This is a genomic window from Kitasatospora sp. NPDC088779, from assembly GCF_040685395.1.
Lineage (GTDB): Bacteria > Actinomycetota > Actinomycetes > Streptomycetales > Streptomycetaceae > Kitasatospora.
Genome location: NZ_JBFBHW010000012.1, coordinates 168837 through 225017 on the forward strand (window position 1 = coordinate 168837; position 56181 = coordinate 225017).

At 72.1% G+C, this 56181-nt stretch carries 48 protein-coding genes, 2 tRNA genes and 3 pseudogenes (1 of these 53 cut by a window edge); 16 read left to right on the plus strand and 37 right to left on the minus strand.

Annotated features, from left to right (window positions below; genetic code table 11):
- From AB0P03_RS14285 to AB0P03_RS14310, 6 genes are all read right to left on the minus strand, one after another.
- Positions 1 to 243, minus strand: the start of a protein-coding gene (locus tag AB0P03_RS14285) for a phage portal protein (protein WP_363629096.1). It extends 1812 nt beyond the left edge of the window; 243 of the gene's 2055 nt are visible here — the first part of the coding sequence; its start codon is at positions 241 to 243; the stop codon falls past the left edge of the window.
- Positions 244 to 252: 9 nt separating this feature from the next.
- The gene (locus tag AB0P03_RS14290) at positions 253 to 471 is read right to left on the minus strand and encodes a hypothetical protein (protein WP_363629097.1); all 219 of its coding nucleotides are present in this window, start codon (positions 469 to 471) and stop codon (positions 253 to 255) included.
- Positions 472 to 512: 41 nt separating this feature from the next.
- Positions 513 to 866: a hypothetical protein gene (locus AB0P03_RS14295; RefSeq protein ID WP_363629099.1), complete on the minus strand. Its 354-nt coding sequence runs from the start codon at positions 864 to 866 to the stop codon at positions 513 to 515.
- Positions 867 to 1041: 175 nt separating this feature from the next.
- On the minus strand, positions 1042 to 1647 hold the full coding sequence (locus tag AB0P03_RS14300; RefSeq protein WP_363629100.1) for an NAD(P)-binding domain-containing protein: 606 nt from the start codon (positions 1645 to 1647) through the stop codon (positions 1042 to 1044).
- 192 nt (positions 1648 to 1839) lie between these two features.
- A complete protein-coding gene (locus tag AB0P03_RS14305) occupies positions 1840 to 3543 on the minus strand; it encodes a helix-turn-helix domain-containing protein (protein WP_363629102.1) in 1704 nt (567 codons plus the stop codon).
- 356 nt (positions 3544 to 3899) lie between these two features.
- Positions 3900 to 5609, minus strand: coding sequence for a DEAD/DEAH box helicase family protein (locus AB0P03_RS14310; protein ID WP_363629104.1), 1710 nt, complete (start codon positions 5607 to 5609; stop codon positions 3900 to 3902).
- Between the two features lie 458 nt (positions 5610 to 6067).
- Between AB0P03_RS14310 and AB0P03_RS14315 the strand changes: the two genes are divergently transcribed.
- The gene (locus tag AB0P03_RS14315; protein ID WP_363629105.1) at positions 6068 to 6286 is read left to right on the plus strand and encodes a hypothetical protein; all 219 of its coding nucleotides are present in this window, start codon (positions 6068 to 6070) and stop codon (positions 6284 to 6286) included.
- Here the strand turns inward: AB0P03_RS14315 and AB0P03_RS14320 are convergent.
- The 4 genes from AB0P03_RS14320 to AB0P03_RS14335 form a co-directional block, all read right to left on the minus strand.
- Positions 6280 to 7476: a hypothetical protein gene (locus AB0P03_RS14320; protein ID WP_363629106.1), complete on the minus strand. Its 1197-nt coding sequence runs from the start codon at positions 7474 to 7476 to the stop codon at positions 6280 to 6282. The genes AB0P03_RS14315 and AB0P03_RS14320 overlap by 7 nt on opposite strands.
- A 67-nt stretch (positions 7477 to 7543) precedes the next feature.
- On the minus strand, positions 7544 to 7822 hold the full coding sequence (locus tag AB0P03_RS14325; RefSeq protein ID WP_363629108.1) for a hypothetical protein: 279 nt from the start codon (positions 7820 to 7822) through the stop codon (positions 7544 to 7546).
- Positions 7819 to 8964 carry a hypothetical protein gene (locus AB0P03_RS14330; protein WP_363629110.1) on the minus strand — a complete coding sequence of 382 codons (1146 nt, stop codon included), beginning with the start codon at positions 8962 to 8964 and terminating at the stop codon, positions 7819 to 7821. The genes AB0P03_RS14325 and AB0P03_RS14330 overlap by 4 nt, the downstream gene beginning before the upstream one ends.
- 73 nt (positions 8965 to 9037) lie before the next feature.
- Positions 9038 to 9259, minus strand: a complete 222-nt coding sequence (locus tag AB0P03_RS14335) for a helix-turn-helix domain-containing protein (RefSeq protein ID WP_363629111.1) — start codon at positions 9257 to 9259, stop codon at positions 9038 to 9040.
- A gap of 452 nt (positions 9260 to 9711) precedes the next feature.
- Here AB0P03_RS14335 and AB0P03_RS14340 point away from each other — a divergent pair, with 452 nt between their 5' ends.
- Complete coding sequence (locus AB0P03_RS14340; protein ID WP_363629113.1) at positions 9712 to 11325, plus strand: tyrosine-type recombinase/integrase; 1614 nt, start codon at positions 9712 to 9714, stop codon at positions 11323 to 11325.
- Here the strand turns inward: AB0P03_RS14340 and AB0P03_RS14345 are convergent.
- Positions 11303 to 12513, minus strand: a protein-coding gene (locus tag AB0P03_RS14345; RefSeq protein WP_363629115.1) for an IS3 family transposase whose coding sequence is annotated in 2 segments (ribosomal slippage) — positions 11303 to 12267 and positions 12267 to 12513 — 1212 coding nt in all. Because the reading frame shifts where the segments join, the coding sequence is not laid out codon by codon here. The genes AB0P03_RS14340 and AB0P03_RS14345 overlap by 23 nt on opposite strands.
- A gap of 39 nt (positions 12514 to 12552) precedes the next feature.
- Here AB0P03_RS14345 and AB0P03_RS14350 point away from each other — a divergent pair.
- Positions 12553 to 13035, plus strand: a complete 483-nt coding sequence (locus AB0P03_RS14350) for a hypothetical protein (RefSeq protein WP_363629116.1) — start codon at positions 12553 to 12555, stop codon at positions 13033 to 13035.
- A 322-nt stretch (positions 13036 to 13357) separates the two neighbouring features.
- Positions 13358 to 14614 carry a NucA/NucB deoxyribonuclease domain-containing protein gene (locus tag AB0P03_RS14355; protein ID WP_363629118.1) on the plus strand — a complete coding sequence of 419 codons (1257 nt, stop codon included), beginning with the start codon at positions 13358 to 13360 and terminating at the stop codon, positions 14612 to 14614.
- A gap of 5 nt (positions 14615 to 14619) precedes the next feature.
- On the opposite strand, the gene AB0P03_RS14360 is transcribed toward AB0P03_RS14355, so the two are convergent.
- Complete coding sequence (locus tag AB0P03_RS14360; protein WP_363629120.1) at positions 14620 to 15099, minus strand: hypothetical protein; 480 nt, start codon at positions 15097 to 15099, stop codon at positions 14620 to 14622.
- A 68-nt stretch (positions 15100 to 15167) separates the two neighbouring features.
- Positions 15168 to 15761, minus strand: a complete 594-nt coding sequence (locus AB0P03_RS14365; RefSeq protein ID WP_363629122.1) for a hypothetical protein — start codon at positions 15759 to 15761, stop codon at positions 15168 to 15170.
- 150 nt (positions 15762 to 15911) lie between these two features.
- Here AB0P03_RS14365 and AB0P03_RS14370 point away from each other — a divergent pair, with 150 nt between their 5' ends.
- Entirely contained in the window at positions 15912 to 16511 is a 600-nt protein-coding gene (locus AB0P03_RS14370) for a hypothetical protein (protein WP_363629123.1), read from the plus strand.
- 266 nt (positions 16512 to 16777) lie between these two features.
- On the opposite strand, the gene AB0P03_RS14375 is transcribed toward AB0P03_RS14370, so the two are convergent.
- A tRNA-Lys gene (locus AB0P03_RS14375) sits at positions 16778 to 16868 on the minus strand.
- 399 nt (positions 16869 to 17267) lie between these two features.
- Between AB0P03_RS14375 and AB0P03_RS14380 the strand changes: the two genes are divergently transcribed.
- The 4 genes from AB0P03_RS14380 (at position 17268) to AB0P03_RS14395 (ending at position 20784) form a co-directional block, all read left to right on the plus strand.
- The gene (locus AB0P03_RS14380) at positions 17268 to 17576 is read left to right on the plus strand and encodes a helix-turn-helix domain-containing protein (RefSeq protein WP_363629125.1); all 309 of its coding nucleotides are present in this window, start codon (positions 17268 to 17270) and stop codon (positions 17574 to 17576) included.
- Positions 17577 to 18824: a site-specific integrase gene (locus AB0P03_RS14385; RefSeq protein WP_363629127.1), complete on the plus strand. Its 1248-nt coding sequence runs from the start codon at positions 17577 to 17579 to the stop codon at positions 18822 to 18824.
- Between the two features lie 94 nt (positions 18825 to 18918).
- The gene (locus AB0P03_RS14390; RefSeq protein ID WP_363629129.1) at positions 18919 to 19104 is read left to right on the plus strand and encodes a hypothetical protein; all 186 of its coding nucleotides are present in this window, start codon (positions 18919 to 18921) and stop codon (positions 19102 to 19104) included.
- A 177-nt stretch (positions 19105 to 19281) separates the two neighbouring features.
- Positions 19282 to 20784, plus strand: a complete 1503-nt coding sequence (locus AB0P03_RS14395; RefSeq protein WP_363629131.1) for a restriction endonuclease — start codon at positions 19282 to 19284, stop codon at positions 20782 to 20784.
- Between the two features lie 101 nt (positions 20785 to 20885).
- Here the strand turns inward: AB0P03_RS14395 and AB0P03_RS14400 are convergent, their stop codons facing one another.
- The 8 genes from AB0P03_RS14400 to AB0P03_RS14435 form a co-directional block, all read right to left on the minus strand.
- Entirely contained in the window at positions 20886 to 22805 is a 1920-nt protein-coding gene (locus AB0P03_RS14400) for a hypothetical protein (RefSeq protein WP_363629133.1), read from the minus strand.
- A 224-nt stretch (positions 22806 to 23029) separates the two neighbouring features.
- Positions 23030 to 23103 (minus strand) — tRNA-Pro (locus AB0P03_RS14405).
- A 156-nt stretch (positions 23104 to 23259) separates the two neighbouring features.
- The gene (locus AB0P03_RS14410) at positions 23260 to 24456 is read right to left on the minus strand and encodes an MFS transporter (protein WP_363587033.1); all 1197 of its coding nucleotides are present in this window, start codon (positions 24454 to 24456) and stop codon (positions 23260 to 23262) included.
- Positions 24457 to 24731: 275 nt separating this feature from the next.
- Positions 24732 to 25523, minus strand: coding sequence for a DUF1684 domain-containing protein (locus AB0P03_RS14415; protein WP_363629134.1), 792 nt, complete (start codon positions 25521 to 25523; stop codon positions 24732 to 24734).
- 261 nt (positions 25524 to 25784) lie between these two features.
- Positions 25785 to 26651 carry an acyl-CoA thioesterase II gene (locus AB0P03_RS14420; RefSeq protein WP_363587009.1) on the minus strand — a complete coding sequence of 289 codons (867 nt, stop codon included), beginning with the start codon at positions 26649 to 26651 and terminating at the stop codon, positions 25785 to 25787.
- A gap of 235 nt (positions 26652 to 26886) precedes the next feature.
- Entirely contained in the window at positions 26887 to 27585 is a 699-nt protein-coding gene (locus AB0P03_RS14425) for an alpha-ketoglutarate-dependent dioxygenase AlkB (protein WP_363629158.1), read from the minus strand.
- Positions 27586 to 27691: 106 nt separating this feature from the next.
- Entirely contained in the window at positions 27692 to 28132 is a 441-nt protein-coding gene (locus tag AB0P03_RS14430) for a transglycosylase family protein (protein WP_363629135.1), read from the minus strand.
- Positions 28133 to 28456: 324 nt separating this feature from the next.
- Positions 28457 to 29266, minus strand: a complete 810-nt coding sequence (locus AB0P03_RS14435; protein ID WP_363629136.1) for a transglycosylase family protein — start codon at positions 29264 to 29266, stop codon at positions 28457 to 28459.
- A gap of 605 nt (positions 29267 to 29871) precedes the next feature.
- Between AB0P03_RS14435 and AB0P03_RS14440 the strand changes: the two genes are divergently transcribed.
- Positions 29872 to 30705, plus strand: a complete 834-nt coding sequence (locus tag AB0P03_RS14440; RefSeq protein WP_363587031.1) for a hypothetical protein — start codon at positions 29872 to 29874, stop codon at positions 30703 to 30705.
- Positions 30706 to 30928: 223 nt separating this feature from the next.
- Positions 30929 to 31684: a hypothetical protein gene (locus AB0P03_RS14445; RefSeq protein WP_363629137.1), complete on the plus strand. Its 756-nt coding sequence runs from the start codon at positions 30929 to 30931 to the stop codon at positions 31682 to 31684.
- A gap of 149 nt (positions 31685 to 31833) precedes the next feature.
- On the opposite strand, the gene der is transcribed toward AB0P03_RS14445, so the two are convergent.
- The 5 genes and pseudogenes from der to AB0P03_RS14470 all read right to left on the minus strand — a co-directional run bounded on the left by der (position 31834) and on the right by AB0P03_RS14470 (position 36701).
- Entirely contained in the window at positions 31834 to 33288 is a 1455-nt protein-coding gene (der, locus tag AB0P03_RS14450) for a ribosome biogenesis GTPase Der (protein WP_363587005.1), read from the minus strand.
- Positions 33289 to 33537: 249 nt separating this feature from the next.
- Positions 33538 to 34251: a (d)CMP kinase gene (gene cmk, locus AB0P03_RS14455; RefSeq protein ID WP_363629139.1), complete on the minus strand. Its 714-nt coding sequence runs from the start codon at positions 34249 to 34251 to the stop codon at positions 33538 to 33540.
- Positions 34252 to 34440: 189 nt separating this feature from the next.
- Entirely contained in the window at positions 34441 to 34614 is a 174-nt protein-coding gene (locus AB0P03_RS14460; RefSeq protein WP_363629140.1) for a hypothetical protein, read from the minus strand.
- 142 nt (positions 34615 to 34756) lie between these two features.
- Positions 34757 to 35536, minus strand: a pseudogene (locus tag AB0P03_RS14465) (DUF4419 domain-containing protein); the annotation flags it as partial.
- Positions 35537 to 35615: 79 nt separating this feature from the next.
- Positions 35616 to 36701, minus strand: coding sequence for a prephenate dehydrogenase (locus AB0P03_RS14470; RefSeq protein WP_363629142.1), 1086 nt, complete (start codon positions 36699 to 36701; stop codon positions 35616 to 35618).
- A 389-nt stretch (positions 36702 to 37090) separates the two neighbouring features.
- Here AB0P03_RS14470 and AB0P03_RS14475 point away from each other — a divergent pair, with 389 nt between their 5' ends.
- The 3 genes from AB0P03_RS14475 to AB0P03_RS14485 all read left to right on the plus strand — a co-directional run bounded on the left by AB0P03_RS14475 (position 37091) and on the right by AB0P03_RS14485 (position 41486).
- A complete protein-coding gene (locus tag AB0P03_RS14475) occupies positions 37091 to 39493 on the plus strand; it encodes a DUF4139 domain-containing protein (RefSeq protein WP_363629143.1) in 2403 nt (800 codons plus the stop codon).
- 3 nt (positions 39494 to 39496) lie between these two features.
- Complete coding sequence (locus tag AB0P03_RS14480; protein ID WP_363629144.1) at positions 39497 to 41044, plus strand: mucoidy inhibitor MuiA family protein; 1548 nt, start codon at positions 39497 to 39499, stop codon at positions 41042 to 41044.
- Positions 41045 to 41123: 79 nt separating this feature from the next.
- The gene (locus AB0P03_RS14485; protein ID WP_350883713.1) at positions 41124 to 41486 is read left to right on the plus strand and encodes a DUF952 domain-containing protein; all 363 of its coding nucleotides are present in this window, start codon (positions 41124 to 41126) and stop codon (positions 41484 to 41486) included.
- A 47-nt stretch (positions 41487 to 41533) separates the two neighbouring features.
- Here AB0P03_RS14485 and AB0P03_RS14490 read toward each other — a convergent pair whose 3' ends face one another.
- The 10 genes from AB0P03_RS14490 to AB0P03_RS14535 all read right to left on the minus strand — a co-directional run bounded on the left by AB0P03_RS14490 (position 41534) and on the right by AB0P03_RS14535 (position 54598).
- A complete protein-coding gene (locus tag AB0P03_RS14490; protein WP_159398525.1) occupies positions 41534 to 42517 on the minus strand; it encodes a helix-turn-helix domain-containing protein in 984 nt (327 codons plus the stop codon).
- A gap of 294 nt (positions 42518 to 42811) precedes the next feature.
- Positions 42812 to 44170: a pseudouridine synthase gene (locus AB0P03_RS14495; protein ID WP_363629145.1), complete on the minus strand. Its 1359-nt coding sequence runs from the start codon at positions 44168 to 44170 to the stop codon at positions 42812 to 42814.
- A gap of 63 nt (positions 44171 to 44233) precedes the next feature.
- Positions 44234 to 44854, minus strand: coding sequence for an SMC-Scp complex subunit ScpB (gene scpB, locus AB0P03_RS14500; RefSeq protein WP_363587030.1), 621 nt, complete (start codon positions 44852 to 44854; stop codon positions 44234 to 44236).
- A gap of 323 nt (positions 44855 to 45177) precedes the next feature.
- Positions 45178 to 46044, minus strand: coding sequence for a segregation/condensation protein A (locus AB0P03_RS14505; protein ID WP_363629147.1), 867 nt, complete (start codon positions 46042 to 46044; stop codon positions 45178 to 45180).
- 233 nt (positions 46045 to 46277) lie between these two features.
- Entirely contained in the window at positions 46278 to 46865 is a 588-nt protein-coding gene (locus AB0P03_RS14510; RefSeq protein WP_363586997.1) for a hypothetical protein, read from the minus strand.
- The gene (locus AB0P03_RS14515; RefSeq protein ID WP_350883705.1) at positions 46862 to 48028 is read right to left on the minus strand and encodes a ParA family protein; all 1167 of its coding nucleotides are present in this window, start codon (positions 48026 to 48028) and stop codon (positions 46862 to 46864) included. Before AB0P03_RS14515 ends, AB0P03_RS14510 begins: the two co-directional genes overlap by 4 nt.
- Before the next feature lie 398 nt (positions 48029 to 48426).
- Positions 48427 to 49542, minus strand: a complete 1116-nt coding sequence (gene ald / locus AB0P03_RS14520; protein ID WP_363629149.1) for an alanine dehydrogenase — start codon at positions 49540 to 49542, stop codon at positions 48427 to 48429.
- A 261-nt stretch (positions 49543 to 49803) separates the two neighbouring features.
- Positions 49804 to 52002, minus strand: coding sequence for an AAA family ATPase (locus AB0P03_RS14525; protein WP_363629150.1), 2199 nt, complete (start codon positions 52000 to 52002; stop codon positions 49804 to 49806).
- 175 nt (positions 52003 to 52177) lie between these two features.
- The gene (locus AB0P03_RS14530) at positions 52178 to 52825 is read right to left on the minus strand and encodes an NUDIX hydrolase (RefSeq protein WP_363586994.1); all 648 of its coding nucleotides are present in this window, start codon (positions 52823 to 52825) and stop codon (positions 52178 to 52180) included.
- Between the two features lie 93 nt (positions 52826 to 52918).
- Positions 52919 to 54598: a CTP synthase gene (locus AB0P03_RS14535; RefSeq protein ID WP_079135937.1), complete on the minus strand. Its 1680-nt coding sequence runs from the start codon at positions 54596 to 54598 to the stop codon at positions 52919 to 52921.
- A 759-nt stretch (positions 54599 to 55357) separates the two neighbouring features.
- Here AB0P03_RS14535 and AB0P03_RS14540 point away from each other — a divergent pair.
- Positions 55358 to 55435 (plus strand): annotated as a pseudogene (locus AB0P03_RS14540) (hypothetical protein); the annotation flags it as partial.
- Between the two features lie 186 nt (positions 55436 to 55621).
- Positions 55622 to 56181: pseudogene (locus AB0P03_RS14545) on the plus strand (glycoside hydrolase family 15 protein); the annotation flags it as partial.

Below are 56181 nucleotides of genomic sequence, written 5' to 3' on the forward strand. Positions count from 1 at the left end.
GGGCTCGTCGGAGGTGCCGCTGCGCGGGCGGACCCGCAGTGGCCGGTCGGCGGCGTGGTTGGAGATCGTGTCGACCGCCTTGTAGATCCACACCGCGCGTTCCATGCCGTCGCGCACCGCTCGTTCGACGGACCATGGCCGGGCCCGGTGAACGCCGGCGGGTGCCCAGTTGAGGGCGTACTCCGGTGCGGACTTGGTGGCCGGCGCCGGGCGGCGCAGGCTGGGGAACCAGCGGCGGGACATGGACCTCTCCTACTGCTCGTCGTGGTGGCCGAGGACGGCGGCGGCCGCGAACGCGGAAAGGCTGGTGCAGGCGAGGCCGAAGCGCGGGTCGGTGGCGTAGGCGGCCGCGTTGAGGCCGATGGTTCCGAGTACGAGCAGGATGACGGCGACGACGTCACGCACCCGGCGCGCAGTCAGGTGCGCGACGTCGTCCGTCAGATGGGGCTGGTGCCTGCTTGGTATGGTCACGGCAGGCAGGCTAGGCACTTCGTCGCCTAGCGTCCCGGCGGCTACTCCCGCATCCGGGTACCCGCGTCTCCGGGGTCCGGCTTGCGGAAGTTTTCCGCTGCGGCAACCTGGTGGCGGTGCTCGGGCGCGGGACGGCGCTTGCGGGTGCCGATGGGTCCGCCGTGGAGCATCGGGTCGGACGCCGCGCAGGGCTCTTCGCAGACCTCGTCGTAGGGCCGGCGGCAGCGGGTGCAGATCACGTCGGCGCTTTGGATCTTCGTTGTGGCCGGGACGCGGTAGATGCCGCGCCGGCGCGCGTAGGCGGCGCCTTGCGTGTCCACGGGGACGTACGCGGCGATCACCCACTCGTGGATGTCGGGGTTGGCGTCGTCGGTCGTCGTGCTGTCGGTGGTCAAGGCTGCACTCCCCTCGCCAGCGGACGCCCTGTGGGTGGGGGCCCGGTGGCAGCAGCGGTTGTTCGTCGTCCTGTTCTGCACGGGCCCGTGGTGCTGGTGGTCCCGTCTCGTTCGTCAGGCGCGGCGCGGTGGCCGCGCGTGTGGCCTTCGGGCGATGCCCGAAGGGGCGCTGTGGTCAGTGCTGGTAGGCGGATCTGGCGTCTTCCAGCATGGAGGCCTCGATGTCCCAGCCCTGCATGCCGAGGACGGCGAGTGCCGGCTCGGCGTTCGCGACTCGCGGCAGCGCGGTGACGGCGAGGTGGGCGGCCTCGGTGCCGGTGTGGATCACCGCTCCGATGGCTCCCAGGATGGCGTCGCAGGCGGCGCGGGCGCAGCGGTCGCCGGCTGCGGGGCCGATGACGACCAGGTGTCCGTCCGCGCCGAGGAGCGGGGTGTGCTGGTAGGCCACGGCGTGCCTGCGGGCAAGGTCGCCAAGTTCACGGCTGGCGCTGGGCGGTGCTGGCGCGAGGTTGAGCCACCAGGCTCCGGGCTCCAGGGCGTCGAGTGCACCGGCCGCCGGGTGGGCGAGTACCTCGCGAAGTTCGTCGATGTCCTCGATCAGGGTGAGGAGCGCTTGGGCTCCGGTAGCGGCTTCTCGGGGCGTCGGGTGGGTGGTGGGTCGGCGGCAGGCGGTGTCGGTGTCTGTGGTGCCCCAGGCGCGGACCGAGTAGTTCGCGGCGACAAGCCTGTCGGCGGTCTGATTTGCGCGGGAGTTCGACCCCAGCACGGCAAGAGTTCGCAAGTGTCCCCTCCATTTTGCGAGTTGCAGATTGGGGATTCCCCCCTTGATCGACCATAGATGGTGTGCGCTCTGTTGGGAATCTGCTCAATGCACAAGCCAGGTATCACCGTTGCACATCGGGCACAGTGAGCACTGGCACGATGGCTGTCCGTGTCGGGCGGACACGCCCTGCGGCACGAGCATCCCTCGGGCCTAACGGACGGGTAGCGGCAGCCGGATGCCGAACTGCACAGCGATCGCCAGGACGACGTCGTGTGCGTCGGCGGACTGGGCGAGGAGGTCCCGCTGGAGCAGACTCGTGGCCGTGCGCAGGCGCTTGCGGACAGTCTGCGCGTGGACGCCGAGAGCTTGGGCCGCGCCAGCGGTGTCGCCGTTGGAGAGCACCCACTCCCTGAGGGTGCGTCGCAGTTCTTCCGACAGCGGGTACAGGAACTCCCGCACCCAGACCCCGACCTCTGGGCTGGCCAGGTAGGTCTGGAGGTCGGCGGGTCCGGCGTGCGACGCTTCACCGCAGCTCTCGTCCATGAGCACGGCCTCCAGCGCGAGCGCGGTCACAGCGCGGTCGCGGATGCTGTCGAGATCGACACCGAGAATGCCGGCCGCGGAGCGCACCCTGTTCGTGATGGTGTTGCGGTGGGCTCCGGTGAGTTCGGCTGCCGCCCGCACGGAGGACTGCAGGGTGAGGGTGAGAGCCTGGATGAGCACATCCCTGTCCGCCGTCGCGCGCTGCCCAAGGAGAGGGTGCAGTACGACGGTGGCCCAGCCCGGGTAGAGCTGGTTGAGCAGTTCCGGCAGGTGCGCCTGCTCGGTGTAGAGCGCCGTCCTGTCGCCGAGCCGGGCGTTGGCGAGCGCCCGCAGGGCGTGCCGGTAAGACTGGGCGGTCTCGGCGATATGACGGACCGGGCTGCCCCCGAGGTAGCACTGGGGGTGGCGGGCGACCAGGGCGCGCAGCCTTTCGCCTACGTCGTCCCAGGTATCGCCGCCGGTGCTGGGCTGTGGGACGACGAGGATCAGGTGCGAGTCGTAGACCGGGCACCTGACGACGAGCGCGGCACCGTTGGCGTCTCGCCAGCACTCCTCGCGAAGGTGGTCACGTTCCTGCGGGCGGCTCTCCAGAAGGTAGACGCGCGCATGGTCCTGGTCGAGGAGGCCGGGGTAGAGGCTGGCGGCGGTGCGCCGGGCTTTGAAGACCTCGCCGGTCATCAGGAGCTGGAGGACGGCGACGTGCAGCGCGGACGCGGTGACCTCCTGGCCGTGGATGGCCGACTCGGCATCGGCCACGCTGAGGTGGAGCGCGAGCAGGTCGGCGGCGCGGCTAATCACCTGGGTGAGAGTGCGGTCGAAGGGCGATTCCCGGGCGACGGCGAGGACGGCTCGCGGCTTGGTGGTGCCGACGGCGACGAGGCGGATCTCGTCGCCGCCGTTCTCGAGCACGGCCGACTCAAGAGCGCCGGCCGCGACCTCCTCGATCTTGTCGGCGACGGTGGTGAGCTTGTGGGCGGAGCGCTGCGGCGCGGTGGCGACCAGTGCTCCGTCAGAGCCGACGAGTGCGACGCGGGCTGCGTGCTCGGTGGCGAGCCAGCGCACGATCCTGGCCAGGTGAAGGGCGTCCGGGGAGGGCCGGAGGTGTCCGAGCAGCTGGTCGCGCCAGGTGATCGCCCGGCGCAGGTCGTGCAGCCGCTCGCGCGTCACAGCCTCGGCGATGTCGGTCCAGGATGTGCGGCTGGGCAGGGTGAGGAGCGGGACGCGCAGGCGCTCCATGGAGTGCGCCAGCTCGGGTGGGATGTAGCCGGTGGCGGAGACGACGGCGAGGGCCGCGATGCCGGCGCGGGCTGCGCGGGTGGCGAGCTGTTCGAAGGGCAGGTCGCTGTCAGCCCAGTCGTCTAGGTTCGCCACGGCGAGGGTTTCGGTCAGGCTGCCAGGCCGGACGCGGTCGCCGGGATGGAGGGGCGAGACGGATTTGATCACGCGGGCCAGGGCGCCCGGGGCCGTACCTGGGAATTCCCTGAGTCCGAATTCACGCATCCCGGTGAGATGCTCCAGCGCTGGCATTCGTCCCCCTCAGCATGGCGACACGGATCGCGCTCATGCCAAGGAATCAGGACCCCCCTGCTTGGCATGGCTGATTCGCCCCGGTGGATACGCCATCCAAACCCTCGCCCATCTCCCCTGTCAACATGAATACTTGAGATATGCATTGCAGGCATATTGCCTTGCACATTCACGCAAGCAAGGGATTATCTGACCTTCCATCAGACGATCATGCGGACGCGGCGGCGGCCGGTCTGCGGCTCGTAGGGGGCGAGGAGGACGGCCTCGGCTCGGTCCGGCGAGCGGACCCCGCGCCGCTGCATCGAGCGCTTGGATTCGATGACGGTGTGTCCGCTGGAGTCGGTCGACATCTTGGGCGCGGACAGCTGGGCCTGGGCGCGGCGGTCGATGCGCAGCCGTATCGATCCCTGGCCGTGGGGAGACAGCAGCGCCCTCATCGCCAGCCACATCTCGTCCCGTTTGCTGGAGGGGCGCAGCGTCGCGGCCTCGTCTTCGCGGCCGGTGCCTTCGCTGGCGATCACTGTGACGATCTCCCCGCGGTGGAGGCCTTCGCGCCGCCAGGCCTCCAGCAGGCCGGCGACGCCCCAGCCGATGCCGACGCCGTCGATCTTGACGCGCACCGGCGTGGTGCTGCCGATTGCGTCGGCGAGCCGTTGGGCGGCTTCGATCTCGCGCAGGACGACCCCGGCGACGACCACCGGGTCGGCGTTGTCCTGGCCGGCGGCGGCGTGGCGCAGCTCTATGAGGTCGCCGACGGATCGGGCGATCGCGAACTCGTCGCCGCCGCCCGCCGCCACGTCCACTCCGAGTCGCACCCACGCGCCGTGCTTGACCCGGTGGCGGCTGGTCTCGCCGTCGAGGCCGAGGGCGTTGAGGGGCGTGAAGTCCGGGCCGTCCCGTTCCGGGGCGTCGCTGGCGCGCTCTACCCAGGAGGAGGGGATGGCTCGGGCCTGGCCGCCCCGGGGGAAGCGGGCGTGGACCTTCGCCGCGACGAACGGCGCGTCCTCACCGTGGTCGCGGATGGTGTCCTCGACCCACTGCGGGTCCACGAGGTGGGAGGCGAGCAGGTGGGCGGGGGTCTGGGGCGGGCAGGCGCGGCAGCGCCGGGTCCGCTCGCCGGACAGCAGCGGGGTGTCGTAGACGCTGATGGGCAGGACGTGCACCCCAGGGTCGGCGCAGGTCTGCTCGAACCACGAGCCCTCGTCGTCGCTGGGCGGGTTGCCGATCAGCAGCGCGCGGGTGTGTTCGCCGGTGAGGGCACCGCGCATGGCGGCGCCGATGACCCGGCCGATGCCGCCGGCCTCGTCCACGATGAACATCAGGCGGGGTGCGTGGATGCCCTGGACGGCGGACTCGTCGTGGTCGGGGGCGCTGAAGCCATAGGCGACCACCACGTCGGTGCCGTGGTGGTCGGGCATCTTCCACTGAGTGACGCCGACCTCGCCGGGCAGTCCCGCGCGGGCGACGATCTGACGAATGTGGGGCCACATCTGCCGCTGGACCTGGCGGGCCCGGGTGGCGGTGGTGACGGTCAGGGCGGTGCCCGGGGGGTGGACGACTGAGGACCAGACGGCCGCCCGGGCGGCGATGTGGGTCTTGCCGGATCCGAAGCAACTGGGGACGGCGACGCGGCGGTGGTTGACCAAGGCGTCGAGGATGTCGCGCTGGCGGGTCCACTGGGACTCGCCGAGGACGTCCTCGACGAAAGCCACGGGGTCGTCGGCCCACAAGGCGTAGGGGGTGCCAGCCTCCGCGCTGGCCGCTGCGAGGACCTGCGCCCAGTCGGCGGCGTCGAGGGTGGCGTAGAAGCGTCGGCGGATGGCGGGGGCCGAGGCAGACAGGTCGGCATAGAGGCGGCGCCCCAGCCTGCCGGGGCGGCGCGCGGGCACCGCAAGCAGTGGCTTGGTCACGCTACCCCCTTGGGCGGGCTGCCGGTCGGCGGCAACGGTGCCTGAACAGCGGCGGGGTGTCGCGCCGAGAAAACCCGCCATAACTTACCTGCATCTTCTTTATAGACTTAGGTCAACTTTCCTGCGAGGCTGGTACCGCCAGCCGGGGACCGCGAGCCCCCGGCCCCGACCTCAAGGAGACCCACCATGGCCCTGACCACCCGAGTCACCGCCCGGCACGCAGCAGTCGCCTTCGCCATCACCACAGCCTTCACCACCGGCATGGCCATCAGCACCCAACCGACCTCGGCCCCTGCCAACCCGGCGACCGTGATGCTCAGCCCCGCCCCTGCGCAGCCCCTGACTGCTCCCGTCCTGACCGTCCCTACTGCCCCGACCGCCCCGGACACCCGCTTCTCCCCGGCGGCCACGTGCCCCGCCCCGCCCCTACCGAGGCTCCGAGCCCGGCGGCCGTCACCTTGCCCGAGGTACCCGGCACGGCCACCGTCACCGCCCCGGCCGTCACGGTCACGGCCACGGAGCCCGCCCCGACCGTCACCGTGACCGTCACCACCACCCAGGTCGTGACCGCCCCGACCGTCACGGCCCCGACACCGTCCCCGACCGCCACCCTGCTCCCGACGCTGGCCCCTTCCCCGACCCCGACCGTTCCCCGCAGCCCCCAGCCGACTCACTGACCTGACCCCGGGGCTCCTCGGCCAGAGGAGCCCCGGCCCGGCAGGGACAGCACCCAGCCCCGGCTCGTCTTCGTCGCCACCACCCCGAGCTGTCGGCGGGCACGCTGCACCGTCCGAGGAGCGAGCCCGACGGCGGCCGCCGCAGCCAGCACCTCCCGAGCCGACGCCGGGCCGCCCGCCAACATGCTGCTCAAGAAGGCGTAGGCGCTGGTGCTCGCCGGCCGCCGACGCCGCAGATCCGCGCCAGCCATCGCCTCGTTGCGCCCGCGCGCGAAGCGGCTGCTCCACACCACCGGCCGCGTGCGGCCCGCCTGGTGGAACTGCAAGCCGCCCATCACCGTCCACGCTCCGGTGGACACCGGCACCAGGGCCATCGCCCCGTCCGCACCGTGAACAGCCATGTGCACCGCGGCCGTGAACGAGGACCGCGACGCCTCCTGCGCCCGGCGCGAAGACGACCAACCCGCGCGCTTAGATGCGTCCCGCACCGCCAGGACCGCCGTGCCGACGCGCTGCGCGAGTTCCGCGAGCACCTGCAACGCCCTCTCGACGGGTACCCGGTACGGGCAGATCGTCATGAGGTCCAGTACCACCAGTTCGGGGCGACGCTCGCGTAGGAACCGCTCCACCTGGTCGGCGTCGCCGGGCAGGCGCAGCCCTTGCTGCCCACCGCGCCCGCCCAAGATGGCAGCCACCTCGACCCGCTCGCTGCCCGGTCCGCAGGCCTCCAGCAGTTCCGCCGCCTGCCCGACCGTCTGCGGTGATGCGAGCACCAGCACGGTGCGCGCCGCCTGGGGCTGCTGCCCGTCCGGCAGGACCGCCGCCGTCGCCGCCCGCACCGCGACGTCCAAGGCCACCGCCATGGTGCTCACGCCGTCCTCCCCGTCGATCAGGCTCACGCCCGCCGACGGCACGTACCCGGGCCAGATCCAACCCGGGCCGTCCTCGAACGCCGGCGGCGCGGCCACCACGTACTCCGGGCCCAGCCGCAGCGCCGCCGAGATGTCCTGCGTCTCGCATCCGTCGGCCAGGCAGTCCAGTTCCACACGGCCGTCCCCGGCGGCGAGCACCAGCAGGGAGCCCTGCCGGTCGTCGTGAGCCGGGCACCGCGCCAGCCAGCCGCCCTCGGTCGGCCGGACGTTCCCCCATCGGCGCAGCGCTGCCAGCACCGTTTCGTACTCCTGCGCCACGCGCCCGTTCCTCCATCGCTCTGATCTCAACTTGGCTGCCGCTATTGGCTGGTTCAGCCCCCCACCCTCAAGACTCGCGAGGAAGCGAAGAGTTGTACTCCGAATTCCGCGCGATGCACGTGGCCGCGTGCGGAAGGTGCAGCCGCTCGTACGACAGCAGCGGCAGCTCTGCGGTAGGCCGGCGCGAGCGGATGGTGCCGGTGCCGTCCCGGTAGACCGCGGTGTTGCCGAGCGTGCAGGGGTTCACGTCCACGGCCAGCCGCGCGCCAGCGACAGTGATGGTCCAGTGCACCGCCGTACCGCACCAGCGGCACCGGGCGAGACCTCGCTGCGGCAGCACGCTCATGCTTCTCCGGCGTGCGGGTCGGAGCCGACGAGCAGTGCCGCCACCTGCCGCCAGCCGAACAGGGCGACGGCGTGGGCCTGGCCGTGGTCGGCGATCGCCTCCAGCACCTCCAGCGGGTCGGGGGCGGCCGCGCGGCCTCCGGGAAGCGCGGCCATCAGCGGCCGCTGTCCCGGCATCGGTGCCGCGCCTGCGGGCCGGCCCCCGCCACCCGGCGGTTCGGGGAGCAGCGTCAACGACCTGTCAGTGGGCCCGGATTCCTGGTCGCGGGCGATCTCGTTCTCAATCGAGGCCAGCCGGTCCGCCACGCTCACCTGCGCCGCGTAGGCCGCTCCTCGGCGTGCCGCAGCACGGCGGCCGCGCCCGGCAAGACGGCCGGACGCCGCTAGTCCAGGCTGCTGCCGCTGCTCGCGCACCCATTTGCGCCACATGGCCTGCCAGTCGGCGCCGAGGGTGGCGCGGCCCCGGTGCCAGTCCGTGAACGCCGCCGTCACGGCCGACAGTCCGGCCGGGCCGCCAAGGCGGTCCAGGTGACCGTCGCCCGCCGCCCACGCCAGCGCCGCAGCGTCCGGCCAGAAGCCGTCGGGCAGGGGGTGCCGGCGCGCCGCCGGCCCCCACCCACCTGCACCTTCCCCACCCACACCAGCCCCCTCCCTACGGGAGGGGCGGGGAGGGGCCGGGCGCGCACGAGGACGCGGGACGTCCCCCCGGGATGCGGGCGGCTGGCCTGCACAGTCCTCGTCAGATGGGGCACAGTTTGGTCCCGGACCGTCGTCGGAATCGTCGCCGTTCGGCGGCGGGTTGCGCTGCTGGCGCTTCTTCTCGGCCGCGCGCCGGCGCCTCTCCTGGACCTGGCGGCGGCTCGGGTTGGCGTCCAGGTAGCCATGCATCACGTAGTCGCCGCGCCGCGGTTGCGGGCAGCGCGAGCATGCGTGTCCGGCCTCGTGCCACAGCCCGGAGGCGAGCAGCTTGGCGATCTGCGTGGCGGTGCCGCTCCTCGCCGCGACCGCAGCGGGGATCACCCCGTCGGTCAGGTGTGCGCTCGCGTAGGCGCCGCAGCGCACCCACAGTCCGACGGCCGCGTTGCCCGCGGCGAGGATCTTGGGGTGGTCGTCCGTACTGTCGCCGACGGCGAACCAGGGCATGCCGGTGATCTCCTACCAGAGTGAGGTGCCGGGTCCGCAAGCCGGCACGGCGGTTGAGGGGCGACGGCAGCGCTCAGGCAGCGGTGTCGGCGGTGTGGTCGAGGCCCAGCAGGACGCGCAGCTTCGCGGTCGGCACGAGGAGGCGGCGGCCGACCGCGATCGTCGGGATGTCGCCGCGCCGGGCGGCGTTGTAGCTGGCAGCGCGCTCAAGGCCGAGAATGCGGCCGGCCTCGGGCACGGTCATCGTCGGCTGGACCTGCGGGTCGGGAAGCGCGGGAACGGGGCTCGTCGTCATGCCCGCACTGTGGCCCGCGCCGGGCCCTACCGTCCCGCCGTCCACGGCCGGTTCGGGCAGTTCCCGTGTGTGCCGCACCGGCCGCACCGATACACCGAAGGCCACATCTGTGCAGGTCAGAACCCATGCAAGCCGAGAATGGCGGTCTTACCGGGGGATTGCATGCCGCCCGGGCCGGGCGTCTTCGACCACGCGGTACCAGGGCGACGACCGTACGGCGGGGGCGTTCCGGCCTCTTTCTCGTCTACCCCGGTCCATGCCCGTCCATGTCGGCGGCAGCGCTGCTGCCCCTGTCCAGCCTCGGCGCGACCCAACGCCCCCGCCGGCCGTACGGTCGCGGCCAACTCCCCACCGCCGCACCGGCCTGTGCCCTGACCAGCACGGCTTTGGTGACTGTGGGCGTGCCGTAACCGTCGCCCCAACCAACGGGGCCCGAGGGACGATTGAGAGAGATGAGCGAGCGCGATCCGAAGAACGACACCCCGGGGTCGGTGTACCGCCGCTGCGCCTGCCGCGAACCCGTCCTGGACGACAATAGGCAGCCCGTGCTGGACGCCGGCGGAAAGCCGAAGATGCGCGAACTCGGCGCCCGCTGCCCGAAGCTGAAAGGCAAGAAGGCCCACGGCACGTGGTGGTACTACCTCAAGCTCAAGCCCGGCGCCGACGGCAAGCCCAAGCGGGACCGCAAGGGCGGCTACCCGGACAAGGACGCCGCCGTAGCCGCCCTGAAGAAGGCCATCGCGAAGGTCGACCGCCGCGAGGTGATCGACCACCGCACCACCGTCGCCCAGTACCTGATCAAGTGGCTGGAGCAGCGCAAGACCCTGGAGCCGACGACCGTCAGCTCCTACGAGAGCCACATCCGGATCTACCTGATCCCCGCGCTCGGCCACATCAAGCTGGAGGACCTGACCGCCGAGCCGATCACCGACATGTTCGACGCGATCCAGGCCCGCAACATCATCATCGCCTACGAGCTCGCGATGATCGCCAAGGCCCGCGCCGAGTACGCCGAGTGGAAGGCCCTGTACGGGCGCAAGCCGGGCCGGCCGAAGAGGAACGCCTCGCCTCCGCCGGTGCCCGCGCCGGAGATACCCAAGCGCGAGCCCCACGCCCAGATGCGCATCGTCTCCCCGGCGACCATGCAGCGCATCCGCGCCACCCTGCGCTCCGCCCTCACGGCGGCGGTCAAGAAAGGTCAGGTCAGCCGGAACTGGGCGAGCCTGATCGACCTGCCCTCCGGCAAGCGCCCGAAGGCGCTGCTGTGGACGCCGGAGCGGGTGGAGGCGTGGGAGCGCACCGGCGAGAAGCCGTCGAAGGTCATGGTGTGGACCCCGGAGCAGGCCGGTCAGTTCCTCGACGGCATCGAGGGGGACTGGCTGCGCGCATTCTGGCACCTGGCCATTTTCCGGGGGCTGCGCCGGGGCGAGGGCGCCGGCTTCGCCTGGCCCAAGGCCAACCTCGAGACGGCCGTCATCACCGTGGACTGGCAGGTGGTCACGGTGAAGGGCAAACCGCTCGGGAAGGCCCCGAAGCAGGACAGCGAGCGCACGCTCGCCCTCGACAGCCACACCCTCCAGGAACTGCGGGACCACCGTGACCGGATGGCCGAGGCCCGTCGCGACGCGACCGAAGCCGGACGGCCGTGGCCGGTGACCGACAAGGTGTTCGTCCGCGAGGACGGCAGCGAAATCAACCCGGACTACCTCACCGACCGGTTCGAGCTGCTGTGCAAGAAGCTGGGCCTGCCGCCCGTGCGCCTGCACGACCTGCGGCACCTCGCGGCCACCCTGCTGCTCGGCGCGGGCGCGGACCTCAAGGTCGTGCAGGAGGTACTCGGCCACGCCACGTACGTGCTGACCGCCGACACCTACACCTCCGTCCTGCCCTCCCTCGACCGCGAGAACGCCGAGAAAGCCGCCGCTCTCGTCCCGATGAAGTCCCGCAAGAGCACCAGCGCCCCACTCGTGCACCTGCTGGTCCTCGACGGCATCGAGGTCGCCATGACCAATGAGGTGACCCCCGGATTGTGGACACAGGGGTTTACGCCGCGAGTGAGAGTTTAGCCGTCGTGCGTTGCTGTTGTTCGAACTCCATCGGGGAGAGGTAGGCCAGTGCGCTGTGGCGTCGCCTTGCGTTGTAGTACGTGAGCCATCGCAGGATCACCATTCGGGCCTGCTCCATCGTGGAGAACAGCGTCCTGAACAGAGCTTCTCGTTTGAGGCTCTGCCACAGGCTCTCGGCCAGGGCGTTGTCGTAACTGGAGCCGACCCGACCCATGCTGCGTCGGATCCCGTACCGGTCGCAGACGTCCGCGAACGCGGCTGAGGCGTATTGCGACCCGCGATCGGAGTGGAACACCACCCCGGCTACCTCGCCGCCCCGGGCTGCCACTGCCATCTCAAGGGCGTTGACGACCAGTTCGGCCCGCATGTGCGGGGCCATCGACCAGCCCAGGACCCGGCGTGAGCAGATGTCGATCACGCAGGCCAGGAACAGCCACCGGCCGCCGACCTGGATGTAGGTGATGTCGCCGCACCAGCGCTGGTCGAGCCGGGAGGCGGTGAAGTCCCGCTGCACCAGGTCCGGCACCGGCGGCGCCACCGGATCGGGGAGGGTGGTCCGCTTCCGGCGGCGAAGGTGGCGGCCGATGATGCCGTGCTCGCGCATCAGCCGTGCCACCCGCTTGCGGTTCACGTGGTGTCCGGATCCTTGCAGGTCGGCATGAACGCGCAGGACTCCGTAGGTCTCGCCCGAGACGGCGTGGATCTCGCGGATCTCCGCCGCCAGGGCCTGATCGGCTGCCTGCCGACTGGCACGGGCGTCCGCACCGGCCAACCACCGGTAGTAGCCCGAGCGGGAGACCTGCAGCACCCGGCACAGCCGCTGGACGCCGAACTCGCCGGCATACTCGGAGATGAAGTCCCAGCGGCGGGACGTCACTTCATCTCCTTGGCAAAATACTGGGCCGCCCGGCGGAGGATCTCCCGCTCCAGCTGCCACTCCTTCTCCGCCTTCAACAGTCGGGCGTTCTCCGCTCGCAAGCGGGCCAGCTCCTCCTGGTGGCCCTCCGGTCCCGACCCACCGGCTGGAGCTTGCCCGCCGCCGTCGGCCGCACGAACCCACAACCGCAGCGTCTCCCGGGTGACCCCCAGGTCAGCCGCGACGTCCTTCATCGTCCGCCGCCCCGCCGAGGCCCGCCACAACGCCACCGCGTCCGCCCGGAACTCCGGCGTGTACTTCCGCCCTGCCATATGAACCATCTTCCCGGACCATCAAGATCCGCCATCAGAGTGTCCACATCACAGGGGTCACCTCACAACGCCGAGGACGCCCAGGCCATCGTGGACCTGTGGAACGACCTCCTGGCGCACGGCTATGCCAGAGTGAACGACCTCCCCGTCGTGATGCCGAGCAAGCGCACCCGCTGGTCCGGCCGAGGCCGGCTATGGGAAAGGCAGCCCCGCCACGAGCAGGTGTACTCCACCGTGGCGAGCCTCGACCGTCGTTCCGGTAAGCGCATCTACCAGCTGCCGCTCACCGGCCAACCGTGCTTCGAGTTCGAACACGACCTCTTCACCGACCAAGCCGCCGTCACCACCGTGGAACTCCGACACGGCCTGCGCGGACCCGTCGAGGTCGTAGCCCGTGGCACAGACGAGGCAGCGGTGAAGGGCGCGTTCGTACAAGCCCTGGAGGAGGCCACGCAGCTCTACAGCGCCAACTACCCCGAGGCCGACGATGACGGTCCCCCGGGCGGGATCGTCACGGCATAACGGCCCTTGGGCAGACCTGTGGGGCCGGAGCGTTCTGCTCCGGCCCCCGCTGCCTGCTGCGCCCCCACCACGCCAACCACACGGCGGCGGTGCTGCCCCGCGCATGGCCGGAACCATCCAGTACGCCCCATCAGGGCCGCAGCAGGCTGGACCCGCCGTACTACTGCCAAGCCTGGGCGACAGCCTCAACCTGGTCACCCGGACACAAGGGCCGCGCTGGGCTAGCTTCTGCGAACGCCAACAATTCGTTGGACCGTTCGATAACGTCGGTTGCCCCCGACGCTTCGTCGGATGTTCCGCAACCGCTCTCGGAGGCGCCCGCATGCGCATTCTCCTGTCCAGATCCGGAACGCTTCGACTCCTCACCAGCGTTATCGCCTCGGCCGCGCTGCTCATGACCAGCGCACAGGCCGTCCAGGCCACACCAGTCAAGGACACCTACACCATCCAGATGGCGGACACCGCCCACCCGATGCCGATCGGTACCCACGTGGGCACGCGGGAGGAGGCCGCCAGCGCGGTGGCAGCCGCGGCGCAGCCGAGCACGGCTGCCGCCTCGCCGACGGCCACGCCCTCTGCGGCCTTGGCGGCCGCGATCGACGCACCGACTCTGGCCGACTGTCGCTCCCTGTTCCCGACCGGCCCGGCCAACGCCACCACGACCCGATTCGGCTGGTGCTTCGTCGCGACGTGCGGGTTCTACACGATCGTCGACGGTGCGGTGGCCGGGTTGACGAAGTACCGGTGCACGGTAGCCGGGCAGGCGAAGCGGTCGGGCAGCCGTACGGTGACCGCACAGGTCGGGTTCGACAACTTCTCGTTCGAGGGCGTCACGGCGCCGTCGGCCCTTGTCGTCGGATGGACCAGCACCGGGAACGGCAATCCGGCGTGCCTGATCCAGGAGAACGGGATCAGCCCGACCTCCAGCCAGCAGTGGCAGGACGGCCAGACGATGAGTGTCACGGCCTACGACAACGCGGACGTGCTGACGGACGTAGAGAAGACGTCGCGCTGCAATCTCCAGGTGCAGGCACACTCGGACATCCCGGCGTGGGGGGCGATCACCAACGTGAATGTCCGACTGGATCAGGCGCCGTACCTGAACAGGAACGCGGGCTCCGTGTTCACGGACCACGTCAACGTGATGGACCGGTACGCGATCTCTGGCAGCGCCGGCACCGTGGCCCGGCACATCCTGTGGGCCCAGGAGAACTGGGTATGGACACGGCCGCAGAAAACCGACGGCGACAAGGTGATCCCGGGCAGCATCCACTCAGCGATCCCGCTGACCCGCCTCGCCCCAGGCGCCGGGACAGCGCAGCAGGACCGGTACAACCAGAACCGGTCGGTCGTGGCAGCGATGTGCACGCAGTACTTCGGGCAGCTCGCGGACGACCTCCAGTGTGACGAGTACCCATTCGCGTCGACGTGGGAAGGCGCGGCCAAGGATGACACCAACTACTCGATCATGCCGGTGAACAAGACGGACAACCTCAGCGCCGGCGGGACACTGTCGGCCTGGTACGCGAATGAGCGAATCCTCGACAAGGACCCGTTCTTCGTGGACATCGCCGACTAGCCCGGTCACGCCGGCCAGAGCCGGACGTCGTAGAGGTCGATCTCTGCGCCGTCCGGCTCTGTCGTCTGGGCGGTCCACAGGCCGCACATCCAGGTGCCGGGGTCGGGCGCGGGGAACTCGATGATCGGGCCGTGGGTGGGGGTCTCCACGAAGAGGTTGCGCCCGGGGGTGGTGCGGATCGGCTCGGTGCCTCGATGTGTCCATGCCGGGCCGGGGCCGTCCTGCGGCCCCGCGCAGCGGGCGAAGGAGAACAGGCACCGCGGCTTCCAGTAGCTCAGGCCGGGGGCGGCGAGGAGGTTGTCGGCGCCAGGGGTGAGCCGGTTGTTCCGGGGGATCGTCACTGGCCGGTCGTAACCATCGTCACGCGGGGCCCAGATGGTGAAGTGCTGGTAGTCAACCGGACCAGGACAACAGACGATGAGGTCGACGTCCTGGGGGAGCTCGAAGTGCCGCAGGTCCGTCGGGTCGCCGTTCCAGATCGTCATTCGGCGATCGTAGGGACTGTGGACGGGATGCCCGGGGCGATGACCGAAGTTGACCACGGGCGCCCGAACTACGACACGCTCCGAACACGACCGCCCAGGCGTTCCCCAGCCGGGAGCCCGACCGAGCGAGGTGCGAGCAGAATCCGCTGCTGATCCGCGACGCTGCGCGCTTCGCCGTAGTCAAGGCCGTAGAAGTACTCACCCCTGCTCTCGCCCGGGTGCCGACGACGAAGTTCTCTGAGCACCCCTTGCTCCCAGGGGAGCGCGTCGGCAACTGGCTCGGACGTCCAGGCGTCGAGCAGGACTTCCCCGTCGCGCTCCGCCTTGATGCGGTGCCGACACAGCCGAGCCGCGAAGTCATTAGTTCGCCCGACCTTCACAAAGGAACTCGTCGCGCCGACGAACGACAACACGTAGAGCTGCTCCCTGCCCGGAATCCGGGGCCGTTCAGCAGCGGAGCCCAGCCGCCACAAGGCCAGCCACTCCACCATGCGCACCAGATCGACTACTTCTTCGGACTCGCGGTCCGTTCCATCGGCGCGGAGCTTCTCCAACAGCACCCTACGGGCCTGCCCCTCAAAGGGGTGACCCGACAACACCTCGGGATCGATCTCGTACTCCACGAGCCGGGCGGCGTACTGCGACTCGGACAACGGTGCCATCCCAGAAGCATTCCACAACTAGCCACGCTCATATTACCGTTCACCAATTTCCACTCGGGCTGCTCGCCGTCGGCGAGCAGCCCGAGCCGCTTCCGCGCAACACCGAACCGCCGATCTGACTAGCTGTCAGGACTAACCCGAAAGGACACCATGAACAGCGACACCACCATCCGGCGCCTCGCACTCCTCGGCGCACTTCTCGCCGTCTACGGCGAGCTTCATCCACTCGCCGACCAGTGGGCGCAGGCCGGCCGAGATGCCTACGGCAAACGCCTCCACGGCAGCCACCCCGTGCACCGGGACGGCACACCGTGCACCCCGGACAACCCAGCCCTCCCCGGGGAACGCACTCTGCACGCCTCCGCCCATGGGCGGCGCTGCGCTGCCCGGCACGTCCTGGCCTACAGCGCCGTACAGGCCGCCGGAACGATCGCCGTCACCCGGGCATGCGGTTACCGACTGACGGCCGGCCCCTTGCTGGTCGGAACCGCGGTCAACGGCCTCACCCACGCCTTGATCGATCGCGGGCCGGTCCTGGCCGCTCTCGCCCGGCGCTTCGGCAAGAGCAGCTACATCGAAGGGTGCGCGGCCGTCCGGCTGGACGAGAACGGCGTGGTCACGACCTCACTGTACGGACCCGGGACGGCCTGGCACGAACTCGACCAGGCGCTCCACCGAGCGATCGCCGTGGCGGCAGCGGCCACCACGGCCTGGCTGGCGGTGCGGCGGGGCAATCGCTCAGGGCAGTGATCCGGCGGGAAGGCCGGGGCGCCGGCACCGGGGGCGCGCACGAAGGGTGAGGATTCGGTCCGAGCTTGGAGGCTGCTGGACCCCCACGGACGTGGGTGGGAAGGGGCCCGGAGGGGGCACTTCGGGGGCTCTATCCCCGCTCCATCCCCGCTCGTGGACAAAGGGGACAAAATGAAGGCTTAGCAAGGCACCCGCGCAGACCGCGAGGAAGCGTCAAATGCAGAAAGAGCCAGGTCAGTTGATGTCTGGCCTGGCTCTTTCTTCGGTGGGCCACCAGGGGCTCGAACCCTGAACCTACGGATTAAAAGTCCGCAGCTCTTGAGTTAGCGTCGGCGCGACGTAGGGGGCCGATAGCCCTGGGCTCCTTACGTTCGTCACAGACCGTAGCTGCCGTCCCACGTCTGCCGTCACTTTCAGAGTACTCCGGGCCATCGCGTGGCGCTCCGGCCGCGACCCACCAGGCAAGAACGCCATTTGCGGCGTGCATCGGCGGCCGGTGCCGAGAAGCACCCCCTCAGCCTGGGGTGACCTGCACAGACTCCCGGCGGTAGCTGTCCCTCCTCGGCGGTCGCAGACGTCAGGTCGCCTTCCGCCCGGCGTGCCCGCCGGGTCTCGACGCGCTTCGAAGAACGACACGTGCGTACGGTCTGCCCCGTTCAGCACGCCAAACCCTGTTCCGCCCGTCCAGGTAGACAGGTGACTGTGGGCGTGCCCGGCCGAGCCCGAGCGGCTCTACCACCCCGCCAGAGGGAGACCATGCACGTCCGACCCCACGTTCCCGCCGCAAGCCGGCTTTCGGTTCCGACCCCGGCCGTCGCCGCAGCCCCCGCGTACAAGGCCGATCCGGCAGCGGAGTTCGACCTCCTGCACAGCGGCTGGTACTCGACCGAGGAACTCGCCGCGCTGCTGAAGGTCGACCCCTCGACTTTGCGGCGCTGGCGCTCCGCCGCTCCCCCGCAGGGCCCGCCCTTCGTCCAGATCGCGCCTCGGCTCTACCTCTACAGCATCCCCGACACCCAGCTGTGGCTCGCCCAGAAGCGCACCGACCCATCCGAGGCGCCCTGAATGCCCGACCACACCCCGCTCATCCCCATGGGTGTCGACCTCACCACCGACATCGAGCACCGACCCGACCGCACCCCGCAGTTCCGCTACCGCGCCCGCGTGCGCTGGACGGACCCCAACGGCGGCGGCCGCAAGTCGGCTTCCTCCTCCGTCCCCACAGAGACCGAAGCCGAGGCCTGGATCGCCCGCATGCAACGGGCAGCAGCACGCGGCATCACCCCCAAGACCCTCACCATGACCCTCGCCGAATACGGCGACGAGAACTGGGACCTGGCGATGCGCGGCCTGGAGACCACCACCCTCGACCCCTACACCGCCGGCTGGAAGCTGCGCGTCACCCCAGTCCTCGGCCACATACCCGTCACCAGCATCACCAACGGCATCACCGACCGGGCCCTCCACTCCTGGATCGCCGACGGACTCAGCATCTCCTCCGTCAAGAACAGCCTCGCCCCGCTCGTGCGCATCATGGAGCAAGCCGTCCGCGACGGCCTCATCGACTTCAACCCCTCCCGCATGAGCGGCTGGCAACGCCTCTACAAGAAAGCCGAAGACGAACTCGACGACCCCCGCTCCCTCGCCCTCGCCGACTGGGACGCCCTCGACGAACTCGCCAACGCCCTGGTCGAACGCTCCCACAACCACTACCGCGGCTGGGGCGACATCGTCCGCTTCGCCGCCTGCACCGCCGCCCGCATCGGCGAAGTCTCCGGCGTCCGCGTCAAGGACATCAACCGCTTCGACTGGACCTGGGACCTGTGCCGCCAGACCACCACCGGCCCCGGCGGCCTCATCGACAAAGGCACCAAGGGCAAGCGGCGCCGCACCGTCCCCATCATCGAAGAGATCCGCGACCTCGTGAACTGGCGCATGAACGTCGTCGGCAACGACCCCATGGCCCGCCTCTTCACCGGACCACGCGGCGGCCGCATCACCACCGCCATCCTGCGCGACGCCACCCACTGGGACGAAGTCGTCGTCAGCCTCGGCTACGAGTACTTGCGCCGACACGACCTCCGGCACACCGGCCTCACCTGGCTCGCCGACGCCGGCGTCCCCATCCACGTCCTCCAAAAGATCGCCGGGCACGGCCACATCACCACCACCCAGCGATACCTCCACCCGGACAAGAGCTCCATAGAGAAGGCCGGCCAGACCCTCAGCAGGCACCTGTCGGCCGACCGGCACACCTCGCCGACGGCGGCACCAGCCGAGGCGACAGTGCGCCATCTGCGCCTCGTCCAGTAGCAGCCCCAACGGGCATCCGCCGGAGAACCCCACTGGCACGTTGCCCGCAATGGCGGGCCCGTCATCGTCAACCACCGTGCTGTAGAAGTGGCCTGTGACAGACGATGAAGAAGATGCGCCGCCCTGGGTCCGGTTGCTGCTCCGCGAGCAGACCGCGCGCAACATCCACGGCAGCCTCCAGGCATCTGGAATCGCCGCGCCGCTGGAAGACGTACGCGACCTGTGCAACCGCCCGGTCGAGATGTACGACGGAGGCCCTTCTCCGCTCCCGCGTGAGTGAGCACTTCATCTCCCCAGCCGCGGCGGCACGTTGTGCCCCCGTACCGGTTTCTCATCCCCTACTCGGCGCGGCCCAGCGGATTCCTGGCGGCCCCAACCGGGTAGTGCTGCTGGCATATCGCGCAGGCGGCGCGGCCCCGTGTGGGGCCGCGCTGTCGTGGACCAGGGGGTGGACCGGGTGGCACGCCGAAAGACGGTGGCGGAGATCCTCGCCGAGGCGTACCGCTTGAAGCAGCAGGCGCGAGCCGCGCAGGCGCAGGGCGAGGCCCAACAGAAGATCGGCCAAGCTGCCGCCCCGCCGGCTCAACCCCGCCCCAGGAAACGGAAGGTAGACCCCGCCGTCGAGCACGCCCGGCTCCTGGCCGCCGGCGAGAAACACCTCCAACGAGAGGAGGCCGCCCGCGCCAAGGAAGCCGCCCGAGTGGAAGCCGAGCTGGCCAAGCGCCAGACGGCTCGGCGCCGGGAGGAGGAGGCGAAGAAGCGCGCGGACGCCCAGGCCGAGAAAGAAGCCCAACGGCAAGCCGAGACGGCCCAGCTCAAGGCCCAAGCCGAAGAGGGCACCGCCGAATGCAACCGGCGCCGCGAGGAACTGGAAGCAGTCCTACGGCTGCGCCCCGAGGGCCTGGAGGCGTGGCACCCGCACATCGAAGAAGCGTTCGCCCACGATGGCCCTCAGGGCGTCGCGGAGCTGATCAAGGACCTGCTGCAACGCTCCCCCGTCCCCCCAGACTGCCGGACCGCGGCCCAGGCGGTCTACATCCCCGAGGCCCAGCAGCTCCTGGTCGACGTCGAGCTGCCCAACCACGAGATCGTCCCCGCAGTGGCCTCCTACCGCTACGTCGCGCAACGGGCCGAGGTCGTCCCCCAACCCGCCAAGTCGGCCGAGCTCAACGAGGCCTACGCCCGGCTGGTGGCCCGCCTGGCCCTGCGCGCGCTGGACGAGGCATTCTCCGCAACACCGGCCGCGTTCGTGGAGACCGTCATCCTCAACGGCCGTGTCAACGCCACCGATACGGCGACCGGCCAGGCGATCCGGGCCTGCGTCGTCAGTGTTGTCGCCGAGCGCAAGGACTTCGCCGAACTGGTCCTGGACGAGCCCCGGGGCGACCCGCAGCAGTGCCTCCACCGGCTCGGCGCCACCGTCTCCAAGCACCCCCACGACCTGGAACCGGTCACGCCCATCGTCGAGGCAGACCTGTCCCGCTACCGCATCACCACCGACACCGCCGTGGTCGCCACCCTGGACAGCCGCCCCGACCTGCTCCAGATGAACCCCTACGACTTCGAACGCCTGGTACGTGAACTCTTCGAAGCCATGGGCTACGAGACCTGGCGCACCCAGGGCTCCCGCGACGACGGCGTGGACGCTGTCGCGACGTTGACCGACCCGACCGGATCCACCATCTTCGCCATCCAGGCCAAACGCTCCAAGAACATCGTCCCGGTGAACACCGTCCGCGCCATGTCCGGGGTCATCCAGGACAAGGACGCCGGCTACGGCATCGTCGTCACCACCTCGTGGTTCGGCAAAGACAGCTACGACTTCGCCCACCGCAACGGCCGCCTCCGCCTCATCGACGGCCGCAACCTCAAGGCCCTGCTCGCCGAGCACCTGAACATCGACGCCCTGATCGGACTGCCCAAAGTCCCCCCGGGCTGGCAGGCCGCCGACCTCGTGTGAAGTCGAACGCGGACCTCTCCTAGGCCAGGCCGATGCAACAGCCATCCGTCGCCTTCGGCTGGGCAGCCAGCCAGGTAGCGTCGCTGTGCCGAAGCCCGCGCCTACGGCGAGGACACGCTCGGTGCAGCGTTGGCAACGATTCGAGCGCGCCAGTAGCTGGCAGCGTCCTGACCCGCCTGCATCCCGCTGAACTCATCAGTCCGCTTCGCGAGCGCGGCGGCAGGCTCCGTGCCCTCGACGTAGGACTCGAGGCCGAGGCCGAGTGCGCTACCACTCAGGAACTCGGCGTACTCGCGCACGGACTCAACAATCGGGAAGCTCACGGGATTGCCGTGCACCAAAGCGTTCCGGAGACGGCGACGCCTGGCCTCCAACACGGAGCCTTCGGCGGTGTAGTACTCAATCAGGGCAACGTACTCTGCGTGGTCGCTCACGCTCTCAAACATCCGCCTGATCCAGGCACGCTCGGACTCGATGCGGCAGAGCGAGAATAGATCACTAGAACGGTCGGCGACGAACAGCAGCCATGGACTCGATGAATTGCTCGCGAACAACTCGCAGGTCAGCTCGTGGCACAGTTCATCCTGCTCTCCACCGCCAAGCAGACACATACGAACGGCTCGCTGCACGTCGGAAAGCCACCGAGCGTGCGGCCAGCGCTCGCCGAGGAGATCGAACAACTCGTTGGGGGCGAGTGCCGCGTGCGCTGCCACGTGTTGCACCACACGGTCCGAGAGAGGGGTCACGCTGCTGATGTCTGCCTCGGAAGGCTCGCGCATCATCATGTCGCGGCTGAACGGATGGTCGGCTGCGGTCTGCACTTCGAGTGCGGCCGCGAGAAATCGGGGAAGCTCTTCACGAGCCATAGCCAAGGCGATGCGCGGGCCGTGTTTCTCGACCGCTCTCCTGGTGATGTCCGCACCGTAGTGATCGTCAGGGATGCTCATCTCGCGCGACGATGCCTGGAAGCCAAATGAGCTGACCCGACCGGAGCGCAGGAGCCCGTGCTGGACGAGGTGTGGGCGGATCCCGCCAGAGTTGTGGATCGAGACGTTGAGGATGGTGTTCACGGTGCGAACAGCACGGTCCAACGCGCCGGCCGCCGTGGTCCTGCCAAGGTCAACGCGAACCAGGAAGTCCACATCAGACTTCTCGTCGACCAGCTTTGCGACCTTAAAGCGGCCCCCACCCCGTACTAGTTCCCACAGCTCTGCCTTGTGCTCGAAGTCTTGCCCCTCGGGCTCGGCGTTGGGCACCGCCCAATGGGCATCCATGAAGGACACGCCCCCAGCGGAGAGACGCGGGAAAGCCCGGCCCTGGTAGCCGAGCCACACCACGATCGACTGGGCTTCCGCAGGAGTGCCAACATAGGTACGGGCGTTCGCGATCCGCTTCTCCAGCGGCACGTTCGTCGAACCGACGGGGAAGTCGTGGGGCTCACGGCCAAACGCGACCATCGAGACAAGGTCTCGGAAAGCCATCTTTGCATTGACGCCGCGCCTGCCCAACTGGTCAAAGAGCAGTTCAGCGATCGGACGGTACTCCCGGCCTACCAGGGTGCGGTCTTGCGCCGTAGCCACGAGGTCATCCCAGCTGGCGCGAACTGCTTCGTCCGCGTCAAGCGCTCCGAGGAGATCCTTCGAAGCCTTGGCAACGTCGGTCCATACGGTGTCGGTGCGGGTCCCCGGTGGCTGCGTCAAAACCGCCGCGGGGCTACGGTCAAGCTGCAAGAAGGCCGCTTGGAATTGTGCGAGCGATGCGACGATGTGTGCCCGGAGGGAAGCGCCGAGCGCATCAACGGACTCGTCGAGGTCCCGGCGCAGCGACGTTCGATTGGCGGCTTTCTTCCAAGCATCGACACCGCTGGCAAGCTCAAGCCACTCCAAGATCTCCTCTACGATCACGGTGAGCGGCAGAACGGTACTGACGCCGTGGCCACGGTCGAGCGACGAGACAAGAGACTTCAGCCAGTCCGGATCGTCAGCGGACCAATGATCGCTGACGTTGTAATCGATCATCATCTTCAGTCCACCCCTCGCGCTACCCCGTTCCCCGACGGAGCTCTACCCAATTCATCTTCCTCAGCGTGACACCAGCCAGCACCCGTGCGACATCGTGGTCCCTCGCTGGTCCCTGGCAAGTTCCCCTGAGGCCCGACGCAGAGAGCGCGGGCACCAACAACCTGCCAACGCAAAAGGCCGCTGGCCTGGGATTTCTCCCGGCCAACGGCCTTCCGACATCACTGTCGGGACGACAGGATTTGAACCTGCGACCCCTTGACCCCCAGTCAAGTGCGCTACCAAGCTGCGCCACGTCCCGTGGTCTCGGTGCCCGGTAGCGGGGCCTGGGGGGCTCTGCTGTGGGCTTCTCGACCTTGTCTCCGGTTGTCCCGGTGACGTGGAAAACAATACAGCACGTGGAGGGGTGCTCGCTGCCGGGTTGGGGGTGGGTGGGTCAGGGGCGGGTCGGGGTGGGTCAGGGGGTGGGGTGGCGGGCGTCGTAGGTGAGGAAGGCGGGGCGGCGGGCGGCGAGGAGGACGACGGCGGCGACGCAGGCGAGGCCGCCGGTGATCACGGAGGTGGCGGGGTTGGTGAGGGCGGCGACGGCGCCGGACTCGAAGTCGCCGAGGCGGGGGCCGCCGGCGACGACGACGATGAAGATGCCCTGGAGGCGGCCGCGCATCTCGTCGGGGGCGGCGACCTGCATCATCGTGTTGCGGAAGATCATGCTGACGGTGTCGGCGCAGCCGGCGACCGCGAGCAGGAGGAGGCCGAGCCAGAGGTTGTGGAGGGCGCCGAAGGCCGCGATGGCGAGGCCCCAGGCGGCGACGGCGACGAGGACGGCGGCGCCCTGGCGGTGGATGCGGCCGACCCAGCCGGAGAAGAGGGCGCCGGTGAGGGCACCGACGGCGGGGGCGGCGACCAGGAGGCCGACGGTGCGGGCGTCGCCGCCGTAGAAGGTGACCGCGATGGCGGGGAAGAGGGCGCGCGGCATGCCGAAGATCATCGCGGCCAGGTCGGCGAGGAAGCTGGTGCGCAGGTTGGGCTGCTCGCGCAGGAAGCGGAGGCCGTCGAGGACGGAGGCGCGGCCCTTGCGGTCGCCGAGCGGGCGCATGGCGGGCAGGCGCCACATCGCGTAGAGGGTGCCGGCGAAGGCGACGGTGTCGACCAGGTAGGCGGCCTGGGTTCCGTAGGCGCCGATGAGGACGCCGCCGATCATGGGTCCGACGGTGAGGCCGAGGTTCATGCTGACGGTGTTCAGCGCGTTCGCCGCGGGGAGCTGGTGGCTGGGGACCAGCCGGGGGATCATCGCGGAGCGGGCGGGCGAGCTGAGGGCGAAGAAGCCGGCCTGGGCGGCGACGGCGGCGTAGAGGACGGCGACCTGGCCGAGGCCCGCCAGTGCCTGCACGGCGAGGACGGCGGAGACGGCGGCGAGCCCGGCCGAACCGATCAGGCCGAGCTTGCGCCGGTCGACGGTGTCGGCGATCGCGCCGCCGTAGAGGCCGAAGGCGACGAGCGGGAAGAAGGAGAAGAGGCCGACCAGGCCGGTCGCGAAGGCGGAGCCGGTCTCGTCGTAGACCTGGACGGAGACGGCGACGGCCGTCATCTGCTGGCCTATGGAGGAGACCGCCTGCCCGAACCAGACCCGGCGGTAGTCGGGGTGGTCGCGCAGTGGGCTGAGGTCGGCGAAGGCCCGCCGGTACCAGGGGAGGGCCTCGGTTCCGGCCGGCGGAGAGGAGGCGTCGGAGGGTGGCTCCTCCGCCGGAACAGCGGCGGTGGCCGGGGCGGCATCGGACGCCGGGGCAGGGGTGGGCGCCGGGGCAGGGGCAGGCGTCGGGGCGGGATCGGACGCCGGGGCGGAATTGGCAGGATGATTGGTCGACACAACCCTCCATGGTCCGCCCCGGCCTCCCCGCTCCCCGCACCGGGGCCGGGCAGCGGCCCGTCCTACCTGGTCAGGACCTGCTTCTCCCCTGCCTCCACCGCGAAGTCGAGCCGGTTGCCCGGCGGCGGGAACGGGCAGATGAAGTGGTCCGCGAAGGCGCACGGCGGCAGGTAGGCCCGGTTGAGGTCGAGGACGGTGCGGCCGTCCGCGTCCGGGGCGGGGAGGGTGATGAAGCGGAACCGGTAGGTATCGATGCCGCTGGTCGCGTCCGCGATGACGCCGGTGAGGCGGTCGCCGGAGCGGCTGACGGTCAGCTCGCGGTGCTCGCCGGCGACGGTGAAGGCGATCTGTCCGGTGACGGCGAGCGGGCGCTCCTTGCCGTCCGCGTTGGGGACGAGCACGGACTGGGCGCCGTCCTGCTCGAACGGGGTGAAGACGGCGGGGACGGCCCACTCCGGCGAGTACGGGTAGGCGGAGATGCCCGCGAAGGCCGTCCGGCGCGGCGCGGCCGGGTCGAAGACCCGCAGGGCGAGCTCGCCCTCGCGCTCGATCGGGACGAGCAGGACGTCGCCGAGGGTGGCGGTGTCGGCGGCCGGATCGGTGTCGGGGCGGAGCAGCGCCTCGCCGTCGACCGGGCCGTCGGCGCCGCCGACGGTGATGTCGTCCGCGGCCGCCGCCCGGACCCGGACGCCCTCGGCGTCGGCCCACCAGCGCCCGGGCAGGCCGACGATCTCGGCGGGTTCGGGCTCCAACCAGTGCGTGCCGGTGAGTGCGAGCTGGCCGTGTGGCGCGCTCACCGACGCCGCCCGGCCGTCACTCCAGTGCTTCCAGTCCTCCGCGGCCGTCGCCGTCATCGGTACACCCTCCCACTGCGGTCCTCGGACGGCCCGCTGTTCGGGCCGTCCAACTCGGTCACCCACCACAACGCCGCGCACCCGGACGGATCATTCCCGCCTGCCGGAACCGCCACAGGGCGGCCACCGGACGGCAACACGGCGTCACGACGGCAACACCCCGGACACGACGCCCGCCAGGACGAAGGCCGGCCCGCTCGGCCGACGCCCGGCACCCGGCACCCGGCACCCGGCCGCCGACGCATCCACGCGCCCGCCCCGTCAGCTGCCGGCGCCCAGCGGCCGGAACAGCCCCTCCTGCACCACCGACACCACCAGCCGCCCGCTCCGGTCGAAGATCTGCCCGCGCGCGAGGCCGCGCGCGCCGTGGGCGATCGGGGACTCCTGCTGGTACAGCAGCCAGTCGTCCGTACGGAACGGGCGGTGGAACCACATCGCGTGGTCCAGCGAGGCCATGTCGAAATGCCGGGTGCCCCAGAGCGGCTCGACGGGGGCGCGGACGGCGTCGAGCAGCGTCATGTCGCTGGCGTAGGTGAGGGCACAGACGTGGATCAGCGGGTCGTCCGGCAGCGGGCCGTCCGTCCGCAGCCAGACGCCGCTGCGCGCCTCGACCCCGGCCAGCTCCTCCTTCGTCCAGCGCAGCCGGTCGACGTAGCGGATGTCGAAGGGCTGGCGGCGGCTGATGAACGGGGGGAGTTCGCCGAGTCGGGAGCCGACCTCCTCCAGAGCGCTGGGCAGGTCCTCTGGCGCGGGGACGTCCGGTATGGGGTGCTGGTGCTCGATGCCGCCCTCTTCGGGGCGGTGGAAGTCGGCGGTGAGGGCGAAGATCGACCGACCGCCCTGGATGGCGAGCACCCGGCGCGTGGTGAAGGAGCGGCCGTCGCGGATCCGGTCGACCTGGTAGACGATCGGCACGCCGGGCACCCCGGGGCGCAGGAAGTAGGCGTGCAGCGAGTGGACCGGACGGTCGCCGTCCACCGTGCGCCCGGCCGCGACCAGCGCCTGCCCGGCGACCTGGCCGCCGAACGTCCGCTGCAGCGCCTCCTCGGGGCTGCGCCCGCGGAAGATGTTCAGTTCGATCTGCTCCAGGTCGAGCAGGTCGACAAGGTCGTCGACGGGGGTACCCATGCGTGCGCTTCCTCTCCAGGCCCACGGCCCCGGCGGAGGTCTTCCGCCCGGCTCCGGTGCCCGTCCTGATCGAATTCTCCAACCCACTCGAATTCTCCGGCGACCGGGGTCATTCCCGCCCACCGGGCCGAAGGAGCCGATTCACTCGAACGAGTAAGCGAGCGGCGAGCGAGCAGTAGGGGGAGAGCGGACGAGCGGCCGCCAGGCGGACGGACGAACGAACGCCCACCCGGACTCAGGCCTCCCCCGCCGCCAGCCCCGACTGCCGCACGGTGATGTTGAGTCGGCCGACCAGACCCAGCGCCGGATCCGCCGTGCCGGGCAGCGTGCGCACCACGCCGTGGTAAGCGAACCGGGCCGGGCCGCCGAACACCAGCAGGTCCCCGCTGCGCAGCTCCAGGTCGGTCCACGGGCGGGTCCGGGTCTCGGTGTTCCCGAGCCGGAACACGCAGGCGTCGCCGAGTGAGAGCGAGACCACGGGCGCGTCGGTCCGCTCGTCGCGGTCCTGGTGGAGGCCCATCTTCGCGCCGTGCGGGTAGTGGTTGACGATCGCGATGTCGGGTTCGTACGACGCGGCGCCGGCGATCTGCCGGGCGTCCGTCCCGTAGGCGTCGGCGACGGCCCGGCGGGCGAGGCGGTCGAGTTCGGGCGGGAACGGCTTGACGGGCGTGCCGTCCTCCGCGTCCCTCCGATAACCGTACGGATACCAGTGCCATCCGAGGCTGACCATCCGTACGGACATCATTCCGCCGGTGGGCATCCGCACGGCGTGCAGGCCGGCCGGTGGGCGGGCCCACTCCCGGCAGGCGGCGACCAGGCGCAGCTGGGCATCGGCGTCCAGCCAGCCGGGGAGGAGGACGGCACCGGGGGCGGGCTCGGCGCGCCCGCGCGCGGCAGCGGACCCCGACCGGCCGCCCGGGACGGCACCGGGCAGGTCACCGAACAGTTCGCCCTGGATCACCCCACCATCCTCCCGCACCGCCACGGCCGAAGCCCGGCCGGCCTCAGAAACCCTGTCGGCCTCACAAACCCGGCCAGCCTCAGAGACCCGGCCGGTCTCGGGAGCCCGGACCGCCACCGGGGGTCGGGCTGCCGCCGGGGCCCGGACCGCTACCGGGAGTCGGGCTGCCGCCGGGGGCCGGCGATCCACCGATCAGCCCCAGCTCCCGCGCGCAGTCCGGCCACGCCTCCCAGCCCTGCCGTCGGAGGATCTCCTCGCCGACCGTCGTCTGCTCCCGGCGGCTCGCGTGGTCCGGCCGGTCGGCGAAGCGCAAGCCTCCGGCGACCTCCCAGGTGGGCGGCCAGATCTGCAGGCCGCCGTAGTAGCCGTTGCCGGTGTCGGCCTGCCAGTCGCCGCCGCTCTCGCACTCGGCGAGGCCGTCCCACACGACGTCCGCGACCCGGACCGCCGCACCGGCCCGCTCCCAGGGGATCGCCGCCGACCCCGCCAGCAGCACCACGGCGACGCCCAGCCGAAGCACGACCCGGCACATACGCTCGTCACACGGAGGCAGCACAGCAGCCGACCCTAGGCTGGTCGCCGCACGACCCTCCCCAACGACACTCCGAACGCGCCGAACGCGCCAGAAACACCAGAGACGCCAGAAGCACCGGAAACGCCAACGGCCGCTCCCCCGCACAGCGGAGAAGCGGCCGTGGTGTCAGCACAGCGCCGGGGCCGGGAGGCCCGCTGAACCGAGCTCAGGCCGGGGACGTCGGACAGCCGACATCAGGCGGCAGACCCCGGAGAGCCGGTGTCAAACGCTCAGCTGCTCAAACACTCAGAGGCTCAGAGGCTCAACTGATCAGACGCTCAGGGTCTGGCCCGGGAGGATCAGGTCGGGGTTGCCACCGATGACCTTGGCGTTGTTCTTGTACAGGTCGTGCCAGTCCAGGCCCTGCGCGGCGGCGATCGAGCTCAGGGTGTCACCGGACTTGACGGTGTAGCTGTCGCCCTTGGCCGGCTTGGCGTCGTTCGAGCCGGTCCAGCCCTTGGCGCCCTTGGCGGCGTCGTTCTTCGGCGCGGCCTTCGGCGCGACGTCAGCCTTCGGCGCAGCGGCGGCCTTCGGGGCAGCGGCCTTCGGCGCGACATCGGCCTTCGGGGCAGCGGCGGCCTTCGGGGCCTGGGTCTGCGCCGGCTTGGCGGCCGGGGCAGCCGGCTTGGCGGCGGTCGAACCGGCGGTCGAACCGGCCGAGGTGTCGACGGCCGCCGGGGCGCCGCCCTTGGTCAGGCCGGCCTTGACGGAGCACACGGGCCAGGCGCCCGGGCCCTGCGAGGCGAGGACCTTCTCGGCGACGGCGATCTGCTGCGCCTTGGTGGCCTGGTTGGCCTGCGAGGCGTAGGCGGTGCCGCCGAAGGCGGCCCAGGTGCTGGAGGTGAACTGCAGTCCGCCGTAGAAACCGTTGCCGGTGTTGATGGCCCAGTTGCCGCCGCTCTCGCACTGGGCGACGGAGTCCCAGGTGGAGACGGAGGCGGCGGAGGCCGAGGTGGCCGTGACGAGGCCGGCCACCGGCAGGGCCGCGACAGCGGCGCCCGCCACGACAGCCATCCGGACGCGGTTGCGCTTGGTGGCCGTGGAGGTGGTGGCAGCGGCGGTCTCGTGACGGAAGGTCATGGGGTTCCTCTCGAAAGCCCCGGGCGGGCATGCGGAACCAGGCCCTGGAGAGGGCCGCGTTCACTTGCCGCGTCCATCGGGCGACCGTGCACGTGTCGGACGTGCCGCTTGCCGCCCCGGCCACCCAGCCGCTCACCGGCGACCTGTTCGAGCGATCGCGTCGGCGGGCACCTGCCGCATCCGGCGGGAAGCCGGAGGGGCGGTGCGTCGGGGGTGAACCCGGGTGGCGCTCGTTGCGCCGCCAATGAAGCTACGAGCCGGTCGGCGGGGAAACCAAAACTCCACCGGTCTGCCCAGCTCAGCCAAGGGTTACCGGCGGTAATGACCGCACAATCTCGCCCGAAATGCCCGTTTTAGCCGTCGATTCGTAGATCAAACATCACGGCGGCGTGACTCACCTCACGGCTTCATTCCGGCAGGCCTGCCACCGACATCGACACATTGCGACCACGAGAACACGCGGCGCGGTCGGATCAGAGGCAATTCCCGTCAGCCTCGTCGACCACCCGTGACGCCTGACACAAGGGCCCGTTGGTCATGGCGACCTCCCCGTACCCGCCCCCGACCGCCAACCGCACCCACCAAGAGGAGAACCCGTGCCGCGCATGCTCGACGTCAGCGACGAGGTCCGGTCCGAGATCGGCGACGACGAGGCGGACCGCCTCCTCGGCGGCGACCGCGCACCCGACAGCTACGAATGCACCTCCTGCCGCACCTCCGGCGACACCCACGCGGAGCCCACCAGCACCGTCCTGTTCGTCGGCGAGGAGACCGCCGTACTCGCCTTCGCCCACGCCCGCTGCATCCCGTCCCAGGTGGTGCCGGTGGCCGAGGAGCAACTGGTCGGCGCCGTCCGCAGCATCAGCCAGGCCCAGACCGGCGCCCCGGCCGCGCCCGCGCACCCGCTGGTGCCCATTCCCGCGCCGACCCCGGCGACCGCCCCCACCCCCCAGCCCAGCGCGCCGGGCCAGGCCGCCATCCTCGGCATCACCTGCGGGCTGGTGCTGCACGGCAAGGTCGGGCACGCCTCGCTGGTCGTCGAGCCGACCGGTCCGGTCGGGCGCCCCGGCAGCACCTCGGGCGAGGACGAGTTCCTCGACCTGCTCCAGGACGCCGGCTTCCAGGCCATCACCGACCTCGACGAGACCCCGGACCAACTGGGCGGCTGGTCGGTCCTGGTGGCGATGGGCAAGCTGCACGCGATCCTGCAGCCCGCTGCCGCCGGCGGCAGCACCGGCTGGTGGCAGGCGCACCAGCCGCTCCAGGTCACCGACGCCTGGCGGATGGCCGCGAGCCAGCTCTCCGAGGTCACCATGTACGCCGTCCCGGCCGGGATGGTGGGCCGTCAGCCGCGCGAGGACCTGCTCCGCCAGGCGCTGGAGCGGGCGGTGGCACTGGGCCAGGTGGTCGCCGCCTCCCTCCCCCTCGCCGGCACCTGAGCCCCTCGGCACCCAGCCCCAGCAGCGCGCGCCCGACCCAGCCGCGCCCCCGCCCCAGCAGCACCCAGCCCCAGCCCCAGCCGCGCCCCAACCCGCCGGCACCCGGGCTCCACGCCCGGGCTCCGCACCCGCCGGAAGGCGGCCTCCCCCTCGGCACAAGCCGCCTTCCGGCCGGGCCCCGGCAACCCCGCATCCCTGTGCCCCCTCACTCGTTGGCCCCTGTGTGTACAGCTACGACGTCTCCGCGTCCCCCGGCCGGTCCACCACCGCCCCCCGCTCGATCCCCGGCATGCGCCCGTCGTACGACGCGGAGCACCCGCACTCGACGACGCCGATCTACGACGAGCTGTACTCCGAGTACCGGCGGCTGTTCCGCGCGCTCCCGGGCGACCGCTCGGGCGAGGAGGACCTGAAGTTCACCGGCTTCGCAGTCCGCGACGGTTACCCGGTGCTCGGCGAACCGCGCCCGTACCCGCCCCAGCACCAGGCCTTCCACAGCTACGGGGGACAGGCGCCCGGCCTGCCGCAGTACATGCCGAGCCAGCAGCACGGCCACTCCGCAGGGCACGCCGCCAACCACGGCGCCACCGGGCACTCCGGCCACGGCGCCACCGGCCACACCCACCACAACGCCACCGGCCACACCCATCACGGCGCGATGGGCCACACCGGCCACAGCGCCCCTCAGCCGCACCCGCACGCCGAGCCCGCCGCCCCGACCAGCGACGGCTTCGGCCAGGCCGCCCCGGCGGCCACCGCCCCTCAGCACACCCCGCCCCCGCCGCCCCAGTTCACCAACGGCCAGGGCTGGGTGGCCGCCGGCTACCTCGGCCCGATCCCGCACGCGATGCCCGCGCCGCCCCCGGCCCCCGCCCCGGCCATGGGCACCGCCACCGGCGTCGCCACCGCCGCACCCACCGGCGGCCGCCACCGCCAGATGCTCTCCCTCCCCCCGGGCCGCAACGGCGACCACCACTGAACCGCCCGCCTGCGCACCACCCCCACGGCGCCCGCACAGCGCCCGCACGACCCCGTACACGCGACGAGGGCCCCGCCACCACCGTGACGGGGCCCTCGCCCACACCTGCTGCCGGCACCCACCGACTACTGCCGGTGGATCACGACGTCCTACTTCCTCTTGCGCTTCTCCCGGACCCGCACCGAGATCGAGATCGGCGTCCCGACGAAGCCGAACTCCTCACGCAGCCGGCGCTCGATGAAGCGCCGGTAGCCGGCCTCCAGGAAGCCCGAGGCGAACAGCACGAACCGCGGCGGACGGATGCCCGCCTGGGTGCCGAACAGGACGCGCGGCTGCTTGCCACCGCGGATCGGGTGCGGGTGGGCGGCCACCAGCTCGCCGAGGAAGGCGTTCAGCCGCGCGGTCGGGATGCGGGTCTCCCAGCCTTCCAACGCGGTCTCGATCGCCGGGACGAGCTTCTCCATGTGCCGGCCGGTCTTGGCCGAGACGTTGACCCGGGGGGCCCACTGCACCTGGACGAGGTCGCGCTCGATCTCGCGCTCCAGGTAGAAGCGGCGCTCCTCGTCCATCTGGTCCCACTTGTTGTAGGCGATGACGACGGCGCGCCCGGCCTCGACGGCCATCGAGATGATCCGGGTGTCCTGCTCGGCGAGGGTCTCGCTGGCGTCGACCAGGACGACCGCGACCTCGGCCTTCTCCAGCGCGGCGGAGGTCCGCAGCGAGGCGTAGAAGTCGGCGCCGGCGGTCAGGTGGACGCGACGGCGGATGCCGGCGGTGTCGACGAACTTCCAGGTCTTGCCGGCGAGTTCGATCATCTCGTCGACCGGGTCACGGGTGGTGCCGGCCAGCTCGTTGACGACCACCCGCTCCTCGCCGGCGACCTTGTTCAGCAGGCTGGACTTGCCCACGTTCGGGCGGCCGATCAGCGCGATGCGGCGCGGGCCGCCGGGGGCGGCGTCGCCGAAGGTCTGCGGCGGGGCCTCGGGCAGCGCGTCCATGACGGCGTCGAGCAGGTCGCCCGAGCCTCGGCCGTGCAGCGCGGAGACGGGGTACGGCTCGCCCAGGCCCAGCGACCACAGGTAGGCGGCCTCGGCCTCGGTGGACGGGCCGTCGACCTTGTTGGCGCACAGCACGGTCGGCTTGCCGGCCCGGCGGATGAGCTTGATCAGGGCTTCGTCGGTGTCGGTGGCGCCGACGGTGGCGTCGACCACGAACAGCACCGCGTCGGCCTGCTCGATGCCGAGCTCGGCCTGCGCGGCCACCATCGCGTCGATGCCGAGGACGTCGATCTCCCAGCCGCCGGTGTCGACGACCTTGAAGCGGCGGCCGTTCCAGCTGGCCTCGTAGGTGACCCGGTCGCGGGTGACGCCCGGCTTGTCCTCGACGACGGCCTCACGGCGGCCGATGATGCGGTTCACCAGGGTCGACTTGCCGACGTTCGGGCGGCCGACGACGGCCAGCACCGGCAGCGGTACGTGCTCGGCGCCGTCGAAGCCGTCCACGCCGTCGACGTCGAAGCCTTCCTCGGCGGCGATGGCCATGAACTCGGCGTAGTCGGCGGCGTCCAGTCCACCGTGGCCGGTGTCGGAGTGCTCTGCGGTCATGTTCGTCTGTTCCGTTTCCCGGCGCGGCCCTTCCCAGGGGCGCGCCGTGCGTACCTGCCCCGCTCGGGGCAGCGCGATGGTTTTCTCCGCGGCACCTCGGCGGCACCGCAGCTCATTCGGCCGTTCCGGCCATTCCGGTTGTTCCGGCCGTTCAGACCGTTCCTGCCGTTCCTGCCGTTCAGACCATTGTGGCCGTCCAGACCGGTCCGTCCTTCAGACCGGTCCGTCCCTTCAGGCCTGTCCGTCCTCTCAGACCGACGACATCCCGGCCCGCTCCTCCACCAGCGCGGCGATCCGGTCGATCACCTGCTCCAGGGTGAGCTCGCTGGTGTCCACCAGGACGGCGTCCGCGGCCTGGGCCAGCGGGGCCGTCTTCCGGGAGGAGTCCGCGGCGTCCCGGCGGGCGAGGTCGGCGGCCATCGCGGTGATGGTCGCCTCGTCGACGCCCTTGGCGCGCAGCTCGGCCGCCCGGCGCTCGGCCCGGGCCTGCTCGGAGGCGGTCAGGAACACCTTGACGGTGGCGTTCGGGAACACCACCGTCCCCATGTCCCGGCCCTCGGCGACGATGCCGCGCTCGGCGACCTCGGCGCAGCCGCGCTGCAGCTCCACCAGCCGGGAGCGCACCGCCGGCACCGCGGAGACGGCGCTGACCTGCGCCGTCACCTCGGGGCCGCGGATCGGTCCGGAGACGTCCTGGCCGTCCACCGTGATGGTGGGACCGTCCGCGTCCGTGCCCGACACGATCACCGGCTTGCCGCACGCGACGGCCACCGCCTCCGGGTCGGCCACGGCGACGTCGTTGGCCAGCATCCACCAGGTCATCGCCCGGTACATGGCTCCGGTATCCAGGAAGCTCAGGCCCAGCTGGGCCGCCACCGCCCGCGAGACGGTCGACTTGCCCGAACCGGAGGGTCCGTCGATCGCGACGACGACCGGGGCGTGCGCTCGGTCGGCAGTGTCCACGGGGCCGAACCTCTCTCTGGGCGTGAAAGCCGGGGCCTGGGGAGGCAGACGGCAGGGGGTTGTCTCCCTCAAGGTTAATGGACCGCCGCCCTACCCACTCCGCCACCCGATCAGCCCAGTGCCAGCCCCCTGCCGGCCCCCCTTGGCTCCGGTACAGCCCCGGTATCAGCGCCGATATCGGCCCCGGTATCAGCCCTGGTCGGGGCCCAGGATCCGCAGGACGGCGTTGCCCAGCCGGGGCCGCAGGTACTCCCCGTCCCACTCGATGCCGAGGATGCCGGCGGTGAAGGCCATCGGGATCTCGCGGCCGAGGTGGTCCCAGACGAACGGCACCTTGGAGACGTGCGAGGGGAAGTCGTTCACCGCGAAGGAGTCCCGGTGGTACGGGTTGGCGTCCGCCTCCCGCCAGCCGAAGGACTGGCGGGAGGCGGGGCCCGTCGGGGGTCTGGGTGTGCGCGAGGAAGGCGGTGAGCCAGCCGGTCACCCGTGGGCCGCCGGACATCGACCGCCACTTGAAGAGCGAGCGCCAGAACTCGTCGTCGACCGTCCCGCCCGCCGCGGTCGCCGCGATCTCGTCGAGCACCGGGCGCAGTTCGGCGAACCACGGCGCCAGCCAGTCGAAGCGCTCCGCCAGCCCGGCGACCCGCGCCACCAGCAGCGCCCAGTCCTCGACCGTGCCCTCCAGCCGGATCCGCGGGATGCCACAGCGGGTCTCCCAGCGGAAGGCGTGGTAGGGGCTGACCACGTCCATCAGCGCCACCAGCGCGGAGGAGGCGTCGTCGGGCGTGGTCGTCGAGAACGCCGGCTGGAACAGCTCCACCAGCTCGGCCCCGACCGCCGCCGCCAGCGGCTCCCGCACCAGCCGGACCGACCGCGACCAGTCCGGGCCGGGCGCCGCCAGGGCGTCGTCGCGGACCACGATCGCTTCCCGGCGTCCCTCGGCACCGCCGAACAGCGCCCGGTACCTCGGCGCGTACATCCGCGCGTGCACGGCCACCTCGTGCACCACCGCGTACCAGAGCACGTCCGGCGACAGGCTGAGCGGCAGGTGCTCCGCGAAGGCGGCGTGGACCGCCCGCACCAGCAGGCTGCAGGTCGGCTCCGGCTCGGTGGACTCCGGGTCCGGCGGCGTCGGCCGGGGCAGTTCGACCAGCGCTTCGACGCTGCGGTGGTGGATCCGGAAGTCCCCACCCACCACCGCCCGCAGGAACCGTTCGTTCCCCAGGTCCACCGGCCGGCCGTAGGGCCCGTGCCGGGTCTCGCCCAGCGGCAACTCGATGATCATCCCTGCTCCCCCTCAACCGAACCGCTCGACCGAACCGCTCAACCGAAGTCCCCGAAGCCGACCGGCCCCCGCAGCCCGATCAGTCCCGGACGCTCCAACCGCTCGCCCGCAGCGCCACCGTGAGCGGCTTGACCGCCCCGGGCGCCACCGACAGCTGGACGAAGCCCACCTGCTGGCCGGTCGAGTGCTCGATGACGACGTCCTCGATGTTGACCCCGGCCGCGCCGACCTCGCCGAACAGCCGGCCCAGCTCGCCGGGCTGGTCACCGAGCACCACGGCCACCGTCTCGTACCGGGTGGGCGGCGCGCCGTGCTTGCCGGGGATGCGGGCCTGGCCGGTGTTGCCGCGCCGCATGACCGCCTCGATCCCGGCCGCGCCCGCCCGGCGCTCGCCCTCCTCGGGGGCGTCCAGGGCGCGCAGCGCGGCGACGGTCTCCCCGAGGTCGGAGGCGACCTCCTCCAGGATGTCGGCGACCGCGCCGGCGTTGGCGGAGAGAATGTCGACCCACATGCCGGGGTTGGAGGCGGCGATCCTGGTGACGTCCCGGACACCCTGCCCGGAGAGCCTTATGGCGGTCTCGTCGGCGTGCTCCAGCCGGGCGGCGACCAGCGAGGACACCAGCTGCGGGGCGTGCGAGACCAGGGCGACGGCCCGGTCGTGCGCGGTCGCGTCCATCACGATCGGCATCGCACCGCAGAGCGCGACCAGTTCCAGGGCGGCGTTGAGCGTCTCGGTGTCGGTGTCGTCGGTGGGGGTGAGCACCCAGGGGCGGCCCTCGAACAGGTCGGCGCGGGCGGCCAGCGGGCCGGAGCGCTCGCGGCCGGCCATCGGGTGGCTGCCGATGTAGTGGACGGTGTCGCAGCCGAGCGCGGCGACCTCGATGCGCGGGCTGGCCTTGACGCTGGCGACGTCGGTGTACCAGCGGGCCAGGTTGCGGCGCTGGCAGTCGGCGAGCACCTTGCCGACCAGGGCGGGCGGCACGGCGATGATCGCCAGGTCGACCGGGCCGTCGGCCGGCTCGGTGATGCCGGCGCCGAGCGAGGCGGCGGTCCGGGCGGCGTCCGGGTCGGCGTCCTCCAGATGGACGGTCAGCCCGCGGCCGGCCAGGGCGAGCGCGGCGGAGGTGCCGATCAGTCCGGTACCGACGACGACGGCAGTGCGCATGGCGGGTCGCGCTCCTTCTCGAATTCTCGGGCTTCGCGTTCCGGGCTGCCCGACCTCGCCGGTTCTCGGTCCGGTCGGCGCCCCGGCACCGGCCGGGAACACCCGCGCCCCATCCTCTCGCATCCGCCCCACCCACGCCCCCACCGCCCACCCGCTGGGCAACCACGGCGGCCCCGCCCCCGTCCCACACCATGCGGAGGCACGCCGGACACGGCGGGCACCACAGGACCGCGAACGCGCCAGGCCGCCAGACCGTCAGACCCGCCAACGGGCGCACACGCCGCATCCCGCGAAATCCGGCGACGCCCGCACCGAAGCGGGGCAGACTGGCCGCCCGGGCACGGCGCGGGCGACACGCGGAACACGGCACGCGAACGAAGGGGTTGCGCATGGACGATCAGCACAGCGGCGACGATCAGCAGAACGGCGAGGCCCGACACGTCGGCGAGGCCGGGCCCCCGAAACCCCCCGCCGTCCCCGCCCACCCGTCGGTCCTGGACTCCGTCGTGGTCTACGCCGAGGGCGCGGTGTGCCGCCGCCGGGCCAGCGTCCCGCTCCCGGCCGACGGCCGGCTGCGGCTGACCGGTCTGCCCTCCTCCCTGGACGGCCGCTCGCTGCGCGCCCGGGTGCTCGACGGCCCGAGCGGGACGGCGGTCACCGAGGCCCGGCTGGAGCTGCTCGCCGAGTTCCACGAGCCGACCGAACTCCCCCGGCTCCGCCGCGAGTTGGACGAGGCCATGGAGCGCCAGGGCGCACTCACCGAGCGCCGCCGACTGGTCCTGACCGCGATCGCCGAGACCTCCGCCCTGCGCGCCGTACCACCGCAGCGGCGGCCCGAGGAACCGCTGCGGCGGACGCCCGCCGACGCCTGGCTGGAGCTGGCCGACTTCGTCGACGAGCGCCTGACCCGGCTCCAGCGACGCGCCGAGGAGCTCACCAAGGAAGTCGAACTCGCGGACCACGAGCGCGAATTGGCCGCCGACCGGCTGGACCGCGCATCCACGGCCGGCCCCGCCCACCCGGTCGGGACCGCCGCCACCGTCCTGCTCACCCTCACCACCGCGCAGGCCTCGGCGCTCTCCGCACAGCCCGCCCCGGAACCCACCATGGAACCCACCATGGAATCCGCCCCGGAATCCGCCGGGGAACCCGTCGCCCCAGCCCCCGAGAAGCCCCCCGCCCGGCTCGACATCGAGCTGGAGTACGGCGTCCCCGCCGCCCGCTGGGCGCCCGCCTACCGCCTCTCCTACCGCCAGGGCGCCGACACCGGCCGACTCGTCCTGCGCGCCTCCGTCGCCCAGCAGACCGGAGAGGACTGGACCGGCGTCCGGCTCGCCCTCTCCACCGCCGACCTCGACCGCCGCACCGACCTGCCCCGGCTCCGCTCGCTGCGGATCGGCCGCAGCCAGCCCGCCCCGCCGCCGTCCGGCTGGCGCGAGCCCCCGGCCGGCCTGGCCGACCTCTTCACCGGCTACGACGACGCCGGAGCCGGAGCCCGCCCGGCCCCGCGCCGCAAGGCCCCGCTCGCCGTCTCGACCCCCGGCCCGTACGGATCCGCCGCCCGGCTCAACCGCCTCGGCGGCGCCCGGCCCGCCGGTCCCCGGCCCGCCGACGCCGGCCTCGTGGCCGACGCCGCCCGGCTGGCCGCCCCCACCGGGCGCGGCGGCACCCTGGACATCGACGAACCCGCACCGGAGCCCCCGCCCGCCCCGAGCGGCTTCGCCGGATACGGCGGTGCACCCGCCGCCGCCCCGATGCCCCAAGCCCCCCTGCCGCAAGCCTCGATGTACCAAGCCTCGATGCCCCAGGTTTCGATGCCCCAGGCCCCCGCGCCGCCGCCCGCCCCCGTGGCACCGGGCGGCGCGCCCCCGCCAGACCTGCACCCGCTCGCCCGCCGCGCCCGCCGAAGCGGCGGCGGCACCGAGGCCCCCGGCACCGGCTTCGCCCCGGACGCCTCCCTGCTCGACTACCCCGGCCTCGTCCTGGCAGGCCCCGACGCACCCGCCGCCCACCGCGGCACCCTGCGCCCCCAGGCCGAGCAGACCGAGCAGGCCGACCACTACGGGCCGGCGGCGATGCCCCCGGGCGACACCGGCGGCGAGCGGGTCCGCCATCTGGCACTCCCCCGGCACGCCGTCCCGCCCCGCGAGTCGGCGGGCTCCTTCGACCACCGCTTCGACTCCGCCGCCCCCGCCGACATCCCGTCCGACGGCACCTGGCACACCGTCACGATCGACGAGATCCCGGTGTCCGTCCGCCCGGAGTACGTCACCGTCCCCGCCGTCGAGGAGAAGGTGTACGCCACCCTGGTGCTCGCCAACCGGACCGACCGCGCCGTGCTGGCCGGCCCGGTCGAGGTCACCGTCGACGACGAGTTCCTGCTCACCGCCGCCCTGCCCACCCTCGCCCCGGGCGGGCTGCGGAGCCTGGGCATCGGGGTCACCGAGAGCATCGAGGTGGCGCGCCGCACCGAGCTGCACGAGTCCACCGCGGGCATGCTGAGCAGCAGTACCGTGCTCGACCACCGGGTGCGCGTCCAGCTGGCGAACCGGCTCGGCCGCACCGTCACCGTGGAGGTCCGCGAGCGCGTGCCGGTCACCTCCGACGCCGAGATCCGGATCGAGGAGCGGGCCGACTGGCAGGCCCCGGCGGTCTCCACGCCGGACTGCCCGCCCAGCACCCGGCTCTGGCGGGTCGAGCTGCCGCCCGGCGGCCGCACCGAGCTGGACGGCGGCTACCAGATCAAGATCCCGGCCGGAAAGGCCATCGTCGGTGGAAACCGGAGGAACTGAACGATGACCGGAACGACCATCCCCCTCCCCGTCACCGCCGTCACCTGCCTGGAGGACCGCAGCCAGGTCGAACGCACCACCACCGTCAACCTCGCCGCAGGCGTCCAGCGGCTGCGACTGGGCCCGCTCACCGCGCTCGCCGTCGACCGCACCCTGCGCGCCGAGACCACCGCCCCCGGCACCCGCGTGCTGGACGCCCGGATCGTCCGCAACTGGATCCCACGCGCCCCGCTGCCGCCCGGCCCGGAGGACTCCCGGCTGCGCCACCGGCTGCACGAGCTGGAGACCGCGAGCCGCCTCGTCGACCAGACCCGCGCCCGCCTGGAGGCCCGGCTGGCGCTGCTCGCCCAGCTCTCCGCCGACCTGCTGCGCGAGATCGGCGAGGGCGCCGGGATCGGCGAGCTCGAACGCACCCGCTGGTCCCGCGAACTGGACCGGGTGGACGCCGAACGCGAGCGCCACGGCGAGGAGCTGCGGACCACCCACTCCCGGCTGCGCCGCCTGGACCAGGAGCGCTCGCAGGCCCTGCTCACCCTCGACCAGGCCGAGGAGGAACCGGCCGAACTGGTCGCCCACCTGGAGCTCACCGTCGAGGCGGCGCAGCCCGGCCCGAGCGGGCTGGCCGTCACCCATCTGGTGCCGTGCGCCCTCTGGCGTCCCTCGTACCGGGCCACCCTGGACGGCGGGAGCCTGCGGCTGGAGTCGGAGGCGGTGGTCTGGCAGCGCACCGGCGAGGACTGGACCGGCGTCCGGCTCACCTTCTCCACCGCCCGCTCGGCCCTCGCCACCGACCCGCCCGCCGTCGCCGAGGACGTCCTGATGCTGCGCGAGCGCACCGCGGAGGAGCGCCGCACGGTCGAGGTGGAGCTGCGCGAGGAGGCGATCAGCGCGCTCGGCCCGGCCGCCGGGGTACCGGGGGTGGACGACGGCGGGGAGGTCCGGGTGCTGCCCGCGCCCGCTCCGGCCACCGTGCCCTCCGACGGCCGGGCGCACCGGGTGCCGCTCGGCGCCTTCACCGGGCAGGCGAGCAGCGAGTACGCGTGCGCGCCGGAGCTGTCCCCGCTGGTGACCCAGGTGGTCCGGTTCCGCAACACGGCCGGGCACCCGCTGCTGGCGGGTCCGGTCGAACTGGTCCGCGGCAGCGGCTTCACCGGCCGGGGCGAGCTGGGCTTCACCGCCGCCGGGGCCGACGCCGAGCTGGCGTTCGGCAGTTCGGACGGCTACCGGGTGGTCCGCGAGGCCGAGGAACGCCAGGCCACCGCCGGGCTCACCGGCCGCCAGACGACCACCCGGACGGTGCGGCTGCACCTCTCCCGCTTCTCCGGCCCGGAGGAGCGGGACGAGCAGGTCGTCGCGGTCCGCGAGCGGGTGCCGGTCTCCGAGGTGTCGGCGGTGGAGGTGCGGCTGCGCAAGGAGGAGTGCTCCCCGTCGCCGGACGCCTTCGACGCCGAGGGCATCCTCCGCTGGGACGTCCCGCTCGGGCCCGGCGCCCGTCGGACGGTCACGCTGGTCTACGAGGTCTCCGCCACCGCCAAGGTCGCCGGACTCTGAGGAGCCCGGCCTCCGCCGCCGTCTGAACACCGGTCCGCTCGTGACGACCGCTCAGGACCAAACCGGGTAGAACAGGAACATGATCCTCCACCTCGCACCCCTGGACGACTGGCTGTCCGACCCCGGTCGGCCGTACACCACCGCGTCGTTGCTCACCGACGGGTTCATCCACTGCTCGGCGGACGAACAGACGGCGCTCGCGGTGGCCAACGCCTTCTTCGCCGACACTCCCGACCCGCTGATGGCACTGCTGATCGAGGAGTCACAGGTGGAACCGATGGTCAAGTGGGAGGCCCCGCACGGCGCACCGCCGCCCGGGGCCACCCCCGGCCTGCTGTTCCCGCACGTCTACGGACGACTCAACCGCTCCGCCGTCAAGGGCCTGCTGAAGGTCGAACGCGGCCCGGACGGCCGCTGGGCCGCCCTCACCCCCTGGAGCTGACGCCCGACCCCCGACGTCCGCCCGGCCCGGTGCACAGCCAACTCCTGTCACAACCAACCCCGCTCCCGGGCCGCCATACCGGCCTGGAAGCGGGTGGTGGCGCCCAGCGAGCGCATCAGGCTCTGCAACCGGCGCTGGGTGGTGCGGGCGCTCCAGCCGAGCGACCGGGCGATCGACTCGTCGGTGAGGCCGGCCGCCAGCAGGCCCAGCAGCTTGCGGTGGTCGGCCTCCGGCTCCAGCGTCGCGTCCCCGGTGCCGATCGCGGCCTGCAACTGGACGGCGCGCTCCCACTCCGCCTCGAACAGCGTGTCCAGCGCCTGGAGCAGCGCGGAGGGGTGGATGACGTACGCGGCGTCGAGGACGCTGTCGCCCACGCTGATCGGGATGATCGCCATCCGGTCGTCCGAAATGATCATCTTCATCGGCAGCGACGGCCGGACCCGGGCCTCCTCGCCGTCCGCGACCCCGGCCAGGATGTTCCGCTCCAGTCGGCCCGGCCAGGCCACCGCGTCCCGGTCGTAGACGGTCCGCAGCCGCAGGCCCTCCCGCAACCGCCGCCGCTGCAACGGGATCGGGGTCACCGGATCCTGGATGTACGGCGGGCGGTCGAAGCCGCGGACCTGGTACTGGCTGGTCTCGGTGATGTGCTCCAGCCGCTGCGCGATCGCCTCGCCACCGGTCAGCACCTCCACCGAGTGCGCCGGATCGGTGTACCGCGAGGCCTCCCGGAAGGCGTCCATCAGACGGTGCATCTCGGCCCGGGCGTGCCGCAGTTCGGACTCGCGGTGGCCGATCAGGGTGCCGATCGCGACGTCGGGGGCGACCGGCAGGTAGCGCTGCCGGTCCACCGGCGCCCGGGTCGCCATGCCCTGCTGCGCCAGGCGATCCAGGGCGCGCACGCTCTGCTGGAGCGTCAGGCCACAGCCCTCGGCCAGTTCCTCCGCGGTGGACTGCGGATTGGCCACCAGCGCCGCGTAGACCTGTCCGTCCGGCTCGGCCAGTCCCAGTGCGCTGAGTGGTGCATCCGACACGACGCCGTCTCCCCCGTTCGCCCCCCACCGGCGCCGGCCCTGGCGCAGTCCCGCCACTGGGCGGATGGTGGTCCGGTGGCAATCCTCTGCCACGGATCATGGCGCTGACAAGGCCGTGACCAGGGGTTGCGCCCCGCCTCGCACCCCGCCCACCCCCACCGAACGACCGAGGGCCTCCCCACCTTTCGACGGGGAGGCCCTCAGCAGAAGCCCGAATATACCGACCGGTCTACAGACTCCGGGGGAGAATATGCCGACCGGTCTACATAGCCCAATCGGAATATACCGACCGGTCTACAGACCGACCTCGCGCATCAGCTGACCGACCTCGGGGTTGGTCAGACGGCGCAGCCAGCCCGACTTCTGGTCGCCCAGCGCGATCGGGCCGAAGTGCGTGCGCACCAGCTTCTCGACCGGGAAGCCGGCCTCGGCCAGCATCCGGCGGACGATGTGCTTGCGACCCTCGTGCAGGGTCACCTCGACCAGGTAGTTCTTGCCGACGTTGGAGATCACCTTGAAGCTGTCGGCGCGCGCGAAGCCGTCCTCCAGCTCGATGCCCTGCGCCAGCTGCTTGCCCAGGTCGCGCGGGATCGGGCCCTGGATGGCTGCCAGGTAGGTCTTGGTCACGCCGTACCGGGGGTGGGTGAGACGGTGGGCCAGCTCGCCGTGGTTGGTGAGCAGGATGATGCCCTCGGTCTCGGTGTCCAGACGGCCGACGTGGAACAGCCGGGTCTCCCGGTTGGTCACGTAGTCGCCGAGGCACTGGCGCCCGTCCGGGTCCTCCATGGTGGAGACCACGCCGGCCGGCTTGTTGAGCGCGAAGAACAGGTACGACTGGGTGGCGACGGTCAGGCCGTCCACCTTGATCTCGTCGTTCTGCGGGTCGACCCGCTTGCCCTGCTCGGTGACGAGCTTGCCGTTGACCTGGACCCGGCCCTGCTCGATCAGCTCCTCGCAGGCGCGGCGGCTGCCGATGCCCGCCCGGGCCAGCACCTTCTGCAGGCGCTCGCCCTCGGGCTCGCCGAAGGTCTTGGGCAGCTTGACGGCCGGCTTGTCGTGCCGGGCGAGGACGGCGTCCTCGATCTTGGCCTGCAGCTCGCGCGAGCGCTGCGGCTGGCGGCGCGGGTCGCCCGGGGCGCCCTGGCCCTCACGGCGCGGGCGCGGGGCCGGGCTGGGGCGCCGGCCGGAGTAGCCGCCGCGGGCGGGGGTGGCGTTGGGGCCACCGCCGAACTCGGGGCGGTCGTAGCGCCGCTCCTCGGGCCGCAGCGGGCGGTCCGGGTACCGGTTGTCGTCGCGCCGGTCGTCCCGGCGACTGTCACGCCCGTACGAGCCGGAGCCGCCGCGCGAACCGGCACCGCTGCCGCCGCCGTACGAGCCGCCGCGCGAGCCGGAGCCCGAGCCGGACCCACCGCCGTACGAGCCGCCGCGCGAGCCCGAGCCCGAGCCGGACCCACCGCCGTACGAACCCCCACGCGAACCGGAGCCCGAGCCGGACCCACCGCCGTACGAACCCCCACGCGAGCCCGAGCCCGAGCCCGAGCCGCTGCGGCCGCTGCCGCTGCCGCCGTAGGAGCCGCCGCCCCGGCCCCCGCCCTGTCCGCTGCGACCGCTGCCGCCGCCGCTGCCGTTCCTGCCGTTGCCACTGCTACGCATCAAAGTGTCCGTACGTCGTTACCGTCTGGGATGTGCGGTCGTTTCGGCCGACCTCACCGCCCCCTACCGATCAGGCGCAGCCCGACCGGCCTCGCCACTGCCGCCCACGGCCTGCACGGCAGCGGCGGCGACCGCCTCCGCGATCATCGTGCCCTCCAGGGACTCCGCTTCCACGTCGTCGACCTCGGGCAGGAAGGGAGCAAGCTCCGGCAGCTCGTCCAGGCCGCGGAGCCCCATCCGTTCCAGGAAGTAGTTCGTCGTCCGATACAGGATCGCACCTGTTTCGGGCTCGGATCCGGCCTCTTCCACCAGTCCTCGCTGTACCAGGGTACGCATCACGCCGTCACAGTTCACACCGCGGACGGCGGAAACCCTAGATCTGGACACCGGCTGCCGGTAGGCGACGACCGCCAGGGTCTCCAATGCGGCCTGCGTGAGCCGGGCCTGCTGGCCGTCCAGCAGGAAGCGGTCGACGGCCGGAGCGCAGGTGTCCCGGCTGTAGAACCGCCACCCGCCGGCGACCAGCCGCAGGTCGAATCCGCGGCCCTGGGCGGTGTATTCGGCGGCCAGTTCGCGCAGCGCAGCGGCCACCTGCGCCCGGGGCCGCTCCAGCACGCCGGCCAGCCGCTCCTCCCCGGCAGGCTCGTCGACGACCATCAGGATCGCCTCCAGCTCGGCCTTCAACCCGGCCCCGGGCGTCTCCTCGCCCCCGGCCGGATCAGCGACGCCGACCACATCAGTGACGCCGGAGGTCGACGGGGCCGACTTCTGGTGCACGACCCGGGCCTCGCCCTCCGCCGACGCACCCACGGACGCCGCTACCGGCTCCACCACCGACCCCGCCGCCACCGGATCCGTCACGGGCCCCGCCACCGGCTCCGCCAGCAGCTCGAAGGCCGGCTCCAGCCACTCCCCGGCCCGCGGCCGCCCCGGCAGCCCGAGCGGGCGCCGCACCGGCCGCCCGCCGACCCCGCTCCCGCTCGGGCTCGGGCTCCCGCTCCCACCACTCATCGACTCTCCTCCCGCTCCCGCTCACCCACCGGCCGGTCGAACTCGTCCGTCACCTCGACCGCGCCCCGGTCCTCCTCCGCCACCCAGCGCACCAGCAGTTCGCCCAGCGCCTCCGGCTGCTCGAAGGCCAGCACCCGCTCCCGGTACAGCTCCAGCAGCGCCAGGAAACGGGCGACGACCACCAGCTCGTCCGGCGCGTCCTCGACCAACCGCTGGAACGACGCCTCGCCGAGCTCGGTGAGCAGCCCGACCACCAGCCCGGCCTGCTCGCGCACGCTGACGGGCGGGCTGTGGATGTGGTCGACGTACACGACGGGCTTCGGCTTGGGTTCCATGGCCCTGGCCGCCAGCTGCGCGAGCCGCTCCGGGCCGATGGTGATGACCACCTCGGGCAGCAGCCCGGCATGCCGGGGCTCCAGCCCGACGGTGCGTGGGCGTCGGGCCAGCTCGGCGGCCCAGCGCTCGCCGAAGAGGGCCGCCGCCCGCTTGTACGCCCGGTACTGCAGCAACCGGGCGAACAGCAGGTCACGGGCCTCCAGCAGCGCCAGGTCCTCCTCGTCCTCGACGTCGGCGACGGGCAGCAGCCGGGCGGCCTTGAGGTCGAGCAGGGTCGCGGCGACGACCAGGAACTCGGTCGCCGCGTCCAGGTCCCAGTCCGGGCCCATCGCCCGGATGTGTGCCATGAACTCGTCGGTGACGGTGGCCAGCGCCACTTCGGTGACGTCGAGTTTGTGCTTGGCGATCAGACTGAGCAGCAGGTCGAAGGGGCCTTCGAAGTTGTCCAGCCGCACCCGGAAGCCGCCCCGCGGCTGTTCCTCGGTCGCGTTCACGGCGGTGGTGGGTGGTTCGGCGGTGCTCGGCATGACGGTCCATCTTCACCCGGCCCGGCCGCCCGCCCCGCCCCCGGGGCCGTCGACACGCCGCCGTCACGCCGTCGACGCCTCCCGGCGTCGGCCCTCGGCATCGACATCGACGCCACCGCAGGACGTCACCACAGGACGTCGACACGCCACACCAGGGATGCCACACCGGGACCGCCGCACCGGAGGCACCGCACCAGCAGCACCAGAGGCACCACTGACGGCCAGGAAGGGGCCTAGCGGCCGCGCAACCGCCGGACCAGGATGGAGGCCTCGCCGCGCTGCTCCAGGTCCGCCAGGACGACTGCGATGGCCTCCCGGACGATCCGCCCGCGGTCCACGGCCAGGCCGTGCTCACCGCGCAGCACCAGCCGGGCGTGCTCCAGGTCCATGAGCTCCTCGGCGGACACGTACACGGTGATCTTCTCGTCGTGCCGCTCGCGCCCGCTGGGGCGGCGCGGCGCGCGGCCGCGCGGCCGGGCGCGCCCGGTGCCGCCGGCCTGCTCCTCGGCGGCGCCGGGGTGCTGGCGGCCGGCCGGCACGGTGCCCTGGGGCCCGGCGGACGAGGCGGAGCGCTGGGCCGGCGGCTGGGCGCCCGCCGGGGCGCCGGCGGCCGGCTGCTGGTCCTGGGACGGCTGCCGCCCGGCCTCGCCGGTGCGCTGGGTGTCCTGAGCGTCCTCGGCGCCTTCGGCGCCGTCCGTGCCGTGGACGGTCCGCGCGGTCTCCGCTCTGGCTGCCTCGGCGGCCGGACGCGGCGCGAGGGACGGCGACAGCGCCATCCCGCCGGTGGTCCGGAACAGCTCGTCGGCCCCCGGGAGACTCACTCGGCGGGGCGGCACCGGTCGAGCACCTCCCTGGCGAGCTGGCGGTAGGCGGCGGCACCGACCGAGTTGGTCGCGTACGTGGTGATGGGCTCGCCGGCGACGGTGGTCTCCGGGAAGCGCACGGTCCGCCCGATGACGGTGTGGAAGACGTGCTCGCCGAACGCCTCGACGACGCGCGCCAGCACCTCGCGGCTGTGCACGGTGCGCGAGTCGTACATGGTCGCGAGGATGCCGTCCAGGCGCAGCTCGGGGTTGAGCCGCTCGCACACCTTCTCGATGGTCTCGGTCAGCAGCGCGACGCCGCGCAGCGCGAAGAACTCGCACTCCAGCGGGACGATGACGCTGTGAGCGGCGGTCAGCGCATTGACCGTCAGCAGGCCCAGCGAGGGCTGGCAGTCGATGATGACGTAGTCGTAGTCGGGCAGCAGCGGCTTCAGCGCGCGGGCCAGCGCGGACTCCCGGGCCACCTCGCTGACCAGCTGCACCTCGGCGGCGGAGAGGTCGATGTTGGACGGCAGCAGGTCCATGCCCGGCACGGCCGTCTTGAGCAGCACTTCATCGGCCGTCAGGCCCCGCTCCATGAGCAGGTTGTAGACGGTGACGTCGAGCTCCATCGGGTTGACGCCGAGGCCGACCGAGAGCGCGCCCTGCGGGTCGAAGTCGACGAGCAGCACCCGGCGGCCGTACTCGGCCAGCGCGGCGCCCAGGTTGATGGTCGACGTGGTCTTGCCGACGCCGCCCTTCTGGTTGCACATGGCGATGATCTGCGCGGGGCCGTGCTCGGCCACCGGGGCGGGGATCGGGAAGTACGGCAGCGGGCGGCCGGTCGGGCCGACCCGCTCGCGGCGCTGGCGCGCGGCGTCGGGGGCCAGCGTGGCGGCGTACTCCGGGTCCGGCTCGTACTCGGCGTCCGGGTCGTCGTAGGCGCCGTAGGCGAACTCGCCGTAGGCCAGGCCGTAGGCCGCCAAGTCGGCGTCGTGATCGGTCACCGTGGTCACCTGCGCTGTGTTCTGGCGTGCTTCGAAGGTGCGGAGTGCGACCGAGCCGACCTCGGCCGAGCCCACGGAGGGCTGCCGGGCCCCTGGCTCCTCACTCGGCTGGCCGGCGGTGCGCTCCGCCAGTCCTGGCTGACCACCCCCGGGAGCAAATGTCGACTCATTCACAAGTCGTCTTACCTCCTTGGGCATCCAGGACTCTATGTCGATTCGTCAGCGTGGCAGCATGCCGACGGTTTGCGACTCTAGGCCGTTCAAGGCGTTCGCAGCAACACAATCCACGGTAGTGGGCCGGATGTGTCGACTATCGGGCGGGCCGATGTCAAGGGATGAGTAGGCCGTTGACCCTAACGTTTCTGCGGTGGGGTGACACGACCGACAGAAATTGACGACAGAGCGACCCGTCCGCTCCACCACCCGTTCACGGGCACGGCGAAGCCCCCGGCCCGAGGGGATCGGGTCGGGGGCGAACGACCGCCGGACGGTCTACCGGATCGCAGGATCTCTGGATCACCGGATCGCAGGATCAGCGGATCTCTGGATCACCGAATCGCAGGATCACCGGATCAGGCGAGCACGCTCTCCAGCGAGACCGACTCCAGGCCGAAGGCCTCGGCCACGGCCGGGAAGGTGATCTGGCCCTCGTGCACGTTCAGGCCCTTGGCGAGCGCCGGGTCACGGCGCAGCGCCTCCTTCCAGCCGCGGTTGGCCAGCTCGACGACGTACGGCATCGTCGCGTTGGTCAGCGCGTAGGTGGAGGTGTTCGGGACGGCGCCCGGCATGTTGGCCACGCAGTAGAAGACCGAGTTGTGGACCTGGAAGGTCGGCTCGGCGTGCGTGGTGGCGTGCGAGTCCTCGAAGCAGCCGCCCTGGTCGATGGCGATGTCGACGAGCACGGAGCCCGGCTTCATGCGGGAGACCAGCTCGTTGGTGACGAGCTTCGGGGCCTTGGCGCCCGGGATCAGCACCGCGCCGATGACCAGGTCGGCCTCGATGACGGCCTTCTCCAGCTCGAAGGTGTTGGAGACGACGGCCTTGATCTTCGTGCCGAAGATGCGGTCGGCCTCGCGCAGCTTGTTGATGTCGCGGTCGAGCAGGGTCACCTCGTAGCCCATGCCGATGGCGATGGTGGCCGCGTGCCAGCCGGAGACGCCACCGCCGATGACGACGGCCTTGGCCGGGTGGGTGCCGGGCACGCCGCCGGGCAGCACGCCGCGGCCGCCGGCCGGGCGCATCAGGTGGTACGAGCCGACCTGCGGGGCGAGACGGCCCGCGACCTCGGACATCGGGGCGAGCAGCGGCAGCGCGCCGTTGCCGAGCTGCACGGTCTCGTACGCGATGGCGGTGGTGCCCGAGGCGATCAGCGCGTCGGTGCCGGCGCGGTCGGCCGCCAGGTGCAGGTACGTGAAGAGGGTCTGGCCCTTGCGCAGCCGGTGGTACTCGGAGGCGATGGGCTCCTTGACCTTCAGCAGCAGGTCGGCGGTGGCCCACACCTCGTCGGCGGTGGGGAGGATGGTGGCGCCGGCGGCCACGTACTCCTCGTTGGGGATCGAGGAGCCGACACCGGCGTTGTCCTCGATGTAGACCTCGTGTCCGTTGCGGACCAGCTCATGCACGCCGGCGGGCGTGATGGCCACGCGGTACTCGTGGTTCTTGACCTCGCGGGGGATGCCGACCTTCACGGCTAAACACGTCCTCTTGCCATGGGGGTCCCTACCGGAGAAGACCGGCGGGCGACGCGCACGTGGGGAAGCCTCCGGGGCAGCCCGGGGCGGGGATCGCTGCGCGACTGAGTTCGAGTGTAATGAAGCCCAGTCGGCGTGTCAGCCTTCCAAAGTGAATAAATCTGCCGAACACATTGGCAGGTTCGTAGGCTTCCCTTGCGATCTTCCCACCAAAGATGTGTTAACCGGGCATCTTCGACAATACCTCCGAAAGACCCCTCACCACCCGGCGTCGACCCGTTCCCGCAGGTCCGCGAGGGCGGCCCCGACGGCCTCCCGGCCGCGCTCGTCGCCGAGCCTGCGCAGCACCGCCAGCGCGGCCCGGTACTCGCGGTCCGCCTCGTCGAAACGGCGCTGCGCGGTGTGCGCCTCGGCCACCCGGGCGAGCAGCCGGGCCTCGGCGGCGGGCTCCCCCATCGACTGCCGCAGGCCGAGTGCCCGCCCGTACCAGTCGGCGGCGCGCACCGCGTCGCCGAGCGCCCGGTGGCAGCCGGCCGCACCCTCCAGGGCCCGGGCGCAGAGCGGTTCGTCCCCGGCCGTGCGGGCGTGCTCCAGGGCGGCCCGGTAGTGCGTGACGGCCTGCTCCCAGCGGCCCGCGGCGGCCTGTAGGTCACCCAGGTTGAGCAGCGCGGCCGAGGCCCGGCGGGGTCTGCCGTGCCGCTCGGCGACGGTCAGCACCAGTTCGTGCAGCCGGTAGAGGTCGGCGGGGGCGGCGGCGCCGGTCAGCGGCAGCGCCCGCAGCAGCGCGGTGACCAGCCGGCCCGCCGAGCCGTCCAGGTCGCCCTGGCCGATCGCGTCGGCCACCGCCCCGAGCAGCAGGTCCCGCTCGCCGAGCAGCCACTCCCGGGCGTGCTCCGCCGAGCCCAGCCGCAGCGCGGCGGGCAGCGGGTCCGGCCCGGGGCCGCTGCCCGCCGGGTCCAGCAGGGCGCGGGCCGACTCGGTGAGCCGGACCAGCCGCTCCAGCAGCCGAGCCCGGGCGAGCTCGGTCTCGGCGGGCCGGTCCTCCTGCTCGCGCAGCCGGACCAGCCTCGGGTAGAGGCGCCCGGGCACCCGGTAGCGCGGGCTGCCGTCGGCGGCCGGTGCCTCCTGGCCGAGCAGCTCCCGTTCGGCCAGTGCGGCGAGCGTCACGGCCGCCTCCGGTGCCGGGCAGCCGACCAGGGCGGAGGCGGTGCGCGGGTCGGCGGTCTGCGCCGGGGCCAGGGTGAGGGTGCGCAGCATCCGCGCCTGGGCGGCCGGGAGGGTGCCGTACAGCAGGGTGAACGCGCCGATCAGCGGGTCGCTGTCGGGGACGGGCACCGGCTCGGCCGGCTCCGGGCCGGGCTTCACCCAGGCCGCCTGCTCCCCGGCCGTCTCGCCGGCGGCGGGCTCCGGCGGCGGGCCCTCGGCCGGCTTCTCCCCCAGCGGTGGGGGCGTCGCGGCCTTCCCGGGCGTCGACACCTGGGCAGCCTTCGGCCCCTGTACGGACTTCGCGGCCTTCCCCGACGCCGCGCCCTGTACGGGCTTCGCAGCCTTCCCCGGGGCCGCCCCCTGTACCGGCTTCGCGGCCTTCCCGGGCGTCGGCGCCTGGGCGGTCTTCGGCCCCTGAACGGGCTTCTCCGCCTTCTCCCCCTCCCCCTTCGGCGCCGCCGACCGTGCCGACTCCTCGCCCACCACCCGGGTGAGCTCGCGCGCCGCCTCGGTGACGGCCGCCTTCGGGTCGCCGCGCAGCCATCCGGCCATCAGCCGCAGGGCGGCCGGCCGGGCCGCGCAGGCCTCCGCCAGGTCGGCGCCGCCGACCGGGTCGCAGGAGATCCGGGTGCCGCCGACCAGGTCGGCGAGCAGTTCGCCGGAGGCCTGCCGGTCGAGCCCGCCGAGGATCACCGGGTCGATGTCCTCGATGCCGGTGAGCGGCCCGGCGGTGGTGGCGAGCACCAGGCAGCCGGGTTCGTCCGCGAGCAGCGGCCACAGCTGCCCGGCGTCCCGGACGTCGTCCAGCACCAGCAGGACCCGGCGGCCCACGAGCGCCTCGCGCAGCGCGACGCAGGCGGGCTCGTCCCGCCCGTCCCCGGTGGCGCCGGGCAGCGGCACGGGGGCCTCGGGATCGAGCTGCTCCAGCAGCAGGCGGGCGGCCCGGGCGGGCGCCACCCGGCCGCCGTCGGGGGCGGACAGACGTGCGAAGAGCACACCGTCGGGGTGGTCCGCGGCGGCGGTGCGGGCGAAGCGGACCGCCAGCGTGGTGCGGCCGGAGCCGGGGCGACCGGCCAGGACCAGCACCGGGCTGCGGCCGGTGGCCGGGCGCGCGGCGGCCGCCCGCAGCGCGGCCAGTTCGGTGCGCCGCCCGACGAACAGCGCGGGCCCGGCCGGCAGCCGGTCGAGGCCCGGAACGGCCCCGACGGGCGCGTCGGGGCCGGGGTCCATCGTCGCCGTCTTCCTCGCCACCCGTGCCACTCCCGACGTCATCCGGCCTCAGCGGAGGCGGCCCGGGACGGGCGCCCTGTCTGCGAAGCGTAGTTCGACCGTCCGGCTCAGCCGAGGTGACATCCGGTCGTACGAACCGGTAAATCACCCTTGCGGATCAACAGCAGGGTGCTCAGGAGGCGTACGGGCCGTTCGCTCACCCCTCGAAGGGCCGGGCCGGCCAGGGCGAGTCCGCCGGGCGCAGTCCGTCCAGCCCGTCCGGTCCGGTGAGCGCGGCGTGCACGGCGAGCGTGCCGGTGACCAGGGTCGGGTTGTGCAGCCGCCCGGCGTGGATCAGCCGGATCAGGTCGGACACCGGCACCCAGGCGACCTCGATCTCCTGTTCCTCGCCCTCCGCCGCGTAGCGCTCGCCCTCGGCCTCCGCGAGGTCGGTGGCGAGGAACATCCGCAGCGCCTCGTCGGTGCCGCCCGGGGAGGTGTAGTAGTCGGCGAGGATGCGCCAGGTGCCGGCCTTGCAGTGCGCCTCCTCGTACAGCTCGCGCTGCGCGGCGTGCCACGGGTTCTCGCCCGGCACGTCGAGCAGGCCGGCGGGCAGCTCCCACAGGCGCTGGCGGACGGGGTGCCGGTACTGCCGCAGGATCAGCACCCGCTGCTTGTCGTCCAGGGCGAGCACGGAGACCGAGCCGGGGTGGGTCTGGTAGTCGCGGCGGGCCCAGCTGCCGTCGGGCATCCGGACCTCTTCGCTGCGCACGCCTGTGACCTTGCCCTGGAACGGCGTCCGGCTCTCCCGGACCTCCCACTCCTCGGCCACGTCGGCGATCCCCTGGTCGCGCTGCTCGTCCATCGCTCTCCCCTTTTCGTCAGTACGACACAATCTAACGCCGGACGGCGGCCCCGCGGGAATCGCGGGGCCGCCGTCCGGTGAACGACCGACGACTTACTCGGCCGCGGTGGTCTTGATCTCGATGGCGGCCTTGACCAGACCCGCGAACAGCGGGTGCGGGCGGGTCGGGCGGGACTTCAGCTCCGGGTGGGCCTGGGTGGCCACCAGGTACGGGTGCACCTCGCGCGGGTACTCGACGTACTCGACCAGGTCGCCCTTGGGGGAGAGGCCGGAGAACTGCAGGCCGGTCTTCTCCAGGTCCGCGCGGTAGGCGTTGTTGACCTCGTAGCGGTGGCGGTGGCGCTCCTCGACGTACTGCTCGCCGCCGTAGACCTCACGGACGATCGAGCCCTCGGCGAGCTTGGCCGGGTACAGGCCCAGACGCATGGTGCCGCCCAGGTCGCCCTTGCCGTCGACGATGGCCAGCTGCTCGGCCATCGTGGAGACGACCGGGTGCTTGGCGGCGGCGTCGAACTCGGTGGAGTTGGCCTCGGGCAGGCCGGCCAGGTTGCGGGCCGCCTCGATGACCACGCACTGCAGACCCAGGCACAGGCCGAGCAGCGGGACGCGGTTCTCGCGGGCGAAGGTGATGGCGCCGACCTTGCCGTTGACGCCGCGGTCGCCGAAGCCGCCGGGGATGCAGATCGCGTCCACGTCGCCGAGCTGCGCCCGGGCGCCCTCGGGCGTCTCGCAGTCGTCCGAGGTCACCCACTTGATCTCGACCCGGGCGTTGTTGGCGAAGCCGCCGGCGCGCAGCGCCTCGGTCACCGACAGGTAGGCGTCCGGCAGGTCGATGTACTTGCCGACCAGGGCGACCTTGACGATGTGCTGCGGCTCGTGGACGCGGCGCAGCAGGTCGTCCCAGGTCGTCCAGTCCACGTCGCGGAACGGCAGGTCGAGCCGGCGCACCACGTAGGCGTCCAGGCCCTCGCCGTGCAGGACCTTGGGGATGTCGTAGATCGACTTGGCGTCGATGGCCGCGACCACGGCCTCCTCGTCCACGTCGCACATCAGCGAGATCTTGCGCTTGATGGCCTGCGGGACCTCGCGGTCGGCGCGCAGCACGATGGCGTCGGGCTGGATGCCGATGTTGCGCAGCGCGGCGACGGAGTGCTGGGTGGGCTTGGTCTTCAGCTCGCCCGAGGGGCCGATGTACGGCAGCAGGGAGACGTGCACGAAGAACACGTTGTCCCGGCCGACCTCGTGGCGGACCTGGCGGACGGCCTCCAGGAACGGCAGCGACTCGATGTCGCCGACGGTCCCGCCGACCTCGGTGATCACCACGTCGACGTCCTCGGTCGCCATCCGGCGGATCCGGGACTTGATCTCGTTGGTGATGTGGGGGATGACCTGGACGGTGTCGCCCAGGTACTCGCCGCGTCGCTCCTTGGCGATGACGGTGGAGTAGACCTGGCCGGTGGTGACGTTCGCCGAACCGTGCAGGTTGGTGTCCAGGAACCGCTCGTAGTGGCCGATGTCCAGGTCGGTCTCGGCGCCGTCGTCCGTGACGAAGACCTCACCGTGCTGGAACGGGTTCATGGTGCCCGGGTCCACGTTGAGGTACGGGTCGAGCTTCTGCATGGTGACGCGCAGGCCGCGGGCCTTGAGGAGCGCGCCAAGGCTGGAGGCGGTGAGGCCCTTGCCGAGCGAAGAGGCGACACCCCCGGTGACGAAGAGGTGCTTGGTCGTCACGGCGCGGCCGTTCGCTGCCTTGCCGGAATGGGGCTGTGCCAAGAGGGGGCTCCCGTGGGTCGCGTGTCGAAGGTGACGTGGGCGGGATGCTCTCGACTCGCCGAACGACGGGAGGCGGTGCGGTGCACGGCACTCGGGGGGTCGTCGATTCGGCTGGTCCGGGGCGTTTGATCCCACCGGTCCACGGGATACCAGGGTATCAGTGACGCGACCGGGACGCCTTCCGGCCCGCTCGCGGCGCCCCGGGGGCGTGCGCGGGGCGCACCACCGGCGCATCATCCGGCGCAGCAGTCACACCGGTCGCACCCCGGCCGGACCGGGCCACTTCGGAGCACTCCGTTCGGGCCATGACAGCCCCTCCACTGGGACCAGCCGGAACTGATCCGTCCGGACCATCCTGCCCGGCGTCCTCGCGATGCACGGCATTTCCGCCGAATTGTGGCGCCACACGAGGCTGCGCCCGCGTGCTTCGCCCCTTTCGTCCGTCGTAAGCTGCACGGACGCATCGCCGACAGCACGAGCACGCGGAGGGCGTGGGAGGTCAGGACACTCCCGGTCCCCGATGCGCGACCGGACCTCCCCGTATTCCAGCTCCTCCCCTCCCACCCCAGGGGCTCGACCGAGCCCCGCGCGGACACTCCAGCAAGGCCCGCCACCACCCCTCGGCGAGCCGGACGTCCCGGGGTGGGCTCCGGCCCCGCAGACCGCTCGCTCCCCCAGATCGCCGATGCGTCGTGACCACATTGCGAACTGGAGATCCACGTGGCCGGCCGTATCGAGGACTACGCACTCATCGGGGACATGCAGACCGCTGCCCTGGTCAGCAGGGACGGGGCGGTGGACTGGCTCTGCCTGCCCCGCTTCGACTCTCCGGCCGTGTTCGCCGGCCTGCTCGGCACCGATGAACACGGCTTCTGGCGGATCGGTCCGGCCGAAGCCGTCGCGACCGAAGTCCCCACCCCCGCGGCACCCCCCACCCCGGCCGCCCCCGCCCTCGGCCTCCCCCGCTTCACCGACACCGCCGATCTGAGGGTCCCGCCGCCCACCGCGGCCGCCCCCGCGGTGCCCGCCGACCGCCGCCGTTACCGGGGCGACTCGCTGGTCCTGGAACAGGAGTGGGACACCCAGGGTGGCACCGTCCGGGTGATCGACTTCATGCCGCCGCGCCCGCTGGCCGGCCGCGACGCCGTCCCCCAGGTGATCCGGATCGTCGAGGGCGTGTCCGGCACCGTCCGGATGCGCTCGGCGGTGCGGATGCGCTTCTCGTACGGGCGCATCGTGCCCTGGGTGCACCGGGTCGAGCAGGCCGGCGGCGGCCACCGCACCGTCGCCGTGGCCGGGCCCGACTCGGTGTGGCTGGACGGCGAGTCCGAGACCTACGGCCGCGACCTGACCACCTACGCCGACTTCACCGTCACCGCAGGCGAGCGGATCGCCTTCGCGCTGACCTGGCAGGCCTCCCACCTGGACGCGCCGAAGGCCCCGGACGCCGAGGAGATGCTCGACGCCACCACCGACTTCTGGCACGAGTGGGCCGCCCAGTGCACCTACCAGGGCCCCTACCGCGAGGCCGTGATCCGCTCCCTGATCACCCTCAAGGGCCTCACCTACGCCCCCACCGGCGG

What these genes read in the sequence shown, in the direction of transcription:
- AB0P03_RS14365 (WP_363629122.1), bottom strand. Translation starts at nt 15,761, where the DNA reads ATGGCACCGTTGTCCGAGTCGCAGTACGCCGCCCGGCTCGTGGAGTAC.
- AB0P03_RS14495 (WP_363629145.1), bottom strand. Translation starts at nt 44,170, where the DNA reads ATGCGTAGCAGTGGCAACGGCAGGAACGGCAGCGGCGGCGGCAGCGGT.
- AB0P03_RS14470 (WP_363629142.1), bottom strand. Translation starts at nt 36,701, where the DNA reads ATGCGCACTGCCGTCGTCGTCGGTACCGGACTGATCGGCACCTCCGCC.
- AB0P03_RS14485 (WP_350883713.1), top strand. Translation starts at nt 41,124, where the DNA reads ATGATCCTCCACCTCGCACCCCTGGACGACTGGCTGTCCGACCCCGGT.
- AB0P03_RS14335 (WP_363629111.1), bottom strand. Translation starts at nt 9,259, where the DNA reads ATGACGACGAGCCCCGTTCCCGCGCTTCCCGACCCGCAGGTCCAGCCG.
- AB0P03_RS14360 (WP_363629120.1), bottom strand. Translation starts at nt 15,099, where the DNA reads ATGACGATCTGGAACGGCGACCCGACGGACCTGCGGCACTTCGAGCTC.
- AB0P03_RS14325 (WP_363629108.1), bottom strand. Translation starts at nt 7,822, where the DNA reads ATGAGCGTGCTGCCGCAGCGAGGTCTCGCCCGGTGCCGCTGGTGCGGT.
- AB0P03_RS14530 (WP_363586994.1), bottom strand. Translation starts at nt 52,825, where the DNA reads ATGGACGAGCAGCGCGACCAGGGGATCGCCGACGTGGCCGAGGAGTGG.
- AB0P03_RS14380 (WP_363629125.1), top strand. Translation starts at nt 17,268, where the DNA reads ATGCACGTCCGACCCCACGTTCCCGCCGCAAGCCGGCTTTCGGTTCCG.
- AB0P03_RS14435 (WP_363629136.1), bottom strand. Translation starts at nt 29,266, where the DNA reads ATGACCTTCCGTCACGAGACCGCCGCTGCCACCACCTCCACGGCCACC.
- AB0P03_RS14475 (WP_363629143.1), top strand. Translation starts at nt 37,091, where the DNA reads ATGGACGATCAGCACAGCGGCGACGATCAGCAGAACGGCGAGGCCCGA.
- AB0P03_RS14385 (WP_363629127.1), top strand. Translation starts at nt 17,577, where the DNA reads ATGCCCGACCACACCCCGCTCATCCCCATGGGTGTCGACCTCACCACC.
- AB0P03_RS14480 (WP_363629144.1), top strand. Translation starts at nt 39,497, where the DNA reads ATGACCGGAACGACCATCCCCCTCCCCGTCACCGCCGTCACCTGCCTG.
- AB0P03_RS14440 (WP_363587031.1), top strand. Translation starts at nt 29,872, where the DNA reads ATGCTCGACGTCAGCGACGAGGTCCGGTCCGAGATCGGCGACGACGAG.
- AB0P03_RS14505 (WP_363629147.1), bottom strand. Translation starts at nt 46,044, where the DNA reads ATGCCGAGCACCGCCGAACCACCCACCACCGCCGTGAACGCGACCGAG.
- AB0P03_RS14400 (WP_363629133.1), bottom strand. Translation starts at nt 22,805, where the DNA reads ATGATGATCGATTACAACGTCAGCGATCATTGGTCCGCTGACGATCCG.
- AB0P03_RS14340 (WP_363629113.1), top strand. Translation starts at nt 9,712, where the DNA reads ATGAGCGAGCGCGATCCGAAGAACGACACCCCGGGGTCGGTGTACCGC.
- AB0P03_RS14355 (WP_363629118.1), top strand. Translation starts at nt 13,358, where the DNA reads ATGCGCATTCTCCTGTCCAGATCCGGAACGCTTCGACTCCTCACCAGC.
- AB0P03_RS14370 (WP_363629123.1), top strand. Translation starts at nt 15,912, where the DNA reads ATGAACAGCGACACCACCATCCGGCGCCTCGCACTCCTCGGCGCACTT.
- AB0P03_RS14415 (WP_363629134.1), bottom strand. Translation starts at nt 25,523, where the DNA reads ATGACGGCGACGGCCGCGGAGGACTGGAAGCACTGGAGTGACGGCCGG.
- der (WP_363587005.1), bottom strand. Translation starts at nt 33,288, where the DNA reads ATGACCGCAGAGCACTCCGACACCGGCCACGGTGGACTGGACGCCGCC.
- AB0P03_RS14420 (WP_363587009.1), bottom strand. Translation starts at nt 26,651, where the DNA reads ATGGGTACCCCCGTCGACGACCTTGTCGACCTGCTCGACCTGGAGCAG.
- AB0P03_RS14330 (WP_363629110.1), bottom strand. Translation starts at nt 8,964, where the DNA reads ATGCCCTGGTTCGCCGTCGGCGACAGTACGGACGACCACCCCAAGATC.